At 67.0% G+C, this 57,243-nt stretch carries 54 protein-coding genes and 1 tRNA gene (2 of these 55 cut by a window edge); 13 read left to right on the top strand and 42 right to left on the bottom strand.

Features of this window, described 5'->3' with window-relative positions:
- The 4 genes from tldD to ACOZHM_RS13775 form a co-directional block, all read right to left on the bottom strand.
- Positions 1–49, bottom strand: partial view of a metalloprotease TldD gene (gene tldD, locus ACOZHM_RS13790; protein WP_421569887.1) — the start only. The gene continues 1,397 nt to the left of window position 1, outside the view; 49 of the gene's 1,446 nt are visible here — the first part of the coding sequence; it begins with the start codon at positions 47–49; the stop codon falls past the left edge of the window.
- A gap of 67 nt (positions 50–116) precedes the next feature.
- A complete protein-coding gene (locus ACOZHM_RS13785) occupies positions 117–3,986 on the bottom strand; it encodes a YhdP family protein (RefSeq protein ID WP_421569886.1) in 3,870 nt (1,289 codons plus the stop codon).
- A 45-nt stretch (positions 3,987–4,031) separates the two neighbouring features.
- Positions 4,032–5,519, bottom strand: coding sequence for a ribonuclease G (gene rng, locus ACOZHM_RS13780; RefSeq protein ID WP_421569885.1), 1,488 nt, complete (start codon positions 5,517–5,519; stop codon positions 4,032–4,034).
- Complete coding sequence (locus tag ACOZHM_RS13775; RefSeq protein ID WP_421569884.1) at positions 5,512–6,093, bottom strand: Maf-like protein; 582 nt, start codon at positions 6,091–6,093, stop codon at positions 5,512–5,514. Before ACOZHM_RS13775 ends, rng begins: the two co-directional genes overlap by 8 nt.
- 130 nt (positions 6,094–6,223) lie before the next feature.
- Between ACOZHM_RS13775 and ACOZHM_RS13770 the strand changes: the two genes are divergently transcribed.
- From ACOZHM_RS13770 to ACOZHM_RS13760, 3 genes are all read left to right on the top strand, one after another.
- Complete coding sequence (locus ACOZHM_RS13770; protein WP_421569883.1) at positions 6,224–6,958, top strand: SIMPL domain-containing protein; 735 nt, start codon at positions 6,224–6,226, stop codon at positions 6,956–6,958.
- A 222-nt stretch (positions 6,959–7,180) separates the two neighbouring features.
- Positions 7,181–7,840 (top strand): energy transducer TonB, encoded by a 660-nt coding sequence (locus tag ACOZHM_RS13765; protein ID WP_421569882.1) that lies wholly within the window; start codon positions 7,181–7,183, stop codon positions 7,838–7,840.
- A 181-nt stretch (positions 7,841–8,021) separates the two neighbouring features.
- Positions 8,022–10,850, top strand: coding sequence for a TonB-dependent receptor (locus ACOZHM_RS13760; RefSeq protein WP_421569881.1), 2,829 nt, complete (start codon positions 8,022–8,024; stop codon positions 10,848–10,850).
- Positions 10,851–10,945: 95 nt separating this feature from the next.
- Here the strand turns inward: ACOZHM_RS13760 and ACOZHM_RS13755 are convergent, their stop codons facing one another.
- The 10 genes from ACOZHM_RS13755 to ACOZHM_RS13710 form a co-directional block, all read right to left on the bottom strand.
- Positions 10,946–11,434 (bottom strand): GNAT family N-acetyltransferase, encoded by a 489-nt coding sequence (locus tag ACOZHM_RS13755; protein WP_421569880.1) that lies wholly within the window; start codon positions 11,432–11,434, stop codon positions 10,946–10,948.
- A gap of 3 nt (positions 11,435–11,437) precedes the next feature.
- Entirely contained in the window at positions 11,438–11,761 is a 324-nt protein-coding gene (locus ACOZHM_RS13750) for a DUF1778 domain-containing protein (RefSeq protein WP_421569879.1), read from the bottom strand.
- Positions 11,762–12,352: 591 nt separating this feature from the next.
- Positions 12,353–12,429, bottom strand: a tRNA-Asn gene (locus ACOZHM_RS13745).
- Between the two features lie 57 nt (positions 12,430–12,486).
- On the bottom strand, positions 12,487–12,957 hold the full coding sequence (gene rlmH, locus ACOZHM_RS13740) for a 23S rRNA (pseudouridine(1915)-N(3))-methyltransferase RlmH (RefSeq protein ID WP_421569878.1): 471 nt from the start codon (positions 12,955–12,957) through the stop codon (positions 12,487–12,489).
- Positions 12,958–13,022: 65 nt separating this feature from the next.
- The gene (gene rsfS, locus ACOZHM_RS13735) at positions 13,023–13,457 is read right to left on the bottom strand and encodes a ribosome silencing factor (RefSeq protein ID WP_421569877.1); all 435 of its coding nucleotides are present in this window, start codon (positions 13,455–13,457) and stop codon (positions 13,023–13,025) included.
- A gap of 58 nt (positions 13,458–13,515) precedes the next feature.
- Entirely contained in the window at positions 13,516–14,181 is a 666-nt protein-coding gene (gene nadD, locus ACOZHM_RS13730; protein ID WP_421569876.1) for a nicotinate-nucleotide adenylyltransferase, read from the bottom strand.
- A gap of 5 nt (positions 14,182–14,186) precedes the next feature.
- On the bottom strand, positions 14,187–15,224 hold the full coding sequence (gene holA, locus ACOZHM_RS13725) for a DNA polymerase III subunit delta (protein ID WP_421569875.1): 1,038 nt from the start codon (positions 15,222–15,224) through the stop codon (positions 14,187–14,189).
- Positions 15,225–15,251: 27 nt separating this feature from the next.
- A complete protein-coding gene (lptE, locus tag ACOZHM_RS13720; RefSeq protein ID WP_421569874.1) occupies positions 15,252–15,857 on the bottom strand; it encodes an LPS assembly lipoprotein LptE in 606 nt (201 codons plus the stop codon).
- Between the two features lie 352 nt (positions 15,858–16,209).
- Complete coding sequence (gene leuS, locus ACOZHM_RS13715) at positions 16,210–18,849, bottom strand: leucine--tRNA ligase (protein WP_421569873.1); 2,640 nt, start codon at positions 18,847–18,849, stop codon at positions 16,210–16,212.
- Between the two features lie 190 nt (positions 18,850–19,039).
- Positions 19,040–19,651, bottom strand: a complete 612-nt coding sequence (locus ACOZHM_RS13710) for a DUF998 domain-containing protein (RefSeq protein WP_421569872.1) — start codon at positions 19,649–19,651, stop codon at positions 19,040–19,042.
- 118 nt (positions 19,652–19,769) lie between these two features.
- Between ACOZHM_RS13710 and trxA the strand changes: the two genes are divergently transcribed.
- From trxA to ACOZHM_RS13675, 7 genes are all read left to right on the top strand, one after another.
- Positions 19,770–20,624: a thioredoxin gene (trxA, locus tag ACOZHM_RS13705; protein ID WP_421569871.1), complete on the top strand. Its 855-nt coding sequence runs from the start codon at positions 19,770–19,772 to the stop codon at positions 20,622–20,624.
- A 220-nt stretch (positions 20,625–20,844) separates the two neighbouring features.
- Positions 20,845–22,509, top strand: a complete 1,665-nt coding sequence (locus tag ACOZHM_RS13700; RefSeq protein ID WP_421569870.1) for a FecR domain-containing protein — start codon at positions 20,845–20,847, stop codon at positions 22,507–22,509.
- Positions 22,506–24,176, top strand: a complete 1,671-nt coding sequence (locus ACOZHM_RS13695) for a CHASE2 domain-containing protein (protein WP_421569869.1) — start codon at positions 22,506–22,508, stop codon at positions 24,174–24,176. The genes ACOZHM_RS13700 and ACOZHM_RS13695 overlap by 4 nt, the downstream gene beginning before the upstream one ends.
- 189 nt (positions 24,177–24,365) lie before the next feature.
- Positions 24,366–25,223 carry a hypothetical protein gene (locus tag ACOZHM_RS13690; protein ID WP_421569868.1) on the top strand — a complete coding sequence of 286 codons (858 nt, stop codon included), beginning with the start codon at positions 24,366–24,368 and terminating at the stop codon, positions 25,221–25,223.
- 161 nt (positions 25,224–25,384) lie between these two features.
- Complete coding sequence (locus ACOZHM_RS13685; protein WP_421569867.1) at positions 25,385–25,690, top strand: hypothetical protein; 306 nt, start codon at positions 25,385–25,387, stop codon at positions 25,688–25,690.
- 8 nt (positions 25,691–25,698) lie between these two features.
- Positions 25,699–26,433 (top strand): hypothetical protein, encoded by a 735-nt coding sequence (locus ACOZHM_RS13680; RefSeq protein WP_421569866.1) that lies wholly within the window; start codon positions 25,699–25,701, stop codon positions 26,431–26,433.
- Between the two features lie 103 nt (positions 26,434–26,536).
- Complete coding sequence (locus ACOZHM_RS13675) at positions 26,537–26,992, top strand: DUF4442 domain-containing protein (RefSeq protein WP_421569865.1); 456 nt, start codon at positions 26,537–26,539, stop codon at positions 26,990–26,992.
- Positions 26,993–27,040: 48 nt separating this feature from the next.
- On the opposite strand, the gene ACOZHM_RS13670 is transcribed toward ACOZHM_RS13675, so the two are convergent.
- A complete protein-coding gene (locus ACOZHM_RS13670) occupies positions 27,041–28,324 on the bottom strand; it encodes a hypothetical protein (RefSeq protein WP_421569864.1) in 1,284 nt (427 codons plus the stop codon).
- 78 nt (positions 28,325–28,402) lie between these two features.
- On the opposite strand from ACOZHM_RS13670, the gene ACOZHM_RS13665 reads away from it, so the two are divergent.
- On the top strand, positions 28,403–29,080 hold the full coding sequence (locus ACOZHM_RS13665; RefSeq protein ID WP_421569863.1) for a DUF502 domain-containing protein: 678 nt from the start codon (positions 28,403–28,405) through the stop codon (positions 29,078–29,080).
- 144 nt (positions 29,081–29,224) lie between these two features.
- Positions 29,225–31,138 (top strand): DUF885 domain-containing protein, encoded by a 1,914-nt coding sequence (locus ACOZHM_RS13660; protein WP_421569862.1) that lies wholly within the window; start codon positions 29,225–29,227, stop codon positions 31,136–31,138.
- A gap of 42 nt (positions 31,139–31,180) precedes the next feature.
- Here ACOZHM_RS13660 and ACOZHM_RS13655 read toward each other — a convergent pair whose 3' ends face one another.
- The 27 genes from ACOZHM_RS13655 to ACOZHM_RS13525 form a co-directional block, all read right to left on the bottom strand.
- The gene (locus ACOZHM_RS13655; protein WP_421569861.1) at positions 31,181–31,477 is read right to left on the bottom strand and encodes a hypothetical protein; all 297 of its coding nucleotides are present in this window, start codon (positions 31,475–31,477) and stop codon (positions 31,181–31,183) included.
- Complete coding sequence (locus ACOZHM_RS13650; RefSeq protein WP_421569860.1) at positions 31,474–32,157, bottom strand: hypothetical protein; 684 nt, start codon at positions 32,155–32,157, stop codon at positions 31,474–31,476. The genes ACOZHM_RS13655 and ACOZHM_RS13650 overlap by 4 nt, the downstream gene beginning before the upstream one ends.
- Complete coding sequence (locus ACOZHM_RS13645; RefSeq protein WP_421569859.1) at positions 32,141–32,692, bottom strand: hypothetical protein; 552 nt, start codon at positions 32,690–32,692, stop codon at positions 32,141–32,143. The genes ACOZHM_RS13650 and ACOZHM_RS13645 overlap by 17 nt, the downstream gene beginning before the upstream one ends.
- Complete coding sequence (gene sctJ, locus ACOZHM_RS13640) at positions 32,682–33,512, bottom strand: type III secretion system inner membrane ring lipoprotein SctJ (RefSeq protein WP_421569858.1); 831 nt, start codon at positions 33,510–33,512, stop codon at positions 32,682–32,684. The genes ACOZHM_RS13645 and sctJ overlap by 11 nt, the downstream gene beginning before the upstream one ends.
- Positions 33,509–33,796, bottom strand: a complete 288-nt coding sequence (gene sctI / locus ACOZHM_RS13635) for a type III secretion system inner rod subunit SctI (RefSeq protein WP_421569857.1) — start codon at positions 33,794–33,796, stop codon at positions 33,509–33,511. The genes sctJ and sctI overlap by 4 nt, the downstream gene beginning before the upstream one ends.
- A gap of 184 nt (positions 33,797–33,980) precedes the next feature.
- Positions 33,981–34,274: an EscF/YscF/HrpA family type III secretion system needle major subunit gene (locus ACOZHM_RS13630; RefSeq protein ID WP_421569856.1), complete on the bottom strand. Its 294-nt coding sequence runs from the start codon at positions 34,272–34,274 to the stop codon at positions 33,981–33,983.
- A gap of 27 nt (positions 34,275–34,301) precedes the next feature.
- Positions 34,302–35,474: a PrgH/EprH family type III secretion apparatus protein gene (locus ACOZHM_RS13625; protein ID WP_421569855.1), complete on the bottom strand. Its 1,173-nt coding sequence runs from the start codon at positions 35,472–35,474 to the stop codon at positions 34,302–34,304.
- 143 nt (positions 35,475–35,617) lie between these two features.
- Positions 35,618–36,232, bottom strand: a complete 615-nt coding sequence (locus ACOZHM_RS13620; protein WP_421569854.1) for a lytic transglycosylase domain-containing protein — start codon at positions 36,230–36,232, stop codon at positions 35,618–35,620.
- Positions 36,229–36,477: an acyl carrier protein gene (locus ACOZHM_RS13615; protein ID WP_421569853.1), complete on the bottom strand. Its 249-nt coding sequence runs from the start codon at positions 36,475–36,477 to the stop codon at positions 36,229–36,231. Before ACOZHM_RS13615 ends, ACOZHM_RS13620 begins: the two co-directional genes overlap by 4 nt.
- Entirely contained in the window at positions 36,477–39,047 is a 2,571-nt protein-coding gene (locus ACOZHM_RS13610; RefSeq protein ID WP_421569852.1) for a hypothetical protein, read from the bottom strand. The genes ACOZHM_RS13615 and ACOZHM_RS13610 overlap by 1 nt, the downstream gene beginning before the upstream one ends.
- 379 nt (positions 39,048–39,426) lie before the next feature.
- Positions 39,427–40,512 carry an IpaD/SipD/SspD family type III secretion system needle tip protein gene (locus tag ACOZHM_RS13605; RefSeq protein WP_421569851.1) on the bottom strand — a complete coding sequence of 362 codons (1,086 nt, stop codon included), beginning with the start codon at positions 40,510–40,512 and terminating at the stop codon, positions 39,427–39,429.
- Positions 40,513–40,525: 13 nt separating this feature from the next.
- On the bottom strand, positions 40,526–41,812 hold the full coding sequence (locus ACOZHM_RS13600; RefSeq protein WP_421569850.1) for a hypothetical protein: 1,287 nt from the start codon (positions 41,810–41,812) through the stop codon (positions 40,526–40,528).
- 41 nt (positions 41,813–41,853) lie between these two features.
- The gene (gene sctE, locus ACOZHM_RS13595; protein WP_421569849.1) at positions 41,854–43,620 is read right to left on the bottom strand and encodes a type III secretion system translocon subunit SctE; all 1,767 of its coding nucleotides are present in this window, start codon (positions 43,618–43,620) and stop codon (positions 41,854–41,856) included.
- Positions 43,621–43,625: 5 nt separating this feature from the next.
- Entirely contained in the window at positions 43,626–44,150 is a 525-nt protein-coding gene (locus ACOZHM_RS13590) for a SycD/LcrH family type III secretion system chaperone (protein ID WP_421569848.1), read from the bottom strand.
- Positions 44,151–44,234: 84 nt separating this feature from the next.
- Positions 44,235–45,281: an EscU/YscU/HrcU family type III secretion system export apparatus switch protein gene (locus tag ACOZHM_RS13585; RefSeq protein ID WP_421569847.1), complete on the bottom strand. Its 1,047-nt coding sequence runs from the start codon at positions 45,279–45,281 to the stop codon at positions 44,235–44,237.
- The gene (gene sctT, locus ACOZHM_RS13580) at positions 45,278–46,075 is read right to left on the bottom strand and encodes a type III secretion system export apparatus subunit SctT (protein WP_421569846.1); all 798 of its coding nucleotides are present in this window, start codon (positions 46,073–46,075) and stop codon (positions 45,278–45,280) included. Before sctT ends, ACOZHM_RS13585 begins: the two co-directional genes overlap by 4 nt.
- A 4-nt stretch (positions 46,076–46,079) precedes the next feature.
- Positions 46,080–46,337: a type III secretion system export apparatus subunit SctS gene (sctS, locus tag ACOZHM_RS13575; RefSeq protein WP_421569845.1), complete on the bottom strand. Its 258-nt coding sequence runs from the start codon at positions 46,335–46,337 to the stop codon at positions 46,080–46,082.
- 2 nt (positions 46,338–46,339) lie between these two features.
- The gene (locus ACOZHM_RS13570) at positions 46,340–47,005 is read right to left on the bottom strand and encodes an EscR/YscR/HrcR family type III secretion system export apparatus protein (RefSeq protein WP_421569844.1); all 666 of its coding nucleotides are present in this window, start codon (positions 47,003–47,005) and stop codon (positions 46,340–46,342) included.
- The gene (locus ACOZHM_RS13565) at positions 47,002–47,961 is read right to left on the bottom strand and encodes a FliM/FliN family flagellar motor switch protein (RefSeq protein ID WP_421569843.1); all 960 of its coding nucleotides are present in this window, start codon (positions 47,959–47,961) and stop codon (positions 47,002–47,004) included. Before ACOZHM_RS13565 ends, ACOZHM_RS13570 begins: the two co-directional genes overlap by 4 nt.
- Positions 47,958–49,157, bottom strand: a complete 1,200-nt coding sequence (locus ACOZHM_RS13560) for a hypothetical protein (protein ID WP_421569842.1) — start codon at positions 49,155–49,157, stop codon at positions 47,958–47,960. Before ACOZHM_RS13560 ends, ACOZHM_RS13565 begins: the two co-directional genes overlap by 4 nt.
- Positions 49,148–49,594: a hypothetical protein gene (locus ACOZHM_RS13555; protein ID WP_421569841.1), complete on the bottom strand. Its 447-nt coding sequence runs from the start codon at positions 49,592–49,594 to the stop codon at positions 49,148–49,150. Before ACOZHM_RS13555 ends, ACOZHM_RS13560 begins: the two co-directional genes overlap by 10 nt.
- Positions 49,578–50,870 (bottom strand): FliI/YscN family ATPase, encoded by a 1,293-nt coding sequence (locus ACOZHM_RS13550; protein ID WP_421569840.1) that lies wholly within the window; start codon positions 50,868–50,870, stop codon positions 49,578–49,580. The genes ACOZHM_RS13555 and ACOZHM_RS13550 overlap by 17 nt, the downstream gene beginning before the upstream one ends.
- Before the next feature lie 8 nt (positions 50,871–50,878).
- Complete coding sequence (locus ACOZHM_RS13545) at positions 50,879–51,274, bottom strand: hypothetical protein (RefSeq protein WP_421569839.1); 396 nt, start codon at positions 51,272–51,274, stop codon at positions 50,879–50,881.
- Positions 51,271–53,343: an EscV/YscV/HrcV family type III secretion system export apparatus protein gene (locus ACOZHM_RS13540; RefSeq protein WP_421569838.1), complete on the bottom strand. Its 2,073-nt coding sequence runs from the start codon at positions 53,341–53,343 to the stop codon at positions 51,271–51,273. The genes ACOZHM_RS13545 and ACOZHM_RS13540 overlap by 4 nt, the downstream gene beginning before the upstream one ends.
- Positions 53,340–54,323: a type III secretion system gatekeeper subunit SctW gene (gene sctW / locus ACOZHM_RS13535; protein WP_421569837.1), complete on the bottom strand. Its 984-nt coding sequence runs from the start codon at positions 54,321–54,323 to the stop codon at positions 53,340–53,342. Before sctW ends, ACOZHM_RS13540 begins: the two co-directional genes overlap by 4 nt.
- 118 nt (positions 54,324–54,441) lie before the next feature.
- On the bottom strand, positions 54,442–56,130 hold the full coding sequence (gene sctC, locus ACOZHM_RS13530) for a type III secretion system outer membrane ring subunit SctC (protein WP_421569836.1): 1,689 nt from the start codon (positions 56,128–56,130) through the stop codon (positions 54,442–54,444).
- A gap of 3 nt (positions 56,131–56,133) precedes the next feature.
- Positions 56,134–56,877: a helix-turn-helix domain-containing protein gene (locus tag ACOZHM_RS13525; protein WP_421569835.1), complete on the bottom strand. Its 744-nt coding sequence runs from the start codon at positions 56,875–56,877 to the stop codon at positions 56,134–56,136.
- Positions 56,878–56,991: 114 nt separating this feature from the next.
- Here ACOZHM_RS13525 and ACOZHM_RS13520 point away from each other — a divergent pair, with 114 nt between their 5' ends.
- On the top strand, positions 56,992–57,243 hold the 5' portion of the coding sequence (locus ACOZHM_RS13520) for a VOC family protein (RefSeq protein WP_421569834.1). Its footprint extends 144 nt past the window's final position; only the first 252 of its 396 coding nucleotides appear in the window; it begins with the start codon at positions 56,992–56,994; its stop codon lies off the right edge, out of view.

Here is a 57,243-nt window from a genome sequence, read left to right as displayed (position 1 = left end):
CGGGCAGCAACAGGCGGTCGTGGGCAAGGGTGAGTGCGTTGTCGGTCATGGTCTTGATCTGTGGGCGCAGGCCGGTATCGCAAGCCTGGCGCGGTAAAGGGGGGGCATGGCGGGAGTCAGCGCGCGGCCGGCGGCGGCGTGGCAGCCGGTGGCGGTGGCGCGTTGTCGCGGTCGATCACCTCGACCTTGGGTTCGGCCCACGGGCCGGTGACGCGGTAGGTCTTGGCGCCGATCTCGCCCAGCGGCTTGGACAGCACCGCATTGGCCGCCGCCCCCACCGCCGCGCCGATCGGGCCGCCCGCCACGGCGCCCACCACGGTGAGCAGGTTGCCGGCGCGCGGGTTGACGTCGATGGTCTGGTCGAACTGCTGGCGGCGCAGATCGGTCTGGCCGCGGATATTGATGTTGGCCGCCGGGCCCTCGATCAGCACCTTGTCGGTGGTGGCCATGCCGTTGGCGAAGGCCAGCGTGCCTTCGATCTGGTTGAAGGCAAAGCCCTTCGAGAAGAAGTCGCGGAAGTCGAACATCAACCGGCGCGGCAGCTGGGTCACGCTGAGCAGGCCCAGCACGCGGCCTGCGCCCGGCTCCAGCTCCAGCAGCTGGCCGTTGCGCGCGTGCACCTGCATCTGCCCCTGCAGCGCCCCCAGCTGGAAGTCGGAGGGGCCGCCCTGCCAGCCTGCCTCCAGGCTGATCTGGCCCTGGCCGCCGCGCAGCTGGCCGCCGTAGTCCAGGTTCTGCATCAACCCGCCCAGGTCCTCGCTGTCGACCTTGACCTGGACCTGGGTGCGGGCGGCGTCGCCCATGCCCAGCCAGCGGCCCTGGATGTCGATTTCCTGCTTGGGGGCCCGGAACTGCAACTGGTCCACGCTGAGCCCGTTGCCGAACGGACGCGTGCGCAGCACCGCCTGGCCCAGCCGGGCCTTGCCGAACTGCAGGTCGGCGATATCCAGCGACAGCGGCGGAATCTTCGCCGGATTGGTGTCGTTGGCGCTGGCCTGTACCCGCGCCGGCAACGTGCTGCCAGTGGGCAGGAGAATCGGCGCGCCGTCGCCCGGCGGCTTCACCGGCGTCGGCGGGGACTGCCAGTGCACGCGGTCGAGCTTGCCGACGATGGCCGCGCCGTCGGCGCTGGGCACGTTGAGGCTGCCGGCCAGCGCGGGGCCGTCGAGGCGCACGTCCACCCCGTTGGCGGACGGCCGCAGCTGCAACCGGGTGTCCGTGAACACGCCGCCGGCCAGCAGCAGCTGCCCGACCTGCACGTCCACCTGGCGCAGCGGCATCGGGTCGGCATCCGGCGTGCCGCCCGGCGAGCGGGCCAGCGCGATCCAGTCCAGTGCGTCCAGCGAGCCGCTGCGACCGTTGACCACCAATCCGTTGGCGGGTGGCTCGCGGTCGACCTTGTCGCTGCCCAGCGTGACCTGCACGCCGGTCTGGTTGTTGTGGGTGCGCGCGGCCAGGGCCAGGCGCTGGCCGAAGGCCACGTCCACGCGCCCGGCGCCCATCGGCAGCTGCGCGTTGACGGCGGTGGCCAGCGGCGTCTCGGCCGGCTTGTCCAGCGGTGCCGGCAGGTCCAACCGGGTGCCGACCAGGTCCGAGTGCAGCCGCAGCAGCGTGGGCGCCTCGACCTTGCTGCCCGGGGCTACCCGGGGCAGGGACACGCCGATGGTCCAGCGCGAGGTGCCCTGGATGTACGGCTTGAGCCAGGCCAGCTCGGGCGCGCGGTCGAGCAGCAGGCCGGCGTCCAGCGAGGCGGTCAGTTCCGATTCGAAGGCCTGAAGCGGGTCACGCACATAGCCACCGGCGCGCAGGCTGAGCTGGCCGTCGTGGCCCAGGTGACGCACCGCCAGCGCCTCGGCGCCGAAGCCGTCGTGGCTGTAGTTGGCCTTGCCGCGCATCGCATCGAAAGTCAGCGCGAAGCGCTTGTCCGTCAGCGTCGCGCCGTCCAGCTCGACCGTGCCCTGCAGGTGCCCACCGCCCTCGTCATGGTGCAGCGGCTGCAGCAGGTCGAAGGTCACCGCCGCCGGCCCCTTCGCGGTGAGGTTGTCCAGCGAATCGGCATAGGTCTTGTGCAGCGGGCTCTGCTTGAGCATGGCCAGCAACGCGCCGGCATCGCTGCGGCTGGTTGCCTTCACGTACAGCTGGGAGGCGCCGAAATCGGCGATGCCGGCATCGAAGTGGTCCACCGCCACCCCGGCCAGATCGCCGCGGCCGTGCAGTTCGAACCCGGGCCCGATGAAGGCGATGTCACCATCGACCTTGTTCATGGTCGGCCAGTCGTGCTGGAAGCGGATGTTGCCGTTGTCGATGTGGCCGGTGGCCTCGAACCGGCCGTTGTGGTTGTTGAACGGCCAGTCTTCCAGGTCGCCGGTCACCAGGCCGACGCCGCCGCGCACGTAACCGCCCACCAGCGCCGCGTCCAGCCAGTCGGTGGCCGCCTTGCTCATCTTGGAGTGGATCCAGAAACGCTTGGCCGCGGTCATCGGCACGTCGTCGATCTTGGCCGCCAGTTGCAGCCACGGGCGGGTGCCATTGCCCTGGAACCACACCGTGCCGCGCACATCGGCCGCATAGTCGGTGCCCTGCACGCGCAGCGCCGGCGTGCCGATACGCCAGCCACCGCCTTCATCGCGCCAGCCCACCATGCTGCCGGCGAGGCGCACGTCGTGGCGCACGCCGAAGCCGGTGGGCCAGTCAAAATGCATCGTCCGGGTCGGCTGCAGTTCGAGGCGGAAGCCGTTGGCGTCGCCGTCGAAATGTCCGCCCACCCCACTCAGGCCCGGAGCGTGCCCCACCGCGGCGAAGGCGATCTCCTCCAGCTCGCCTTCCACACTCAGCGCGCCATCGCGCTCGCCGGCCACGCGCACGCGCGTCATGCGCACCTGCGGCGCGGCCTCATGCAACCAGCTGCGCAGGCCCGGGTCGATCCGGTCGCTCAGTGCCAGCCCGCGCAGCAGCGCGGTGGCGTCGATGTTGTCGCCGGCCAGCGCCATGTGCTGGCCGCCAGCGATCAACAACCCGTCCAGCTGCTCGGTGCGCCCCTCCATGCCGATCCGCAGGCGCGGTGCGTCGGCCCGCCAGCCGCCCTGTACCCAGCGCCAGCGCGCGCGCAGCTGCAGCGTGTCCAGCTGCAGCGCCGGGCGCTTGCCGTCGGCCAGCGGCGCGCCGCGCAGTTGCACGTCCTGCAGGTCGGCGTCGGTGCTGATCATCACCGGGCGGTGGTCGCGCAGGTCGACCCACGCGTTCAACTCGCCGGTGCCTTCCTGCAGGCTCACGCCGCCGAACTGCAGCAAGCGCGACCAGGCGCGGAAGTCGGCCGGGTCGGCGCCCAGCCAGACCTGGCCGTCGCCGCGCGAGCGCTCGAAATCCACCACCGCCGTCAGCGGCATGGCCTGCGGGTCGGCCCAGGCACGTGCGCCGACGCGCAGGCGCTTGCCGTCCACGCGCAGGCGCAGGTCGATGCGCGGCAGCTCGGCCTGCAGCCCCAGCGACGGCGCGTCCACGCGCAGCTTTCCGCCGATCACCTGCAGCTCGCCCAGCCGGCGCAGCGCGTCCAGCGGGTCGCCACCGGTGTTGGACTGCGGCAGGCCCTGTACCGACCAGCGGCCGTCCGGCGCACGTTGCAGCACCAGCGCCAGCCCACGCAGGCGCAGTTCGGTCAGGGAATGGCCGGGCAACAGGCCGGCATACATCGACACCAGCACTTCGGCTTCGCCAATGCGCAGCCCCTGGCCTTCACCGATACGCAGGCCCTTCAGCGCCAGCAACGGCCCGCGTCGGGTCCAGCGGGTCTGCATCTGGTCGAAGCGCACCGGCTGGCCGGCGCGCGCGCTCAGCCACGCGGCGACCTTGTCCGGGTGGCGCTCGGCCACGGGCAGCAGCTGGCTGACGCTGCCCACCAGCAGCGCCACGCAGACCAGTACGATCGCCATGGCATAAGCGGCATGGCGGCGAATCCTTCGCAGTCGTAGGCGCAGCGGCGCGCTCATCGGCACCGCTGCGCGCCGGCGCACGGCGGCGCAGGCGTGCCCAGGTCAGAGCAGAACAACATCGAACTGCTCCTGCAGGTACTGCTCGTCCGCCTGGAAGCGGATCGACTTGCCCAGGAACTCCTCCAGCTCGGCCACCGCCGTGGATTCCTCGTCGGTGATCCGCGCCACCACCTTGGAGGAGGCGATCACCAGCAGGCGCGCCGCATCGAACTGGCGCACGGCGCGGGTGATCTCGCGGAAGATCTCGTAGGTCACCGTTTCTGCGGTCTTGATCGACCCACGCCCGCTGCACTCCGGGCACGGCTCGGAGAGCTGCCGCTCCAGGCTTTCCACGGTGCGCTTGCGGGTCATTTCAACCAGCCCCAGCGGCGAGAAGTCGTACACGGTGGTCTTGGCGTGGTCGCGCGCCAGTGCCTTCTCCAGCGTACGCAGCACCTGGCGGCGATGCTCGGCGTCATCCATGTCGATGAAGTCGATGATGATGATGCCGCCCAGGTTGCGCAGCCGCAGCTGGCGCGCCACCGACTGGGCGGCCTCCAGATTCGTGCGGAACACCGTCTCTTCCAGATTGCGCTGGCCGAGGAACGAACCGGTGTTGACGTCGATGGTGGTCATCGCCTCGGTCTGGTCGATCACCAGGTAGCCGCCGGACTTGAGCGGCACCTGCTTGTCGAGCGCGCGGCCGATCTCGTCCTCGACCCCGAACATGTCGAAGATCGGGCGGTCGCCGCTGTACAGCTCCAGCTTCTCGGCCAGCACCGGCATGTACTTGGCCACGAACGCCTGCAGCTGCCCGAAGGTTTCCTTGGAGTCCACCTTGACCTTGTCCACATCCTTGCGGATCAGGTCGCGCACCGAACGCAGCGGCAGGCTCAGGTCTTCGTAGATCACGCTGCACGGCGCGGCCTCGCGGCCACGGCGTTCGACCACGTTCCACACCCGCGACAGGTAGGCCACGTCCTCGGCGATGGCTTCGGCCGGCTGGCCCTCGGCATTGGTGCGCACGATGTAGCCGTAGCCGCCGTGCTGGGCCGACAACTCGGTCACCAGCGTCTTGAGCCGGGCGCGCTCGCCCTCGTCCTCGATCCGCGCCGACACGCCCACCACCTTGGACTGCGGCAGCAGCACCATGTAGCGCGAGGGAATGCTGATCTGGGTGGTCAGCCGTGCGCCCTTGGTTCCGATCGGGTCCTTGACCACCTGCACCACGATGTCCTGGCCGTCGCGCAGCAGTTCCACGATCGGCACCGACGACGGCGGCGGCAGCGTGGTGCCTTCGGTGTCCGGGCTGGCCACCGGCGCCGGGCGCACCACGTCGTTGGCGTGCAGGAACGCGGCACGCTCCAGCCCGACCTCGACGAAGGCGGCCTGCATGCCCGGCATCACCCGCTGCACCTTGCCCTTGTAGATGTTGCCCACCACGCCGCGGCGCCAGCCACGCTCGATATGCAGTTCCTGCAACATGCCATTTTCGATGACGGCCACGCGGGTCTCGCGTGGGGTCACGTTGACCAGAATTTCTTCAGACACGGGCGACTCCCTTCGATTCGAACGCCAGCAGCAACTGCTCGGTCTGTTGCAGGGGCAAACCCATTACACCCGAATAGCTTCCCGCCAGGTGGCGGATATATCGTTCGGCCCCGCCCTGGATGGCGTAGGCCCCGGCCTTGCCCATCGGCTCGCCGGTGGCGACGTAGGCGGCGATGGCCGCCTCGTCCAGATCAATGAAACTCACCTCCGACACCACCAGCACGCCCTGCTCGCGCCCGGCGGCCACCAGCGCCACGGCGGTGGCCACCTGGTGGGTGCGCCCGGACAGCCGGCGCAGCATGGCGGCGGCATCGGCGGCGTCCAGCGGCTTGCCGAACACCTCACCATCGAGCAGCACTTCGGTGTCCGAACCCAGCACTACGGCGTGCGGGTCGTCGGCGACCCGCGCCAGCCCGGCGCGGGCCTTGTCGGCGGCCACGCGCTGGACGTAGTCCAGGGCGGCTTCCCCGGCGGCCCGCACTTCGGGCACGTCCAGGTCCAGCGCCTGGAACGGTCGGTCCAGGCGCGCCAGCAATTCGGTTCGACGGGGGGAACGGGAGGCAAGATAAAGCATCGCGGAAGCATAACCTGCGGCCACTGTCTGAATCGCGAGCAACAGCACCCAATCGTCACCAACCCCGTCCAGGATCACCAGACGTTCATCGCCCCGACACCAACCTCAACGCCTTCACAAGGAGATGTACATGCGCCGACCGTCCCTGTCCCCGTTGCTGCTCGCCCTTTCCCTTGCCCTGGGAACCTCGATGACCGCCCACGCCCAGTCCCAGCCTGCCATCGCCGTCCCCGCCGACAGCACCCTGCTCAATATCTCCGCCAATGCCGAGGCCCGGCGCGTGCCGGACGTGGCCACCCTGTCGGCCGGCGTGGTCACCCAGGCCGTGGACGGCAACACCGCCATGCGCCAGAACGCCGAACAGATGGTGAAGGTGCTGGCGGCGATCAAGGCGGCCGGCATCGCCGAGCGCGACGTGCAGACCAGCGGGGTCAACCTCAGCCCGCAGTACCGTTACGCCGACAACGAGGCGCCGAAGATCACCGGCTACCAGGCCAGCAATACCGTGAGCCTGAAGGTGCGCGACATCGCCAAGCTGGGCAAGGTGCTGGACGCGCTGGCCGCACAGGGGGCCAACCAGATCAACGGCCCGCAGTTCGAGATCGACCAGCCCGAACCGGTCTACGACGAAGCCCGCCTGGCCGCGCTGAAAAAGGCCCAGGCCCGCGCCGAGACCTACGCCAAATCGCTTGGCCTGCGCGTGCGCCGCATCGTCAGCATTTCCGAAAGCGCCGGCGGCAACTTCCGCCCGGTGATGATGCGCGCCGCCGCCGCACCGATGGCCGCCGATATTTCCACCCCGGTGTCGCCGGGCGAGTCGACCGTGTCGGTCAACCTGGACGTGGTGTTCGACCTGGGGCGGTAACCCGGACTGACACACCGACGCACTGACACACCGACGCAACAACGCAACAACGCAACGACGGGGTAGAGCGGACTGCTAGTCCGCTCTACCTGACCGCCAGCCAAACACCCACACCGACCCTGACTTCCAGCCCGCGCCGCGCCGCGGTATTGCTGTCATTGCGGGGCTCCGGCCCCTGCACGTTGAAGTTCCCGCCCGTACATCTGGCAAGGAGAGTGGCGCATGGTCCGTACGCATCCCCCGGTGGTACCGCTGCAAATCGACGTCTCGCGCGTGCTCGGCTGGAGCACCGCCCTGGCCCTGCATCTGCTCGCGCTGATGCTGCTGCTCATCCCCGCCGCCTACGTGGCCGCACCGCTGCCGCGCGACCGCACCGTGGTGCGCATGATCACCCCGGACATCCCCACCCCCAAGCCGCCGGAACTGATCAAGCCCGAAGAGCCGGTCCCGGTGGTCCACGCGCCCCCCGCCACCCCGCGCGTGGCGCCGCTGCCGCCGGCCACCGCGACCATCGATGACGTGCTGGCCGTGCCGCCACTGCCGGCCGGCGAGGTCCAGGCTCCCACCCTGGCCCCGGCCGACCCCGTCCCGCCGGCCGGTGGTGAAGGCGTGCAGCTGCAGTACCGCAGCGCGCCGCCGCCGAGCTACCCGATCGCCGCGATCCGCGACGGCCAGCAGGGCACGGTGCTGCTCCGCGTCCAGGTAGACCCGGACGGCAAGGCGGCCAGCGTGGTCATTGAACGCAGCAGCGGCTCGCGGGTGTTGGACAACGCGGCCCGCCAGCAGGTGCTGCGTCATTGGCGCTTCGTCCCGGCCCAGGTGGACGGCAAGGCCGTATCGGCCGTGGGCCTGGTTCCGGTCAGTTTTTCGCTGCCGGACTGACGTAAACGGCGTGGGGTTCCGGCCACGGACCCCACGCTTTTTGACGGCGATCACGGATCGCGCCAATTAAGCAATTTTTCACTCGCACGTCACCCGCCGGAAACATAGATTGTCGCCGACGCCAGTAGTTCCCCCGGCGCCGACAACGACATCGCTGGTTTTCCCAGTCAGGAGAGACGCTGTGAAACACCCGATCCAACGGCTCGACAGCAGCCGCCGCACCACGCTTTCCCGTTCAATTTCCTCGGCCCTCACCGGCGGCGCGCTGCTGCTGGCCGGCGCCTTCGCCTCCTTCTCCGCGATGGCACAGGACCAGGGGGCGACCAACCTGGACCGGATCACGGTCACCGGCTCCAACATTCCCCGCACCAACACCGAAACCCCGTCCCCCGTGCAGGTGGTGACGCGCCAGGAAATCGACCGCAGTGGCAAGACCACCGTGGCCGAGTACCTGCAGACGCTTACCTCCGATGGCGCCGGCTCGATCCCCAAGACCTTCGGCAACGGCTTTGCCGGCGGCGGCGCGGGCATTTCGCTGCGCGGCCTGGGCGCCGGCTCGACGCTGGTGTTGTTGAATGGCCGTCGCATGGCCACCTATGGCCTGGCCGATGACGGCCAGAAGGTCTTCACCGACCTGAGCACCATTCCGCTGGATGCGGTCGAGCGCGTGGAAGTGCTCAAGGACGGCGCCTCGGCCATCTACGGTTCGGACGCCATCGCCGGCGTGGTGAACATCATCCTGCGCAGCGATTTCAAAGGCGCGATCCTGCGCGGTTCGTACGGCATCTCCGGCGACGGCGACGGCGATGCGAAGAAGGCTACCCTCACCGCCGGCGCAGGCGACATTGCCGAAGACGGCTGGAACGCGTTCTTCAGCCTGGACGTGGGCAGGACCGACGCCATCAAGGTCAGCGACCGCAAGAACCGCGACTGGATCGGTACCGGCGACCTGCGTCGCTGGGGCATTGCGGCCTCCGACGCGCAGTTCCTCAACGGCGCCTTCCTCAATGGCGGCACCAGCGGCGGCTCCGGCCCCAACGGCTCGGTGTTCGACGACCGCAACGTGAGCGCCACCGCCCCGGCCTTCCTGGTGCCGCTGCCGGGCTGCCAGGGCCTGACCAACGTTCCCGGCCAGACCGATGCCTCCATCGCCGAGGATGGCTGCCTCTACGATGCGGTCCAGCAGTTCCGCGACCTGAGCCCGAAGGAGGACTACGTCAACGTGTTCGGTCGCGCCAGCTTCGCCTATGGCGAAGGCGGCGAGATCTACACCGAAATCGGGTACTCCAAGAAGGAAACGGTGTTCAGCAACACGCCTTCCGGCGTGTCCGGCAGCTGGGGTTTCCCGGGCGGCCCGCGCAACGCCAGCAGCGGCCCGGGCGCCGTAGTGTTGTCGCCGACCCATCCGGACAACCCGATTCCGGGCCAGGCTTCGCGCCTGCGCTACACGGCCTGGGACGTGGGCCCGCGCGTGGTCACCAACACCAATGAGTTCACCCGCTTCCTGGTGGGCACCAAGGGCAACTGGGGCGATTGGAGCTACGACACCGCCTTCCTGCATTCCGGCACCGAGCTGACCAACAAGCGCACCGGCTTCCTGCGCTACAGCGCCGTGCAGTGCGCCCTGGGCGACCCGGCCTGCGCCGGTGGCACCTGGCGTATCGGCGACAACGCCGGCCTCAATTCGCAGGCGCTGTACGACTACATCTCACCGGACATCAAGGCCCGCGCCTCGTCCAGCCTGGACATGTTCGACTTCACCGTGTCGCGCAGCCTGATGGACCTCAAGGGCGGCCCGCTCGGCCTGGCCATCGGCACCGAATGGCGCAAGACCAGCAACAGCCTGACCCCGCAGACCTACACCGACCAGGGCGACATCATCGGCCTGGGCTACTCGGCCTATGACGGCACCCAGAACGTGTACGCCGGCTATGTCGAACTGTCGGCCCCGGTGCTGGAGCAACTGGAACTGTCCGGCGCGGTGCGCTATGACAAGTACGAAAGCGGCGACGGCAAGGCCACGCCGAAGCTGGGCATCAAATGGACGCCGGCGGACTGGATCGCATTGCGTGCCACCTACGCCGAAGGCTTCCGTGCACCCAACCCGGCCGAGAATGGCGATGGCGGCCTGGCCGCATTCTCCACTGCCCGCGACCCGGTGCGCTGCGCGGCCAGCCCGCCGGCGGATGTGACCACCAACTGCGGCGCCCGCCCGGTGGCCATCATTACCAGCCCCAACCCGGACCTGGTGCCTGAGGAGTCGAAGAGCTACTCGGTCGGCATCGTGCTGCAGCCGACACGCACCACCTCGCTGACCGTGGACGCCTGGCAGATCAAACGCACCGACGAAATCGCCCAGGGCAGCACTGCCGATGCGATCGCGGCGGGCAACGTGCTGCGCGATACGGATCTGATCAACGGCGTTCCGGGCACCGGCACGATCCTGGCAGTCAACACCGCCTACGTGAATGCCAACTCGTCGCGTGTGCGCGGTATCGATACCGATATCCGCCAGACCTTCGACATCGGCCCGGGCCAGCTGGAGATGGACCTGCAGTGGAGCCACGTGCTCAAGTTCGAGCGCACCGAAGGCGGCAGCACCGTGGATTACGTGGGCACCCACGGCAACTGCGACGTGACCAACTGCATCGGCACCCCGCAGGACCGCATCAACTTCGGCACCACCTGGAAGCAGGACGCCTGGAGCGTGAGCGGCGTGGTCAACTACATCAGCAGCCTGGAGAACAAGGACCGTCGCGGTGGCGATTACCTGGCCTTCTATTGGGACGGCACGCCGGTGGAGAAGATCGCTTCGTTCACCACCTTCGACCTGTCCGGCCGCTGGAACATCACCGATGCATTCGAGCTCAATGCCTCGGTGCAGAACGTGTTCGACCGCACCGCCCCGCTCGACCCGACCACCTACGGTGGCGTGAACTACAACCCGCTGCACTTCAGCGGTGCGATCGGGCGTTACTTCACGGTGGGTGCGAAGTACACCTTCAACTGATCCAGGCAATAGTGTGAAACCAGACGCCCGGGCAATGCCCGGGCGTCTTCTATCGGGTCATCTGTATCTGATACGCGGCGTCGGATGGGTAAGAGTCACCCATTCCCCAGAGGCAGATATAGGGAATACGAAGTCGTCGTGGCTTCGCGGAAGCCGTAGGCGCGATAGAAGCGAGCCGCACCTTCATGCAACGCATCCACCAGCAGCACGCGCACGCCGAGCTGTTCGCGCAACCCCATGCACCGCGCCACGGCATGCGCCAGGAGGTAATCACCGTGTCCCTTGCCTTGCTCACCACTAGAGACGGCCAACCTCCCCATGCGGATGGCCGGCACCGGATAGCTGGGCAGACGCTTGCGATCCACATCCTGCAACTCCGTCAGCAGCAGTTGGGCTGCTGACAAGCTGTAGTAGCCCAGAATGCGGCCAGGTTCGCTGTCATCCACCAGAACATGTGTGGTGCTGATACCCGCTCTGTGATGCTGGGTGGCCTGGTGCCGCAGGTAGCTATCCAGCGTGGGTTCGCCACATGCAAACCCGTCGCGATGATGCCGTTTGGACTTGAGCTGCTCGACAACGAGCATGCATCAATCCTGCTCGACCCGGGCAAGAGCCCTTCTCAGCTTGGCGTTTGGCTGGAACGGAGCATCGAGAGCCTTGAGGAAGCGTTGAGACTCCTCCGCCGACAGGGTGACGGTCAGCTCCGCAGTCATGACGCTTTCGGCTTCGCGCAGCACTGCATCGCGTACGAAAGCAGACAGCGGAACGCCTCGCAGGTCGGCGGCACGGGCAATACGCGCCTTGTCGGCGGGATTCAGGCGCAGGTCCAGACGGGCGGCAGCAGGGGTCCCGGCAATCTTCATGTACGGAATAGTACCGTACAACGACCACATGTCAATTACACGCAGCATCAGAGCGCCACGCCTTGGACGACTATGGGGTAATCGACGCCGCGCGCAGCGACGCACGGTGTCGCTCTATGAATTGTTGAGGAGATCATTGTCATGCAGGCGGGCAAGGATGATCTTGCGCGTATCCGCGTGCATCTTGCCTTGCGCCATTAACCCGCACCCCTCTGCCAGCTCCGCAGTCTGTCCTGACATCGCATGCCCTTCGCCAAGGCGGGGGGCCAAGATCCTAGCGCCCCAATTTGCGTGGCACTTTCAGTTTTCCGTCAACTCCGGACCTGGTCTGCCCTCAAGGAAGTATCGCCCGCGCGTCGCACATCATTGCCTGCTCCCTTCGTTCCAGGGCCATGAACGCCTGACGCGCGGCTTCGGATCGTCTAAACGTCGGATGGGCCAACGCGTCCGACGGTGCATCTGCTTCGTACGCTTGTGCCGCGCTTCGCGCGGTTGCCACGCATGGCGTGGCACTACGCGTCCGTACGCGAGAACATCCCGTAGAGCCACGCCGTGCGTGGCTGCTTTCCGTTCCGGGATCATGAACGTCTGATGCGCAGGCAAAAAAAAGCCTCGCATCGCTGCGAGGCTTCTAAAACTTGGCGCCCGAAGTTGGACTCGAACCAACGACCCCCTGATTAACAGTCAAGTGCTCTAACCGGCTGAGCTATTCGGGCGGGGTGCGCATTGTAACCAGTTTTTCGCGGGTTGTAACCCGTTTCGGCCGAATTTATTCACGCACGGTGATACGGGTGGTTGGCCAACATCGCGGCCGCCCGATACAGCTGTTCGGCGACCACCAGCCGCACCAGCATGTGCGGCAATGTCAGCGGACCGATCGACCACTTCTCGTCGGCCAGCGCCGATACCTCGGCCGAATGCCCTTCCGGGCCGCCAATCAGGAACGCCAGGTCCCTGCCCTGCCCGCGCCAGTGTTCGAGCCGCTGCGCCAGCTGTTCGGAACTGAGCTGCCGACCCGGTACGTCCAGCGCCACCACGTAGGCATTCTTCGGCAGCGCCGCGATCACCCGCTTGCCCTCGTCGTCGGTGGCGCGGCGCGCATCGCGGCCCTTGCCGCGCAGGCCCGGCTCGATCTCCACCAGGTCGAACGGCAGCCAGTGCGACAGCCGCTTCTGGTACTCGGCAAAGCCCTGCGCCACCCAGCTGGGCGCGCGTTCACCGGTGGCAATCAGCCTGGCCTTCATTGTTGAGCTCCTTCAAATGACAACGGCGCCACCCGGCGCCGTCATCGTTACCCCGCATGCCGATCTCAGCGCGCGGTGTAGTCGTCTTCTTCGTCTGCGGCGTCGAGCAGGCTCGGCGGCTGGTCGCCGACGGTCCACAGGCGCTCCAGCGCGTAGAACTCGCGCACGCGCGGCAGCATCACGTGCACGATCACGTCGCCCAGGTCGACCAGCACCCACTCGGCTTCGCGCTCGCCTTCCACGCCCAGCGGCATCACACCCAGGTTCTTGGCGAACTTCACCACTTCGTCGGCAATGGACTTCACGTGGCGGCTGGAGGTGCCCGAGGCGATCACCATGTAATCGGCGACGCTGGACTTGCCGATCACATCGATCTCGACGAGATCCTTGGCCTTCAGTTCTTCAGTGGCCTTGCGCACGCACTCGAGCAACTGCTCGTTGGACGGCGCCGGGTTGGGCAGTTGGACCTTGATGGTCTGGGGCTGGGCTTGGTTGCTCAAAGCGGGGAGACTCGATAAATGTGGGACGGATTATACGGTCCCAGCGACATGAACGTATTCATGGTGCTGGGGCCCCGTACAGGCGGTGCTCGGCGATGTAGTCGGCCACCGGCGCAGGCAGCAGCGCACGCCAGTCGCCACCGCTGGCGATCCGCGCACGTACCGCGCTGGCGGATTCGCCGCGCAGCGGGGCCTGCAGGCGCAGGACCCGCCCCGCAGGGTTCGAGAACAGCTCGCGCTCATGCGCCGCCCAGCGCCCCTCCAGCGCCTGCGCCAGTGGCGCCGGCAGGCTGCGCTCCAGCGAACTGCCCGGGCGGTCGGCCACGATGAAGTGCGCCAGATCGAACAGGGCCTCCCAGTCGTGCCATGACGGCAGGCCGAGCAGGCTGTCGGCGCCCACCAGCCAGGCCAGCGGCTGGCGCGGCCCCAGCTCGGCGCGCAGTTCGCGCAGCGTGTCTACGGTATAGGACGGCAGGCCCGGCTGGCGCTGCGCGCGCTCCAGCTCCCGCCGGTCCAGCAGCAGCCCGGGCTCATCGCCGATGGCAAGTTCCAGCATCCGCGTGCGCTGCTCGGCATCGGCCCCCGGCGCAGGCCGGTGCGGCGGGTCTGCCGCCGGCAGCAGACGCACGGCCACCTGCAGCTGCTCGCGCGCCGCGCGCGCGATGGCCAGGTGCCCCAGGTGCACCGGGTCGAAGGTTCCGCCGTAATGGATGCGCAGGCCCATTGGGCTCAGGCACGGGCCAGCAGGCGTACCGCGCGTGCTTCGGCCACGGCGATCAGCAGCCGCTCCAGCCCCAGCCAGGGGTCGCCGTCGGCGCGCCCCTTGGCCATGCGGTCGACCAATCCGGCCTCGGCCACGAAGCGCTCCCAGCGCTTGGCCTCGGGATGGCGCTGCAGCGCGCGCTTGAACGGTGCCTGGCGCGATTCCCAGATGCCGCGGCTCTTCATTTCCGCCGCCAGGTTGCCGCCGCGTGCCTGCACCCGCGCCAGCGCGGCGGTGGAGAGCATTTCGCGGATCACCATCGGCATCAGCGCGGCCACCGCCTCGCCTTCGCCACGCAGGCCGGCCAGCATGCGCAGCACGGCCGCGGGCTGGCCGGAGAAGGTGGCTTCCAGCAGGCGGAACACGTCGTAGCGGGCGGCGTCGGCCACCAGCGATTCCATCGTCTCCACGTCCAGCGTCTGGCCGCTGGCCAGCAGCGCCAGCTTGTCGATTTCCTGCGCGGCGGCCAGCAGGTTGCCTTCCACCCGCTCGGCCAGCCGCTGCACGGCGGCCGGATCGGCGCGCAGGCCCTGCTGGCGCAGGCGGCGTTCGATCCATTCGGGCAGTTCGTGCGGCTTGATCGCCCACGCCACCGACAGCACACCGACGCGGCCCACAGCCTCGGTCCACTTGGTCTGGTGGGCCTTGCTCCATTCGTTGCAGGTAATGAGCAGGATCACGTCCGGCGCCGGATTGGCGCAGAACTGGGTGATGACCTCGCTGCCCTCTTTGCCGGGCTTGCCACTGGGCAGGCGCAGCTCCACCAGCCGGCGGGCACTGAACAGACTGGGCGCGTTGAAGGTGGCGTCGAGCTGGTTCCAGTCGAAGTCGCGCCCGTCGGCGTCGAACACTTCGCGCTCGTTCACCCCATCGGCCCGCGCGCGGGCGCGGATCGCATCGGCCGCTTCCAGCACGCGCAGCGTTTCCGGCCCGGCAATCAGATACACCGGGGCCAGCGCCTGGCTGGCCGGTTGGCTGGCAAGTTGTTCGGGGCGCAGTTCCATGGGGCGTCCGGTCCGCGGGCGGACCGGTCAGAGGCCCTGCGGCGGCGTGGCCGGGCTGGCCGGCACGGTGGCCGGCGGCGTCGCCGGCTTGGCGGGCACGGTCGCCGGCTTGGGCGGCTGCAGCGTGCCGCGCTCCAGTTCGGCGCGCACCACGCTGTCGATGCGGCGCATGATCGAGGCCGACATTTCGCGGCGCAGCTCGTCGGCGAGGATCTCGCGTTCGGTGGTGGTACCGGTGGCGTCGGTCGGCGGCGACACGTAGTCGCGCGACAGTTCGATTACCTGCTGCGGCACCAGGTCGCTGCCGTCTTCGCGGCGGAACACGAAGATCACCGCGTAGCGCAGGCTGTATTCCTGGGCACGGCCCTGGGCATCGATCGCGATCGGCAGGTCGCCCCAGCGCTCGGAGAGCACCTGCAGCTGCGCCGCCGGTTCCTTGCTGTCGGCATCGGCAATCTGCGCGCCCGAGGCCAGCAGGCCACGACGCAGCAGCTTGGCCAGTTCGCTGTAGGGGGCGGTGGACACCACCTTCACCGCGGCGGTATCGGCCGGCAGCATCAGCTTGTTGCGCAGATGGAAGCCGCACCCGGCAAGGGCAGAGGCAAGAACGAAGGCGAGCAGGATTCGGATCATGGCCACAGTCTGGAGGAGCCGGACGAAGCCGGCAACAGGGAATTCGACGCCCAAGATGCCCGAACCGACGTGAACGCCGCTTGAGACCATTCCAGCGCCATCGTCCTGCGCACGTAACAATTCGGTAGTGCCACGCCATGCGTGGCAACCGCGCAAAGCGCGGCACAAGCATCCGAAGGCGGAACACCCCAACGTCGTCGTTACGACCCGACGTTTGGACCTGGCCGAAGCCACGCGTCAAACGTTCATGACCCCGGATCGGAGAGCAGCCACGCATGGCGTGGCTCTACCCCCGGTTGCCGCGCATCGCCGGACGGCGCCACGCAATGCGTGGCACATGCCCACCGGCCGCCTACGCGGCCACGATATTCACGATCTTGCCCGGCACGATGATGATCTTGCGCACGGTCAAGCCCTCCAGGAACTTGGCCGCGTTCGGCTCGGCCAGGCCCAGCGCTTCCACCTGGTCGCGCGCGGCATCGGCCGCCACTTCGATGGTACCGCGCAGCTTGCCGTTGACCTGCACCGCCAGGGTCACCGCGTCGCGCACCAGCGCGGCGCTGTCGGCCTGCGGGAAGCGCTGGTCTTCCAGCAGCGTCTCGCCGTGGCCCAGCACCTGCCACAACGCGTGGCTGGCATGCGGGGTGATCGGGTTGAGCAGCAGCACCGTGGCCTGCAGCGCCTCCTGGCGTACCGCACGACCCTGCTCCGAGCCGTCATCGAACTTGGCCAGCGCGTTCATCAGTTCCATCACCGCCGCAATGGCCGTGTTGAAGCTGTGGCGGCGGCCGTAGTCGTCGCCGACCTTGCCGATGGTCTCGTGGGTCTTGCGGCGCAGCGCCTTCTGTTCAGTGGTGAGCGCAGCCACGTCCAGTGCCGGGGCGACGCCCTCGGCCGCATGCTTCTGCACCTGCGCCCACAAGCGACGCAGGAACCGCGCCATGCCATCCACGCCGGCTTCGTTCCACTCCAGCGACTGCTCCGGCGGCGCGGCGAACATCGAGAACAGGCGCACGGTGTCGGCGCCGTACTTGCCCACCATCGCCTGCGGGTCCACGCCGTTGTTCTTCGACTTGGACATCTTCTCGGTACCGCCGATCACCACCGGCTGCCCGTCGGCGATCAGGGTGGCACCGGTGATGCGGCCGCGCTCGTCGCGCTGCACGTCCACGTCGGCCGGGTTGATCCAGTCCTTGGAGCCGTCCGGGTTCGGGCGGAAATAGGTTTCGGCAATCACCATGCCCTGGCACAGCAGGTTCTGCGCCGGCTCGTTGCTGTCCACCATGCGCGCATCGCGCAGCAGCTTGTGGAAGAAACGGAAGTACATCAAGTGCAGGATGGCGTGCTCGATGCCACCGATGTACTGGTCCACCGGCAGCCAGTAGTTGCCGCGCTTGTCCACCGCATCGCGGGCACCGGGCGAGGTGTAGCGCGCGTAGTACCAGCTCGATTCCATGAAGGTATCGAAGGTGTCGGTCTCGCGCTCGGCCGCGCCGCCGCAGTCCGGGCAGGTGGTCTTGCGCCATTCCGGATCGGACTTGATCGGCGAACCGGTGCCGACGAAGTTGACGTTCTCGGGCAATACCACCGGCAGCTGTTCTTCCGGCACCGGCAGCGCACCGCACTTCGGGCAGTAGATCACCGGAATCGGGCAGCCCCAGTAGCGCTGGCGGCTCACGCCCCAGTCGCGCAGGCGATAATTGACGCGGCGCTGGCCCTGGGCCTTGCGCTCGAAACGCTCGGCCAGTGCCTCGAACGCCCCCTGGTAATCCAGGCCGTCGAATTCTTCGGAATTGACCAGCTCGGTGTCGCGGGTCTTGTCGCCGTACCAGTCCTGCCAACGCGTTGCGTCGTAGGCGGTCTCTTCCTTGCGCAGCGCCTTCAGCGCGATGACCTGGCGGATCGGCAGGCCGTACTTGTTGGCGAACTCGTTGTCGCGCTGGTCGTGACCCGGCACGGCCATCACCGCGCCAGTGCCGTAGCCCATCAGCACGAAGTTGGCCACCCACACCGGCACCTGGGCGCCGGTGACCGGATGTACGGCGCGCAGGCCGGTATCCATGCCGCGCTTTTCCTGGGTTTCCAGTTCGGCTTCCGACACGCCGCCCTGCTTCATCTCGGCCAGCAGCGCAGCCAGCGCCGGGTTCGACTTCGCCGCATGCTGGGCCAGCGGATGCTCGCCGGCGATCGACACGAAGGTCACGCCCATCACGGTATCCGGGCGGGTGGTGAACACGCGCAGCGGGTCCAGCGCGCTGCCGTCGGCGTCGCGCACGTCGAACTGGATCTCCAGCCCTTCCGAGCGGCCGATCCAGTTGCGCTGCATGGTCTTGACCGAATCCGGCCAGCCCGGCAGCTCATCCAGGCCGTCCAGCAGTTCCTGGGCGTAATCGGTGATGCGCAGGAACCACTGCGGGATCTCGCGCTTTTCCACCAGCGCGCCGGAACGCCAGCCGCGGCCATCGATGACCTGCTCGTTGGCCAGCACGGTCTGGTCGATCGGGTCCCAGTTCACCACCGCATTGCGGCGGTAGGCCAGGCCCTTGCGCATCAGCCGGGTGAACATGCGCTGCTCGTGTACGTAGTACTCGGGCGTGCAGGTGGCGAACTCGCGCGACCAGTCGATCGCATAGCCCATGGACTTGAACTGCCCACGCATGTGCTCGATGTTGGCGTAGGTCCATTTGGCCGGCGCGGTCTTGTTCTTGATCGCCGCGTTTTCCGCCGGCAGGCCGAACGCATCCCAGCCCATCGGCTGCAGCACGTTGTGGCCGGTCATGCGCTTGTAGCGGCTGATCACATCGCCGATCGTGTAATTGCGCACGTGGCCCATGTGCAGCGCGCCCGACGGGTACGGCAGCATCGAGAGGCAGTAGTACTTCGGCTTGTCCGATGTCTCGCTCACCTCGAAGGCGCGCGTGGCGTCCCAGAACTTCTGGGCGGCGGATTCAACCTGCTGCGGATCGTATACGTTGGGTTCGACGCTGGTCATGGAAAACACAGTTGCGGCGGCAAAGCGGCACAGGGTACCGCAGTGCGGCAGAGGGCTCCAATCGTGCCGTCGCATCCGTACGGCCGCGCGCCTCATCCCGTTGAAATATCAGGGAATTACAATTCCACGCAGAAACCTGCAGCGTGCCCACGCGCGCATTCGGCCCTCCGAACGGGCTGGGAAGCCGCCGTCAGACGCGGCGAACGGCGGCTGCGACCGGAAGCGCGGCGGCCAGCCACACCGCCCAGGCAACGAACGCCACGCGCTGGGCCACCGGCGCCGGCATTACTGTCTGCAGCACGAAGGCGCCCACCAGGGTGGCCAGGCCTGCCGCCAGGTGCAGTGCGGCCAGCCGGCCCCAGCCCGGCAGCCGCCGTGCGCCCAGCCCGGACATCAGTGCGCCGGGCACGAAGGCCAGCACCCACACCATCCATGCGCTGGCGTGGAACTGGCTGGCCGGGCTTTGGATGTCACTGGCGTCCAGCGGCAGCACGCCCATCGCCGCGAACGCCAGGCCGGACAGCACCAGCATCTGGCCGCCCACCCGCAGTGACCACGGCGCGGTGACCGGGACACGGGCCAACAGGCGCAGCGCCACCAGCGTCGCCAGCAGCCCTGGCAACACGAACCCCAGCACGTCGAAGGCGCCGGCATGCGGCACCCCCATCGCCCCCAGCAACGCTACCGGGTGGCCCAGCGGCAGGTAGCCCGGCAAGGCCGCGCCGAAGCCCACCACCGACGCCAGGAACAGGACGGCGCCCAGTGCGCCCAGCAGGGGGTCGAATCGTTGCAGAGTCTTCATGCGGCCATTGTCCGCCAGCACGCCGTCCGCGCCTATAGGGTCTGCCTTCCATTGGGGTTGCTTCTGAATATGCGCGACCTCATACACTGGGTACATCTATATCGTTGACCTGCCGACCATGAGCGAACTGCCCCACGTCTTTGATGCCACTACCGAAACCTTCGAAACCGAGGTGCTGCAGAAGTCGTTGCAGACCCCGGTGCTGGTCGACTTCTGGGCCACCTGGTGCGAGCCCTGCAAGACCCTGGGGCCGATGCTGGAGAAGCTGGCCGGCGAGTACAACGGCGCCTTCGAACTGGCCAAGGTCGACGTGGACAAGGAGCAGCAGATCGCGGCGGCGTTCCAGATCCGTTCGGTGCCCACCGTGTTCCTGGTCAAGGGTGGCCAGCTGGTGGATGGCTTCCCCGGCGCCCTGCCGGAAGGCCAGTTGCGTGACTTCCTGACCCAGCACGGCATCAGCCCGGCCGAGGCGCCGGTTGAGGCTGCCGAGCCGCCGCCGCTGGACCCGCAGGCCCAGGTCGATGTGCTGCGCGCGGCCGTGGCCGCCGAGCCGGACAAGGCCGAGCTGAAGCTCGACCTCGCCCTGGCGCTGCTGCAGATCGGCGCGACCGCCGAGGCCACCGCCCTGATCGAGGCGCTGCCGGCCAATCTGTCGACCGACGACCGCGCCGTGCGCGCCCGGGCACGCCTGGACTTCGCCAGCGCCCTGCAGGACGCCCCGCCCGCCGAGACCCTGGAGGCCCGCATCGCCGCCAATGGCGCCGATCTGCAGGCACGCCACCTGCGCGGCGTGCAATTGCTGTTGGGCGGCCAGGACGAAGCCGCGCTGGAACAGTTCCTGGCCATGCTGAAGCAGGACCGGGGCTACGAGGCGGGGTTGCCACGCAAGCTGATGATCGACGCATTCAAGGTGATCGACGATGCCGTCTTGGTGGGACGCTATCGCCGCTCCATGGCGGCGCTGCTGTTCTGAGCGGCGCAGTCCGCAGAAAGAATCGAAAGCGACAGGCAGTGTCGCTTTCGGCACTACTCGATTCGGGCATCGCCCGGTGTGATGTGCATCACGTTCAGAAACCCTGCACGACTCCCGGGCGATAATGTCAGAGTGGTCTGAATACGACCGCGATTCATTCGGGGGGATGAGGTCTGGGCCATGGGGGCCACAGGGCTGAGCCCCGGCGCGCAGGGCCCTGATGACCGTGAGTTCCACCCGTTTCCCGCACCCTGCCTGGCTGTGCGCCCGCCTCTTCCTGCTGGCGGCACTGCTGTTGCCCGCATTTGCCGCATCCGCCCAGGACTGGACCTACCGGGTCCGCCCCGGCGACACCCTCTGGGACCTCGGCGACCGCTATCTGAAACCCTCGGTGCCGTGGCAGCGGCTGCAATCGCACAACCGCGTGGCCGATCCCTATCTGCTGCCCCCGGGCAGCCAGCTGAAGTTCCCCATCGCCTGGCTGCAGGTGCAACCCGCCCCCGCGCGGGTGCTGGCCGTGCGCGGCCGGGTCCAGGCCCGCCTGGGCGACAGCGGACCGCTGCGCGAGGTGTTGGAGGGTGAACAGCTCGGCATCGGCCAGCATCTGCTGACCGGGGGCAATGCCAGCGTCACCCTGGCCTTCGCCGACGACTCGCGGATGCAGCTGCGTGAAAACTCGCACCTGCGCCTGGACCAGCTCAGCCGCTACGGCAGCACCGGCATGGTCGATACCCGCATGCGGCTGGAACAGGGGCGCAGCAGCAACCGGGTCACCCCGGCCAAGGGCCCGGCGTCGCGCTACATCATCGATGCCCCCGCGGCCACCAGCAGCGTGCGCGGCACGGTGTTCCGGGTCAGCGCTGGCGGTGCGGGTCACAGCGCCGCCACCGAGGTCATTGAAGGCCGCGTGCAGGTCGGCAACCGGCGTGGCCAGCAGCTGGTCACGCGCGGCCACGCCAGCCGCGCCAGCACTGCCGACACCCGTCCGCAGCCGCCCGAAGACCTGTTGCCGGCGCCCGTGCTGGACCCGGCCCGGCCGCGCCTGGACGCCCTGCCTGCCGTGATCGCCTGGGCACCGGTGGCACAGGCCGCGCAGTACCGCGTGGACGTGGTGCGCGCCGACCAGCCAGAGGTGCTGCTGTTTGCGCAGGACACCACCGAGCCGCACACGGTCCTTCCCGATCTGGAACCCGGCGCGCTGCGCCTGCTCGTACGCGCCGTCAGCGCCGAGGGCGTGGAAGGCCTGGATGCCGAGCTGGACTTCCAGGTGAACGACCAGCCGGCGCCCCCGCTCACCCTGCGCCCGGTCAACACCGAGACCCTCAACAGCGCGCGCCCGCGCTTCGAATGGAGCCAGGTGAACGGCGCGGCAGGCAGCGTGCTGCAGATCGCCCGCGACCCGCAGTTCCTGCAGCCGGTGCTGGAGCAGGACGCGCGCGGCACCCACCTGCGCGCCGCACAGGACCTCGCCCCCGGCGCCTATTTCTGGCGCGTGGCCTCGCGCGCTGCCGATGGCCGCCGCGGCCGCTTCGGCCAGCCGGTGGCATTGACCCTCACCGACGCCCCGGTGGACCCGGCCCTGCAACCGCCGCAGGCGGCCAAGGGCCAGCTCACGCTGCGCTGGCAGGCCGGCGCGCCGGGCCAGCACTACCGCGTGCAGCTGGACCGCAAGGGCGACTTCACTCACCCGCTGCTGGATGAGCAGGTGGACCAGCCGCAGGTGTCGCTCAAGCGCCCGTGGCACGGCACGCTGCATGTGCGCGTGCAGTACATCGACGACGATGGCTATGCCGGTCCGTTCTCGCCGGCGCAGCAGGTCCCGCTGCCGTGCCGCACCTGCTACGGTGCCGCCGGCGCCACCGTGCTCCTGTTGCTGCTGCTGTGAAGCCGCTCACGCTCTCCTGGCCAAAGCGCATCGCGCTGTCGCTGCTGGTCGGCGCACTGGCCGCGCTCGCCAGCCAGGGGCAGTGGTTCTGGAAGCAGGACGAAGCGGTGTATGACGCCTACGTGGGCGCGTGGGACTACACCCCCGACCCGCGGCTGCTGATCGTGGCGATCGATGACGACAGCCTGCAGCAGATCGGGCAATGGCCGTGGCCGCGTTCCACCCATGCCCGCCTGCTCGACCGCCTCACCCATGCCGGCACCCGGCGCGTGGTGCTGGACCTGATGCTGTCCGAGCCGGACCGCCAAGACAGCGCGCAGGACGCGGAGCTGGCGGCCGCCATCCGTCGCAATGGCCATGTGGTGCTGCCGGTCCTGGCCGCGCCGGCCAACGGCCCCGGCATGGCGGAGGAACTGCTGCCGATCCCGATGATCGCAGCCAACGCCGCCACGCTGGGCCACAGCGACATCGAAGTGGATGGCGACGGCGTTGCGCGCGGGCTGTACCTCACGGCCGGAATCGGGTCACCGCATTGGCCGGCGCTCGGCCTGGCGCTGGCCGACCAGCGTGGCCCGCTGCCCGGCCTGATCGACGCCGACACGCATCCCGCCTCGCCCTACCAGTGGCGGCGCAATCATTTTGTGCGCGTGCGCTATGCCGGTCCGCCGGACAGCATTCCGCAAGTGTCGTATGTGGACGTGCTCAACGGAGAAGTGGATCCGGCCCTGCTGCAGGACCGGCTGGTGCTGGTGGGCATGACCGCCAGCGGGATCGGCCCGCGTCTGCTCACGCCCACCGCGCGCGAGCGCTGGATGACGGGCACCGAATACCAAGCCAACGTGGCCTCGATGCTGCTCGCCGGCAAGGCCATCACCCCGCTTGCGCTGCCCTGGCAGGCCGCATTGAGTGGCCTGCTGGTGGCGCTGTGCGCCCTGGGCCTGACCCTGCCGCGCGCGGTGGCCAGCGCGCTGCTGGCGTTGCCGATGGCACTGCTGACCAGCTTCGTGCTGCTGCGCGCGGGCAACCTGTGGTTCGCGCCGGCGGCGGCATTGGTCTTCACCCTGGTCGTGATCTTCGCGTGGGTACTCTGGCGGATCAGCGCCTGGCGCCGCCAGGCCAACAGCGACGCGCTCACCGGCCTGGGCAACCGCCTGCGTTTTGAACAGGTGCTGCAGCAGGAGCACGACGCCGGGCGCCGCAGTGCACGCCCGCTCACGCTGGTGCTCATCGACGTGGACCACTTCAAGCAGCACAACGACCTGTACGGCCACCACGCCGGTGACGCCGTGCTGCGCCGCATCGCCAGCACCCTGCGCGCGCATGCGCGACGCCCGCGCGACATGGCCGCGCGTTTCGGCGGCGACGAATTCGCCCTGATCCTGCCCGACACCAATGCGGAGGGTGCCGTACAGGTGGTCGAAGACCTGATCGCCGACGTGCGCGCACTGAAGGTGCCGACCGATCCCGGCCATACCCTGCAGGTCACCCTCACCGTGGGCATCTACACCCGCGTGCCCACCGCCACCAGCGAACCGCGCCACTACTTCGCAGGCGCCGACGCGGCCCTGTACCGCGCCAAGGATGCCGGCCGCGACGGCTACGCGGCGGACGCGGAAGATGCCGGAGACGATGCAGGCCACATCGACGGCGCCCGCACCGAATCGTAGAGCCACGCCATGCGTGGCTGAATCGGCACGCGAGAAACACCCAAACACCGCGCACCATCACCTTCCAATCGGAACCCTGTCGCCAAAGCGATTTCACGACACCTGCGTTCGTGGTTTTCCTATACCCCACGCCCAACCGAACTGCTCCACTTCGCATGCCCCGCGTGTGCGGGAAGCAAGGAGCAGGACATGAAGAAGCTGCTGTGGATGTTGCTGGCTGCACTACCAATGCAGGCGATCGCAAGTGATGACGACCCGATTGCGTACAAGTGCTACTACTGCACGCCGGACGAGATGGAAACTGTAGCGCTAGCGCAAGGAGTTGGCACGCACTATGTGTATGACGCCTACAAACTAACCATCTCCGGCTATACCGTACACAATCAAGATGGCGCACTTAAGGCCGAGCCCTTTGAAAAAGAGAATTGGCTTGAAGCGCAGTTCCTTGGAATGATTGCCCTTTACAATCCGTACAACGGAGCAATGGATAAGTACATTAATAACGTCACTCTTCTTGCGCCAAACACGGAACATGGACGAAACATAACCGACCGATACATGTGGGGGCAGCATTTAACTGCGCTGAATCCGCATCACGCCGAGGCCAGGCGGACCGTCCTGCGCTATCTAACCGAATTCAACGAACTCTCTTTCCTGGATACGACGTCAAGCGGAGGAAAGCTACTAAAGTTCGAATACATGCTTGATGGCAACCACCCAATCGGCGCGGCAATTAGTTTTTCAACCCGTAGCGACAGCATCGCAAGTTTCTTTTTTGATCATGACAGCCGCCAGTGGCAATACAGCCACAGCTCTCTTCCACAAAACCATTCTCAGACACCCCTGCAGGAAAGTCGCGAGGATTTTGCTCCAGAGGAAGGCGATACCGTTTATGACTACAGGCCAGCCGACGACCCTTGGGTCAAGGCATTTGTTGAGAGAGCGAAGTGGGCGAACATCCCGGTTCACGGCCAACGCCCCTTCTACAATCACGTCCGCATTACATGCAAGCGCGCTGGCGAGGATATTCAGTGTTACATCCAATAGCTGACGAATAGCGCGACGAGCAGCGGCCACATCTCCGATGACACTATGCATTTCCGAATTACCCACCTTGGGACAATTTCATCGCATGAGGCAACTCGTAGGTTCTCATTACGTATCTCTCCTGCCCGGCCTCTTGAAGATGCTTACCGCCACGCAGAACCTTGGTCCGCGACTACCACGTGTGGGACCTGGGGGGCTCGATCGAGTTGATCAAGCCCGGCCACGGCACGGTGGTTACCGAGTTCCGGCCGGATGACGCGTTGCTCGACCCGTTGCGTGCGGCGACGGCAAATGGCGAGAAATGCCTGCGCTTCTTCGGCCTGTCGGCGCTTCTGAGCACCGCGGGTGAAAAAGCCTGGCGTGTAAGTGCGGCAAGCCTCTTTGAAACCGCATGGTCGCGATGGAAACGTGGAAGCGCACCAGAGATGTGGCCGCGTAGCATTCGCGGCCCTCTCTCAGTCGTGTGATCACTCGCATGCAGCTCATCGACAACGCTACGCAGCCGTCGAACCGAACCTTGCCCGCCTCCGCCGCCCACGACCGACCTGGCGAAATCTCTCGCGAGGAGCTGCTTGCACTGACCTCCATGGCGAACGCGGAATTTGAACGATATGCACTGCTTCCGAGCCCTGGCTCCGCCCCGCCCCACGCGAGGCTGAGAACCGATGACGGCAACGCAGTGTCGATGCCGGCCAATGTACAGCACGTGGCGCAGGATGCGGCCCACGCGGCGACCTCATCCGCAGCACCAACGACCTCATGGTTGAACGCCGATGGCTCCTTGAACGAGGCGCTGCCCGCCGAGGTGCTATTCCAGCGTGTTGTCGAGAACGCATCGGACTCTGCAATCGTCAGGGCATTTGCCGAGTGGGTCTGCGAGGCGGAGTTCGAGGAAGGAGATGCCGGCTTCATTAGCGACGGTGACGCCTATGACATGTCCATGAGCGTCCGCAATGAGGGCAATTTCCTGGATCCGAACCTGCAGGATTTGGCCGGCGAGGCCATGCAGGACTTCGCTGATACCCGACATCGGTGGAACGACCGCGTTGTCGCAAAGGTCGTCGAGCAATTCGAGGGGCTCAGCTCAACCGCACCAGGTGACCTGCCGGGTGCACTCCAGGTATTCAAGCACGCCGCTTACGGCGCCATGCGGGAGGAGGCCATGGACATTCTCGAACGCTGCACCCGGGCGTTGGTGCACTCGGACTAAGGTCCAGCGGACTGCCTGGCAGAGGCGGCGGGCGATGCCGGCCGCCCACCATACGCTTGCGAATGGTAGACTCCCTGCACCTCCCCTGCCCGTGCCCCTCCCGATGAAGGCCAGCCTGTTTCGACTCGGACTGAATCTTTGGCCGCCGTTCCTGTTTACCGGCATCCATGTCACCGAGGTCAGTCCCGACTACCGGCATGTGCGGGTCGAGCTGCGCATGCGGCCGTGGAACCGCAACTACGTGGGCACCCACTTCGGTGGCAGCCTGTTCGCAATGACCGATCCGTTCTGGATGCTCACCGTCATGCAGAACCTGGGCCGCGACTATTACGTGTGGGACCGGGCAGGTGCGATCGAGTTCATCAAGCCCGGCCGGGGCACGGTGGTCGCCGAGTTCCGGCTGGACGATGCATTGCTCGACCAGTTGCGTGCGGCAACCGCCAATGGCGAAAAATGCCTGCACTGGTTCAGCAATGACATCATCGACGCGCAGGGCGAAGTCGTGGCGCGCGTACGCAAGCAGGTGTACGTCCGCCTGAAACCAGAAGCTCGCAAGTAAGCCCGTAGTGCCACGCCATGCGTGGCAGTATCGAACAACGGTCGATACCTACCACCCCATCGGCAATGCAGCGCTGACGGTAGGTTCCCACCCCTCTCGCGGCGGGCCGAGACGTGGCACTTGAACGCGTTTTCCATCGTCGCTAATGCGCAAGGGGCGCTCCGCGCTACCGAGCTCGCTGGGCAACCCCGCCAGCACTTCCGCCGCCCCGCCTTCGCTGTGCGGCTGGCCACGCAGCCACAGCATCGCACCGGCCATGCGCAACTGCGCACCCACATCCTGCATGCGCCGTGGGTATTGGTCATAGGCGGGCCCGGCAATATCCACCAAGGTGCAGCCCACCGCATTCGCCACACACGACAGATCCCACACCGACGGCGGCGGTGCCAGCTTCACCCGTTGGTCCTGACGGATCTGCGCCTGCACATCATCGGCACAGCTGCGCGACAAAAGCCATGCATTGCGCGCCAGCGTCTTGCGCTTGTCCAGCAGCAGCTGTTCCGAGCCGGAAAGCTGGACCATGGCAGTCTGCTGGAAGGCGAACTCGCCCCGCATCGGCTGGCACAGGTCCAGCTCGGCCAGCTGCGGCGGCAGGAACGCGCGCGTGCACACCGGCGGTACCGCCACATCGGCGGGCAGTTCGGCCAGGATGTCGGTGAACAACGCCGCGCTGCGTTCGGCCCAGGCGCCACCGACCATCGCCACCAGCAGCATGTCGCTGTCGGACATCAGCATGCGCGCGCTCGACACGTCTTCGCATACGCCCTGCAGCGCCAACGCGCTGTCACCCCGCACGTGGGCCAACGCAAGTGCCGGCGTGCGCTCAAGCACCATCGCCATCTGCGGAAACGGCACGCCGGGGTCCAGATCGAATGCATTGCGGTAATAGCGGTAGCCGGACAGCGCTGCGATGCGCTCGTGCAGCGCCTCGTGACCTTGATGTGCGGCAGCCACTTCGTCGGCATGGGTTTTCACCTGCGCCAGGCACGACGCCCCCTGGCGGCACCACGTCGTATCGCGCGTCACCGCTGCGAAGCGCTCGTCCGCCACACTGATACCCGGGCGATGCGCACTGGCCGGCTCCCGGAAGCGCCCCGCATCTTCGGCCACCAGTGCTTCCCATTGCGCGGAAGGGATGCCGTCGTACGGCAGCAGCCATACCGCAGCAAATGCATTGGCCTGCGGCGGACGGGCTGCAGGGGGTGCCTCCATCATCTCCAGCGCCGCACGCTCGGCGGCCGGGATCGGCATTGCCCATGAGATTCCCAGTACCAGCAGCGCCAACGCCACCAACCCGGCCAGCACTAGGCCCGTCCATTTCAATACGGTCAACACAGTTTTCCCCCAACGGGTCGCATCCCTGGACGCCCCGGAGCGTAAACCGGCCAACGGCCCCGCTACAATGCGCGGATGTCACCCGAAGCCCCCCACCTCGTTCCGCGCCCCTCCCTGCAGCGCCTGTTCCTGACCGGCCTGCTTACCCTGCTGCCGATCTGGCTGACCTGGGTGGTGGTCAAATTCGTGTTCGTGCTGCTGTCAGGCATCAGCAGCCCGGTGGTGGTGCCGCTGTCGAGCCAGATCGCGGCCTCGTTCCCGCACTACCTGGGCTGGGTCAAGGTCGAGTGGATGCAGAACATCATCGGCCTGGCCGCCACGCTGCTGGTGATCCTCAGCGTGGGCGTGCTCAGCCGGCGGGTGATCGGCCAGCGCCTGCTGCGCTGGTTCGGTGCCGTGATCAAGCGCATTCCGCTGGCCAGCATCATCTATGAAAGCGCCAAGAAACTGCTGGACATGCTGCAGACCGAGCCGGGCACCACACAGCGCGTGGTGCTGATCGACTTCCCGCACCGCGACATGAAGGCGGTGGGGCTGGTGACGCGGGTGATCCGCGAACAGGGCACCGGCCGCGAGCTGGCGGCCGTGTACGTGCCCACCACCCCCAACCCGACCTCCGGCTATCTGGAGATCGTGCCGGTGGAACTGCTCACCCCGACCGACTGGACGGTGGACCAGGCCATGAGTTTCATCATTTCCGGAGGTGCCGTGGCACCGGAGACCGTGCCGTTTACCCGGGCCGGGGAGCGCTGAATAGGGGTTTACGCCCCTTCAGGCCTTACGTGGGACACGCATGGCGTGTCGCTACCTGTCTGAACCTCACCGGGGCCGGCGCTGGCCGTGCCCGGTCGATTCAGGCAAGCTTCCTCGTCTGTATAGGATTTACGGAAGCACTCGATGCCCCTTCCCGCCCGTGCCCTGGCGCTTGCCATCGCCTCGCTGCTGATCTTCGGTGCAGCCGCGCCCGCGGAGGCCGCCAAGAAGAAGGCCAACCGGCCAGCCGCCGCGCAGACGCGCCAGGCCGCCAAGCCCAAGCCCAAACCCCGCTCACGGCCGGCCGCGCCCGCCCGCCAGCCGCTGGTCCGCCAGCAGACCAAGGCTGCACAGCTCGACCGCATCTACGACGAGTACTGGGACGCCTCGATGCGGCTCAACCCGCTGCAGGCCACCTTCCAGGGCGACGGCCGCCACAACGACCAGTTGCCGAACATTCTGTCCCCCGCCTACCGCCAGCAGTCGCACGACTTCACCGAACAGTGGCTGGGCAAGGTGGAGAAGATCGGCTCCGACGGCCTCACCGGACAGGACCTGCTGAGCTACCAGATCTTCGTGCGCGATGCGCGCATGTCGCTGGCGGCAGAAAAGTACCCCGGCTGGATGCTGCCGGTGAGCCAGTACTACAACCTGGGCAGCATCATGGCCATCCTGGGGTCCGGGTCCGGCGCGCAGCCGTTCAACACCGTGCAGGACTACGACACCTGGTCGAAACGATCGCTGGGCATTCCACCGTTGTTCGACCAGGCCATTGCCAACATGCGCCAGGGCATGAGCGCCGGCGTGGTGCAGCCGCGCGACCTGATGGAGAAGGTGCTGCCGCAGCTGGACGCGGTGATCAAGCCCACCGCCGAGGAAAGCATCTTCTGGGCGCCGGTGCGCAACATGCCCGACGACTTCCCCGAGGCAGACAAGGCGCGCATCACCGCCGAATACAAGCGCATGATCGAGTTCCGGTTGATGCCTGCCTACCGCGCACTGCGTGGTTTCATCGCCACCGAATACCTGCCCGCCACCCGCAGCAGCGACGGGCTGTCGGCGTTGCCGAACGGCCAAGCCTGGTACGCGCAGAATATCGTGCAGAGCACGGCCAGCACGCTCACGGCGGCGCAGATCCATGCGATGGGCCAGCAGCGCGTGGCCAGCCTGCAGGAACAGATCGCCGGCGTGATGAAGGACAACCGCATCCGCGGCTCGCAGCAGAAGCTGCTGCGCAGCATGCGCACCGACAAGAACTTCCAGTACCCCAACGCCGAGGCACTGCTCTTCCGTTACAAGCAGTTGCAGCAGCAGGTGGGCGCACGACTTCCCTCGGTGCTGGACACCCTGCCCAAGGCACCGCTGGAGGTGCGTGCGGTAGAGGCCGATCGTGCCGCCAGTGCGGCGGCGGCCAGCTACCAGCAGCCGCTGCCGGACGGGATGCGACCGGGCGTGCTGTATGTCAACACCAGCGCGCTGCCCAGCCGCCGCCGTTGGTCCGCACCGATGCAGTACCTGCACGAAGGCATTCCCGGCCACCATGTGCAGCTCGGGTTGCAGCAGGAGCTGGACAAGCTGCCGCGCTTCCGTCGCCTGGGCGGCGATGTCGCTTTCGTCGAGGGATGGGGGCTGTACGCCGAATCGCTGGGTGACGAACTGGGCGTCTACCAGGACCCGTATGAGCGCATTGCCTACCTGCACAGCGCGCTGACCCGCAGCGCACGCATGGTGGCCGACACCGGCGTGCACACCCAGGGCTGGAGCAAGCGCCAGGCGGTGGACTACCTGGTGAAAACCGCCGACATGCCGGTGGAAGACGCCACCGCCGAGGTGGAACGCTTCATGGCCCTGCCCGGCCAGACCCTGGCCAACGGCCTGGGCGAACTGAAGATGATGGAACTACGCGACAAGGCCAAGGCTGCCAAGGGGGCGAGCTTCGACGAACGTCGCTTCCATGCTGAAGTACTGCGCGACGGCTCCATGCCGCTGGATATCCTGGAGGCGAAGATCGACCGCTGGATTTCCGCACCGGCCGCTGGGACCGCCCCGGCGCGGTGAGCAGACGTAGAGCGGGCCGCATTTCGCGGCCCGCTGGGTTCATCAGTACTCTTCCGGCTTCGTGCCCAGCTGGTCTTCGTCGCCGAAGAGCATGGTCTGCATGAACTCGGTGCACCACCATTGCCGAGCCATTTCCCGGGCCAATTCGGCCATGTCCGGCTCCGGTGGAATCGGCTTGACGTCGAAGTCCGGTGGCAGCGGCTTGGTCTCAAACCCCGGCGGCTTTGTCGAGGGATCGTCCAGAAAGGCCTGCATGCGCTGCATCAGCGCCTGTTGCTGGCCTTCCACCGTGGTTGTATCCAGGGGCGCCATGGCGCCCAGTCTTTCCAGCGTCGTCATCGCTCTACTCCAGTTGAGGCATCGGGAAACGGCAGGCGTTTCAGTTGGGTGTTCATGCCACGCAGATAGGCCTCGGCGCGCTGGCGCGCGGCCGCTTCCAGTGCGGCGGCATCCACGCTGGCTTCCACGGCGGCACTGATCGCGCCGGCGGGATCCAGTTCAAACAACAGCGGCCCGGCCTTGAGCATGGGCAGCGGCGACCGCGCCGACACGACCTGCAGCGGGGGCGATTGGCAGGTCAGCTGGGCCAGCACCGCCTCACCCAAGGTGGGGGTCGTCTCGGGTACGTACAGCACCAGTGCGCCATCGGTGTTGCCCAGTGCCTGCTCGCAGCGGCGTACCACCAGTGCCGCATCCACGCCTTCCGCGGCCAGGCTGGCGGTCACCACCTCGCGCACCTGGCCCAGCACCGCCTCTCGCAGGGCCTGCACGTCGGCCAGGGCGGCGGCCAGCAACGGCACCGCCACGCCCACGGCCTCGGCATAGCCCTGCTGGAAGCCGTCCAGCCGCGCCTGGCCGATGGCCGCATCCACCTGCGGCGGCACGCTGGCCATCACCTCGGCGGCGCGTTGGCGCGCGTGGGATTCGAGTTGCCCGGCACGCGCGGCCAATCCCAGCGCACTTGGGGCGATCACCCCGCCGTGTGCATGGGCCAGGGCCTGCTCAGGAAAACTTTTCAACATAGGTCACCGCACTCCAGAAGAGGTCCATGTCAGGGTGTTCAACCGGCGGCGGACGCTCACCGGACAACCCTGAAAACGGCAGGCACAGCCGCGCGGACATCCACGCCGGCAACATCGGAGCGATCGGCCGCAGCTCGGCCGCGCCCCACTGCAACAGCAGGTCGGGGGCCTGCTCGAAGGTGCACGCGGGCAGCGCCGGCTGATCAGCGCGGGCGTGCCCTGCACGCATGAAGGCCTGCACCATCGGCGGCAACGCCAGGCTGCCGCGTTGCGCGGGCAGCCAGTCACGCAGTCGCGCCGCCGCCATCAAGGTCGCCACCTGTGGCAGGCGATCCCATAGTTCCAGCATCCGCCGCGCCAGCACGTCCGGCGGGGTCGCCAGCGACGCCGGCAGGGGCAGCCGCCGCTGCCGGAACAGCGCCGTGTTCAACCAGCGCCGCTGGTCGGCGGAGGCCGCCGCGTACACCGCCTGCCAAGGCCGGTAGTACGCGGCCGGGGCGTAGGCGATGCGCAGCGCGGGGTCATGCGCCACGCCAGCGATTCCACGAAGGCGAGCGACGGGCGGACACCCGCCGCCACAGCGTGCCGATCCGGGCACCCACCGCCGGCACCATGCGTATCACCACCCAGCCGCCCAACAGCAGGAGCAGCACTACGCCGCCACACAGCAGCATCAGTGCCACGGGCAGGTTGCGTTCACTGCCCGCCGTGACGGCCAGCGTGCGCGGCCCTTCCACTTCGGTCAGGATCACCGAGACGTTGTCGTACTCGATGCCGTCGAAGGTGTTGCGCAGGAAGCGCTTCACCGACTGCAGCAGCACCTCCTCGTCGACGCCCGGCGCATGCGCGACCACCGCCGCCACATGCATGCGCCTGCGTTCGGCGCGGCGTCCTTCGGTGCCCAGGTTGGCGTCGTAGTTGAGATGCACGCGCGTGGACTGCACGCCTTCAAACAGCTGCAGCGATTCCTCCAGCCGCTGCTCCACCGCCGAAATCAGCCGCGCCCGCTCACCTAACGGGGTACTGACCAGCGAGTCGGCCGGGAACGCCGAGGAGACCTGACTGCGCGGTGCGGACGGCAGGTCGTAGCGCTGCATCAGCTCGATCGCCTCGGGCAGGTCGCGCGGCCCCACCTGCACCTGGTAACCGCCCTTGCCTGCATTGACCTTGGCGGCGTCGATATTGTGGCGCAGCAGCACCGCGATGACTTCATTGGCCTGGCGTTCGTCCAGGCTCTCCAGCAGGGGTTCGCGCGCGCAGCCGGTCAACAGCAGCAGCGCAAGCAGGGGCAGCAGCACGCACAGCCGCATCACGCCACGGCGCGCTGATCCCGCAGTAAGCGGCATGTTCATGACTTGAGCAGCGTCTCGAAGGTCTTGGTGACGTGGTTGGCCAGGCCTGCGGCTACGGTCATGCGCTTCAGGTAATCCGCCAATGAAGTCTGCAGCGCAAACATGTCGACCGGGCTGGTCGCGGTATACGGGTCATTGCTGGCTGCTTCGATCAGTTTCAGTTCCTGGCCTGAGCTGACATAGCTGTTGGCCAAGGCGTGGCTCATGCGATCGGACAGCGGGACGGCGGCACCGTCGGCGCCGCCCACGGCATCGATCGCCGTGGCGATCTGGGTTACTTGCACGGGTGCATCTCCTGGCGGGTTTACCCGCGTGGGGTACCGGGGGGGGGGGGGGGGGGGGGGGGGGGGGCCGGCGGGGGGGGGGCGGGGGGGGGGGGGGGGGGGGGGGTGGGGGGGGGGGGGGGGGGGGGGGGGGGGGGGGGGGGCCCCCCCGGGGGGGGCCCCCCCCCCCCCCACGGAGGTTCGATCAACCCAGGTTTCGGGCGTTCTGCTTCTGCATGTCGGCCAGGCTCTTGGCCGAGTTCGACTGCAGCGAGCGGTAGGTCGTGTAGGCAGACAGGTGGGTCTGATACTCGGCCAGGAAGGCCGGGTTGGTCGGGTCACCCGGGTTGTCGTCCGTACCGTCGCCGGCGAGCTTTTCGAAGGCCTTCTGAAGTTCTTCTTTCAGCTTCGTCACACCCTTGTCAAACTCTCGCGAGTGATCGATCAACCAGCCACCCGAACCCGGCGGCTTGGGGCCGTTATCCCATGTACGTTCCATTTCAATACTCCAATAAGAAAGAAAAAATCAGCGGCTGCCTGCGGTGGAAAAGTCCCAACGACCCTCACCAACGGAGAGCAGCTGATCGTGGGAATACTGGTAGGAACGCCCTTTCAACAGGTCGTCCCACAAACGAATGCTGATGCGCACGCGGCGCTCGCCCCACTGCCGCACGAAGTCATCGCGGTAGCGGGCCATGGCGTGCAGCGCGGCGTCATCCAGGAACACATCGTTGGCGATGCTCGCCCGCCCCGCCTGGGTGCCGGCACGGGTGCTGATGCCGCGTGCGCGCAGCTCGGCGCGGGCGATGGACACCAGCTGCGCGTCGCCCACGGAGCGCACGTCGATGCTGGCCGCGTACGGCATCTGCGGCACCAGCAGCGCCAGCACCCTGCGCCGGTGCTCCGCATCGTCGGCACCCAGCGCGGTGATCACCACTTCGGGGCGTTGAGGCGTGCGCAGGCGGATCACCGCGTACGCCACGCCTGCACTGTCGAGCACGGCGCCGATGCGTGCGGCTTCCGCGTCTCGGTTGCGGTACTGGTCCAGCAGGCGGCCGGCGCGCTGGCTGGCACGTTGCCCCCAGGCCAGCGCCTCGGCGCTGTCGCTGAACGCGTAGATATGCCCATCCTCGTCGTGCACCACGCTGTAGGCGTACGGCGACTGCGCCAGTGCAGCCTCCAGCGTGCGCACCTGGGTGGCCGGGCGCTGGGCGTCATACGCCCACCAGCCGCCCGCGCCGACAACCAGCGCGAGTACCGCAGCCGTCGCCCAGCGTGTCACTCCTGCCCGGCTGGCCGGCGTTGGGCGAGTGACTGCTTCAGCCGCCACCGGCACCGGTAGGCGGTGGTCTAGGACCTGCGCCGACCATGCCTCACCGTCGGCACGCACGGCCAGTGCAAGGCCGGCCACATGCACAACGGCATTGAGCTCCAGCGGCTGCGTGCGCCAGACATCGCCGCCGTTCTCTCGGACCTCCAGCGTGACCGCGCCGTCCGACAGCTGCACGCGGAACGAGGCGGGGGCTAGATCGCCGGGAATGTAGAAGACGTTGTCGGCGTTGGCCAGGGTGGCGCTCAGCTGGCCCTGGTGAAGCGTGCGAGCCGGGCCGACGTGGAAGATGGTGTCGCCGGGTAACAGGGTGAATTCCACGCCATCGAGCGGGCCGGAAAGCAGTTTCAACTTGTGGGCGGGGAGCATGGGGGTCCGTGGTGCGGGATCAGGAATTCAACAAAACGTGCGATGTCTCTGCGACGACGCGCAGACTGACAGCCCCCCAGCACCCCAACCATGAAGAAAGTTTCAAAGACCGATCACTGCAACAGCTTGCACTGCGCCATGCGTCATGGTGTTGGCAATGCGCCGTAGTAGAGCGCGCTCACCTTGGCCACGTAACGGCGCGTTTCGGAGAACGGCGGCACGCGGTTTCCATGCCGCTGCACGGCGCCCTCGCCGGCGTTGTAGGCAGCCAGCATCAGCTCCAGGTCGCCGCCGAAGCGGCGCTGCAGCCAGACCAGGTACGCGGTGCCCGCGCGCAGGTTCTGCAGGGGATCGAACAGGTCCACGGCACCGAAGCGCTTGCCGGTGGCGGGAATCACCTGCATCAGCCCCAATGCGCCGGCATGCGAGCGCGCCTGCGCGTTGTAGGCCGATTCAACGCTGACGATGGCATGCAGCAGGCGTGCGTCCACAGCGAACTCGGCGGCCACCTGGTCGATCAGCGGCGCCCAGCGGGGCGCCGCGCGTGCGCCGGTGGAATGCACACGCGAACGCGGCGGGGCCGCAGGCGACCCCGCCACGAAGGGACGGTGTGGATGGAACGCCCTCGCCCCGCCTCCCGGCGTGGTGGACACCTGCAGTTGACCGTTGCGGTCGACGGTGGCGAAGACCTGGGCGGCGGCAGGAGCCGCCACCCAAGTCATCCCCAGCAGTAGCCAGCGCGCAAAGCGCGCGGTCACGATGCCTCGCCCTGCGCCTCGATCGCCGCGTGCAGGTCGGCGAGGGTCTGCACGTCGCGCAGGGCCTCCGCCGACGGAAGCGTGCCGCCGGCCTCTTCGATCACGATCAGCAACGCGTGCATCTCCAGCGAATCGACCCCAAGGTCCTCCACCAACCGATGCTGCGACCCCACTTCGGCCAGCGGCTGCCCGAGATGGGCAGCCGCCAGGCGGCGGAGATCCTGCAAGCTCAGAGAGCTGCTCATCAGCCGCCCACCAAGCTCTTCAGCATCGGAGCGATACGCTGCTGGAGGATCTGCGACGGACGATCTTCGAAAAGCTTCTTGGACGCCAGATCCGGCTGTGCTAGTGGGCCAAACGTCCAGTTCCCGCCGGACGACGCGCTGATTGAAGGTGCCGTTTCGACCTCGACACTCGCCTTCGGCACCGGGACAGGGCTGGAACCCAAGCCTCTAGAAACCCACCTTTCCACACCCTGCATTGTCGGGCCACGATCCGACCTCTGACGGGAAATCCCATGAAGGAGAGGTGTATTCTTCCGCGAGCGGTTCTGTGCCATCTGGTCGTACACTTTCTCCAGCTCGTGCTCCCTGATCAGAAACGTTTCCTTTCCAGCCGGCACCGGAACGACAGGTGGCGAGAACCTAAGCCCCCCGACGCTTTCCCAGTGCCTGCGGAACTCATCCTGGTTTTTGACGGCGCTCAAGCTGTTGCCACGCGCCTCCCGGAAGTCAACCAACGTCCTGAATTCGGTAATGAGGTCCTTTCGAAGCTTGGCTTCGCCGGCCGCTTGAACGCTCTGGAACATCTGGCTTACAGATGAATTCTTCTGTACTTGCGCGCGAGGAGATCCACTCTGAACGGAGTGCGCAGGAGCGGCGGCCACCTCTGCGTAATCATCGCTGACATTGACCGCAGTCGACTTCAAGCCAGAGAGATGAATCGGCATCTCGTCCTCCTGCCCGACATGGCTCTGCGCCGCTTCATTCTCCGCATTTTGCGCATCAACTTCGTTACGCGCATGGTTCAACTTGCCACGCGGCAATGGAGTGAATTCAGGACGGGTTGTCGAAGTGGTGACCTGTCCAACTCCTGCCACGGAAGACGACCGCGTCGCGTCCGCAACTGTCGCAGCTTCGCGACCTGGACGCAGGGTACCAGCCACGTCGAAAGCGGGTGGCGTGTGGAATTGCGTCGTTGCTTCAACCATCCCCTCGAACATTTTTATCAACCTGCGCACCGAACCGCTTGCCGGCGTGTCAACGGATTCCCGCTGCACAGCATCCGAATGCTCCGGGCGATCATGCGAAGCTCTAACGTTCTGCTGCGCCATTATCTCCACAGTCCCGACCTCCGTCCCGGAGTGCATCGCGCTGATGGCGCCACGAGAGCCAACTGAGTCCGACACCCTCTGATCACCAGCATCCGTGACGTCAACGCCCGACTGGCTCTCACCAGAATCGCCGAAGCTACCTCCGCCACGCTTCGAATGCCCCCCAACCAGGAGTGAAGACGATGATTCCGGTTCTTGGGCGACATTCAGCGAATGCACTTGCCCGGGGTTGTCTAGCTCCGAAAGGGCGTCGTACCTACCTTTAAGTTCATCGAAATCAACCTCATCTGCGCTGTTATCTTGGGGATCCTTTTGGGTCCATGCGGCCCGGTCGCCATACATATTGGCGCCGCTCAATGGCTCAAAGTCATCGCCGTTGTCACACCCGGAATCATCATCAGATTGATGTGTCTCGTTGCTTGTAGCCGACTGCTCGACGTAGTTATCTTCACTCCGTCCGCCCGTCTCAATACGTACAGACGACGAATCGGCCAATCGAAACAGCTTCTCCGGGCCTACCATCCACCTCGCATAGCCATCATTCTGCACTGCCAGCCGCGAGTGCATATCCGCACCGCTGCGGGGCTGCTGGCGAAGCTGGTCCTGCAGATGACGGATATGCTCTTCCATCTGACCAATATCCACGCCGTGCTGGAACGCCACATCGCGATGCCGATCCTCACGTTCGAGGATATTCTCGACAAGCGTGAGCGGAACGCTCTGCCCCGCTTGCTGCGAAAGGATGTCCTTCAGAAAGCTGAGATCATTCTTCACTTCCATTGGCGAATTGTTGTAGAGAATGGGTCCGCGATTGTCCCGCGACATGTCTCGCAGCTGTTGAAGTGCAGGATCGATGTCATGGGGGCCGGCGCCGTTGCTCGGTGGCGCCGGGGGCGCACTGCCAGGCTCGTTGCTCACCACATACTGAGGGAGCTTCAGCAGGTCGAAGATGGCGGATGCAATGTTCTCACCGTCGCCCATGCTCAACTTGTGGCGTATCGCCTCCTCTGTCTTGTCTCTCAAACCAGCATGAATCACCTGGTCGATATCCAGCTCAAGCTCGCCAGCGTCTATCTTCGCCGCAAGTGACGGCAGGCGTTCCCGCACGGCGTCCATCATCGGCCCAGGCAAGACGGCGCTGGCAATCGACGCCATGAGCTTGGCTGCATCCTCACCTTTTCCAATGCACGCCGCCACAGTGTTCTCGGCCTTCCCCAGCAGCTTGTCCAATGCCTGGCTCTGCTTGTCCGAACCCCGACAGCCATCGGCAACACCCTTGACCCGACCAGCCGCAACGCCGATCTCGACGATCGCAGCATCGACGCGCTCAAGGCGACTGTTGAGGTCTGGGCCGCCGCCAGTGGTCGCGATGCGGTCGGCAATGCCCATGCGCAGGGCACCCAGGGCGACAAACTGGTTGATGACGATGTTACCGAATCGATCCGGACCACCCCCTGCCAGAATGCCAAGCGTCTTGCTCATGGCGGCCTGCTGGCTGGTTTTACAGGGGTGATTGTTCAGAACGTCACAAGCGGCGCTCATGGCAAGATCACAAGCCTTCCGCTCGTGCCGCCCTGGAGTGTTGGAGACCCGACTTGCAACCATCGGCTGTCCGTTCTTCACGTTCAATAGGCTTTGCGAAAGGCGCCCCAAACACTTCTTTACCTCGAAGCCTGGAATCGGGGCGCTGCGCGCAAGGTGCGACGAGCTGGTTACGTGGTGCATGGTGATCGATCTCGCAGATGTGGATGAAGCCGCAGCCAGCAGCTGAGTTGCTCAAGGTGCAGGTGGCTATGCAGTGGCGACAGAGGTCTCGGCCGCGGGCGCGGACTGTATGCGGTGCATGTGACGACCTCTCCCGTCAAAGGCCGCGCACGAAGCCCATGTCGGCTTCGTTGATCTTGTCGATGGTGGAGCTGAGGATCTTGACGATGTTGTCGTATTTCTGCGTCATCTCGCTCAACTTCTCGCCCAGCACCTTGCTGACGTGCTTGATCTGTTCCATGTTGCTGTCCTTGCTGGACACCCAGGCGTTGTACCTGGCGCTGTCCCACTTGACCTCACCGCCCGTTGGCATGCTCTTGATGAGGTCATCGACTGCGCTTACGTCCATTTTCACGTGCCAAGTACCTTCGGCATCGGGACCCGTCACCTTCAAACCAGGAAGACCCAAAGAGTTCTTGAAGCTCTCGGCAGCTTTTTCGTTGGGGAACGACGCCAGTGCATTTGCGTCCAGGCCAAAATTGGCCATGAGCTCCACAAGCAGCCCCCTCACCGTGCTGAAGTCGATCTTGATATCGCCCTTGTCTCCATCAGCGACAGGCTTGAGCTGCTCCATGATGTCGGAGAACTTCTGGTAGAACTCCAGGAACTTGCCCAGCGCATCCTGGTATTTGCTCAGCCATTCCGACTTGAGCAAACCGAGCATCGCGCTGATCTGTCCGTAGAAGTCGATATGCGAATCCCAGATCAGTCCACTGGTGTCCAGTGATGACGGGTCCTTCATGGGGGACTCGAACCCCGGTAGCGAAATGCCGTCTTCCTCCTCAGCAGGGCGGAGCTGCGGCATGAGAAAGACCAGCGAGCGCAACAGGTCTCCCTGCGCGCGCTCCGACCGGGACCCTGCCTGCTGCAGCCCAGCCACCAGGTTGGCTTCACGCTGCTGTTTGCGCCGGAAGTCTTCCAGCAGCTCCGGATTCTGTAGCACCTCGGTGCTCGGCGGATCTACGGTGCCCAAGCCTTCAGCCGCAAGCGGGTTGCAGCGGGCGATCTGGGCGAGCGCTGCGCTGCGGGCCGCCTGGGCGAGCTGACCTGCCTGCAGGAGGCGGGCACGCACTTCCTTGGAAAGCAGCGGCGCTTCGGGGGCAATCTGTTGCGCTTCCGCCTGCTTGATGCTCGCCGGGCGCGCCGCGCTGGCGGCGACATAGTTGGTAATACTGTCGGTCACGTTGCCGGTCTCCTTAGAACTTGCTGATCTGATGGCTGCTGGTGCTGGCCATCAGGTTCATCAGGCTATCCACCAGCTGGGCGGTGGCGTCGCGCATGTCGCGTGTCTTGGTGGCCTGATCCTGCTGCTCGTCGGCGACACGCTTGAAGGTCTCTGCCACGTTGAGCATCAGCTGGCGCTCGGACTCGGTCATTTCGGCTTCGATGTTCATCGTTGCCGAGGCGATGCCGCCGATGGACGGAGCTACCATGTTCCCGAGCACGGCTTTGGCAGCAATGTTCTGGGCGTTGGCCATTTCCTCGCTATGCTTGCGCTGGCGATCGTTCTCGGTCGACTTACCCTTCTGTCCCGCGGCGGATGGGTTCATCGAACGGACGTCCACGTCAGCGTCGGCCTGAAGGTCGGCGCTGGCACGGCCACCATCGACTCTGGCTGACGCGGGCTCACCGGCGACATTCCGGGCCGGGCGCATGTTTTCAGCCGTCGTGCCGTGCGCCTTCACTTGGCCGCGCGCGTCGTGGACCTGGATATCCGTTTTGTTGGCTTTCCTGAGGTTGCTGTCCATCGACCCCGTCTGCATGGAAGTCGATTCGAACGATTTCTTAAGCGCAAATCCGCCGACGGCGCCCGTGAGTATTGTTGCAGCCACGGCGCCACCGAAGCTCTCACGAGCCTTCTCCACGCCGAGATCGCCGGCCACGATGGTGATCTGGCGCTGCAGGGTCACCATCTGGGTGCTGTTGTCGCGGTCCAGCTTTTCGAACTTGAGCAACAGCTGGCGCAGCAGCGCCAGCAGGTTGCCGAACGGGCTGTCCTTGATCCAGGCGCCGGCGTTGGCCGAGCGTGCGCCGATGTCGGCATCGGCGCCGGTGGCAGCCGACGCGCTGGCGACGGTGGCGGGGCTGTCATGCACGGCGCGGGGCTGAATCTGGGCGGCGGCACCTTCAGTGGCACGGGTATGGCTGCCCTCGTCGGTCTTGATCGGGTCGTTGCCACCGACAAGCGCCGTCAGCAGGATCGGCAGTTTGCTGATGATGCTGGTCAGGCTCGCCTGCGCATCTTCCAGCGTGATGGTTGCCGCACGCAGCTCGACCGGCATGGCCGAGGTACCCGTGCGTCCGCTGTCGTTGGCCGGCGTGAGCAGGCGCTGCGCAACGGCGTCGGTCAGGCTGCTCAGGGTTGCCGCATCCATGGGAACAGGCGTGGCAGTGGGGTTGTTGGTTGCGTTGCCCTTGCCGGCGGTATCGAACGGCTGGGGCTGGAAGGCCGCGATGCGCGGCTGGATCGACAGATCGGTCATGTGTGGGTTCCTTGGAAATGTGGAGGACAGGCGCGGACGGATCAGGCCGCCGCGGAGCTACCGACGCGGTGGGTCACGAACTTGGCGCTCTCGTCCTGGCTGGCCTGCACGTCGGTCATCTGGCGGAACAGGTCGGCCACCAGGTTGTTGGTCTGCATGAAGTACTGGAGGATCTTCTGGATGAGGTCGCGGAAGATCTGCGAGTCGGCCAGGCCGAGCTCGATCTTGGCCATCAATTCGGCGGCATTGATGTACATGTCGGCGATGATGATCGCGCCCACGCCCTGGCTGCCTTGATTGGCGAACTGCATGACGTGCATGGCCTTGGTGGCCTGGCCGGCGCGCACGGCGAGGTCGTCGGCACTGTTGCCGGACACCTTGGCGGCCACCTTGGTCAGCGCCTTGGCGACGTCGTCCACGCTCTGGCCCACGGTGCGGGCGACGGTCTTGATGATCTGCGGCAACGCCTTGCTGATCGCCTCGGAAACCGCCCGGGTGACCGCCTTGGCAACCTGCTGCACGGCCATGGTGCCGGCCACTTTCTTGCTGAGCACGACGGCGGCGATGATCATGGCGGCCACGGCGATGACCCCCAGCACGTCCTTGATCTTGTCGGCAAAGGCGGACGAGACGCCGAGCGAGGTAAGCACGTCGCCGATGACGTTGCCGATCTGCTTCACCAGTTCCATGATGACCTTCATGATGGGCTCCATGATCTTGCCCATCACGTCCAGGCCCAGCTCTTCGCCGATGGCCAAGGCCAGGCCGATGCCGGCCAGGGCCATGCTGGCGCCACCGGTAAACGGTGCCGCAACCACCGCCACGACGGTGATGACCCAGCCGACGATCTTGCCGATGCAGCCCATCTTCTTCTGGGCCTGCTCGGCCTTGGCCACTTCGTCCTGGTATTCCTGCGAGCGGCGCATGTTTTCGGCCTCACGCAGCTTCAGTACTTCCTGGATGAGCTTGGTGTCGTCGGCGAGCTTCTTGTCGTTGGCCTTGCCGATGATCTGCTGCAGCAGAGCCAGCAGTTCGCTCAGTTTCGCCTCGTTGGTCAGCGCGCGCTCGTCACCCTTGGCGCTGAGGCTGCCGGCAGGGTCCAGCTTGTCGGCCTCGGTCTTGAAGGCTTCCAGGTCGCCGAGCGCCGCATCCAGGGTGGACACTGCCTCGGCCAGGGTGGCAACGGCAGCATCCACCAACGCCTGCTTTTCGCCCACCACGCCCTTGGCAGCCTCGAGCTGGGCCCGAAGCGCCTCCTGCTCTTCCGGCGGTGCGTCGGCCAGCGCCTGCTCCAGGCGGGCCACTTCGTCCTTGGCCTTCTTCAATGCCTCGGCGGCGGCGGCCAGCTCGCCTTCGGCGGTGCCCACCTCCTCCATGGACGCATCAACCAGCGCCTGTGCCAGGCGGATGGCCTCGGACAGCTCGGCAGCGGTTGCGGCGCGTTGCGCCAGGCGTTGCTTGACCAACTGCAGCTGCGAGGAGAGGTTGCGGGTGTTTTCCTCCTTGAGCAGCTCGCTAAGCTGCCCTGCCAACATGGACAGCATCGCTTCGGGCGTCAGCGTGGCGTGCGCCGGCACGTCCGCCTGACGCAGGATCGGGCTGTCCTTCACCGTCGCCGTCGGTGCCTGTCCGCTGCGCTCGCTTGCCGCCTTGGCCAGCAGCTCCATGACCTTGCGGTCGATGGCCTCGATCTGCTTGAACGAGACCGCGCCGAAGCCTGCCGCCGCGGCGGACGCGGCCTCGGCACGTGCGGAAGACGCCTGGACAAACGGCAGCGGGGTGGCACCGGAGGGGGCGATGGCGGTCATGGGCGTTACATTTCCTTGTTGGATTCAGGGGCGTCGTCGTCAGTGGGCGACAGTGCCTGCAGATAGACCCTGGCGCGGGCGGCCAGGTCGGGATTGGTGGAGCGCAGCAGCACGGTTTCAAAGCAACCGCGCGCCATGGCGAGCTTGCCCAGCGCGAGGTGGCACTGACCGACATGCAACATGGGGCGTTCGTCGCGCTTGAGCAGGGCGTAGGCCAGGGCATACATGTCGATGGCCTTGGCGTACTGCTTTTTCATCTGCAGTACGGCGGCCAGCCCGAGGGCGTAGTCGCCGTTGTAGAAGTCGTACAGGTAGAGAAAGCGGAAGAAGGTTTCGGCTTCGTCCAGGCGACCGTCGGTATAGAAGCGGTGCGCGTAGGCGTAGACGCCTTCCAACATGTCGTCACTGACACCCTTGAGGTCCTTGATGGCGGCACCACTCTGGGCACCTTCCAGCAGCAGCTGGGCCATTTCGTCCAGCATGGCCTGGTCGGCATCGGAGCCCGTCGGGGTGTGGGGAGCGTCGGTCATTCGGGGTTACCTGGTATTAGCCTCTTGCGCTGCAGGACAGGCACAGTTTGGCGAGCGGTGGGAAGGGGGGCTTTCGTATTTCACTCATTCCGGATCGCTGGCCGGGTCCGGCGCGTGGTTGCGCTCGATATCGCGCAGCCACTGCAGGATTCCAGCGATAGGCGAGGTCAATTCAACTGGCACGAACTGATAGCGACGCACTTGGGCGTAGACGGCGCGGGCCACCGCGATGTCGCGCACCACCGGGATGCCGGACTTCTCGGCCAGGGCGATGACCTTGCGCGCCCGCCTGCCGCGCTCGCGCACGGAGACGAACTGCAGCCCCGGGTAGTCCGGATGCACGTAGATGCCCACGGCAATGTGGGTGGGGTTGGCCAGCACCAGCGAGGAGCCGGCCACGTCCGACTGCACCTGCGCCGACAGCTCGTCGTTGATGTCCCGACGGCGCTGCTTGATTTCCGGGTTGCCGTTGTGGTCCTTGTGCTCCTGCTTGACCTCGGACTTGTCCATGCGCATCTCGCGGATGTACAGCCGGTAGTCGATGAACGCCGCGGCCAGCGCGATGGGCACCACCACGGCCAGCAGCAGCGCGGTGCTGCGCCAGCCCACGCTGTGCCAGACCGCCGCGGCGGCCTTATCGGGCATCTGCACCTGGGCAAACAGGGTGGGCGCGAACAGCGCCCAGGCCAGGATCACGAACACGAGGCCGGCCAGCAGATAGAGGATGGCGGTGACCGCGCCCTTGACGACCTTGAGCGAGAACAGGTTCTTGAAACCGGAGACGGGATTGACCCGGGCCAGGTCGATGCGGACGGCCTCGGCCGCAATGACGCCGCGGCTCTGCACCAGCGAGATGAGCACGGCGGCGACGATGGCGGCCGCGCCCACCGGCACCGCCATCCACAGGAAGGCCACGGTCGCCTGCCAGGCCGCGTCGGCCGGGGTGAGGCTGAACCCGCGTTCGGCCATGCCACGGAAGAAGCCGACCACGGCGCGGCTGGAGGTGCCGACGGCCAGCGCCACCACGCCAGCCACCAGGACGGCGGCGGCGGCCAGGTCGCGGCTGACGAAGCTCTTGCCCTTCTTCGACTCCTTGAGCAGGCGATGCGGGGTGGGCTTTTCGGTCTTCATGGCGGCGCGGCGGCCGGCAGCAGCAGTTGCAGCGCATCGGTGCTGTCGCGGATCAACGGCACCTGATGCACGATGGTGGGCATGAGGTACAGCAGCAGCGCGATGAAGGCGATGAACGATTTGATCGCCAGCGAGAGCGAGAACGGGTTCATCTGCTGCGAGAAGCGTGACAGCACGCCCAGCAGTACTTCCACCAGGAACAACAGCAGCAGCACCGGGAGCGCCATGCGCACCGCACCGGCAAGCAGCGTGCCGGCGAAGTCCTGCACGCGGGCAAGGTCCAGCACGATGCCGGTACCCATCGGCACCAGGGCGTAACTGGACTGGATGATCTCGAGCAGGACCAGCATGCCGTCCGTGGCCAGGAAGATCACCACGCTCATCAGCTGCAGCAGGTTGGCCGTTTCAGTGGCCTCGATGCCGCTGGTGGGATCGAGCATGGCGCCGATGCCGGCACCACGCTGGTTGTCGACGATGGCGCCCATGCCGTGGAAGATGTGGAACGGCAGCGCGACCACCAGCCCGATGGCGGTGCCGATCAGTGCCTCGCGCAGCAGTACGCCGGCCATGGACACCATGTCCTGCGGCACGGCGGCACCGGCGGTGGCCGGCCACAGTCCGATCAGGACCATGGCCGCCACCACCGAACGGGTCATCTTGGCGGGCATGACGCCGGGCGACAGGTAAGGAATCCAGACCAGGCAGGCGCCAATGCGCGCGATGCCGAGCACGATCGGCACGGCATGGTCGCGCGCCAACGCCACCAGTTCGGCGTCGAAGGGAGAGAGCTGCACCGCCCTACCCCGCCAACGCGCTCTGCAGGGCGAGCCGCGCGAAGTCGAGCATGCGCGCGCCCATCCACGACATGAGCACCAGCAGGCACGCGATGACGGCCAGCAGCTTGGCGCCGTACGGGAGGGTCTGCTCCTGCAGCTGGGTGACAGTCTGGAACAGGCCGATGGCGAGGCCGACGAGGGTGGCGACGGCCACGGGGGCGGCCGACAACAGCAGGATCAGCAGCAGGCTTTTGTTGCCCATGAACATGATGGCGTCCATGGCTACATCGGCACGTCGAGATACTGGCGCACCAGACCCTGCGAGAGCAGGCTCCAGCCGTCCATCGCCACGAACAGGATGAGCTTGATGGGCGCCGAGATGGTCACCGGGCTCATCATCATCATGCCCAGCGACAGCAGCACGCTGGACACCACCAGGTCTACCACCACGAACGGCAGGTACAGGTAGAAGCCGATGCGGAAGGCATCCTTGAGTTCGCTCAACGCATAGGTGGGCATGAGCGCGAACAGCGAGCGCTCATGCGGCTCCAGCGCGGGCAGCGGCACGCCGGGCTCGGCATGGCGGGCACGCTCGAAGAACTCCAGCAGTTCAGGGTCGGAGTACGTGGCCAGGTAGACCTTGTAACCGTCCAGGCTGCTGTCGAGAAAGCTCACCACGGCCGCCACCGAGTTGAGTGGCGCGTCCAGCGCCAGGTAGGCGTCGTACATGTTCTGCACGATGGGCTGCATGACGTAGAACGCCAGCATCAGCGCCAGCGCGTTGAGCACCATGTTGGATGGCACCTGCTGCAGCCCCAGCCCGTTGCGCAGCAGGACGAAGACCACCGAGAACTTCAGGTAGCACGTGCCGGCGGCGATCAGGAAGGGCAACATCGCCGCCATCGCCATGACCGCGATCAGCGAGATGTCGTTGTTGACGAAGCTCATGGCAGCAGCGGCGCCTGGTGCAGCTGGATGCCCAGCTGCTCGCCCACCTGGACCAGTTCGCCACGCGCCACGAGCTGGCCGTTGACGCGCAGCTGCAGTTGCTTCCATGCGTCCGGCGGCAGGTCGAACACGGTGCCGGGCTGCAACGCGGCCAGATCGGCGACGGACTGCTGCAGCTGGCACAGCACCACGTCCACCGTGATCGGCAGGCGCGCTACATCGATGCCGGCAGCGGTAACAGCAGCGCCTGCCGGCGGGAGGGCGGAGGGGGCGACGCCGAGGTCGGCATCGTCTTCTTCATCGAGGAAGTCGAAGGAAGTGGTCACGGAGATGGTCTCAAGAGTGAAATCGAAGGTATAGAGGCGATGGCGGCCACTGCGGGCCACCGGCAGCAGTTGGTCCACCAGCACCACCGCACCCGGGGCAAGCGTGCGCAGCCGCTGCAGCGGCAGGGTGAAGCGCGCAACGGCAAGGTCCACCGGCATGCGCAGGCGCAAGGTATGCCCTTGCAGCGGCAGGTTGGCGCAGGGGCTGGCGTGCAGGATCCATGCGGGGCCCTGCGCGGTCTGCAGCGTGGGCCGGGGGATGCTGTCGTAGTTGAGCGCTGCGACCGGCACGACGTCGCAGAGCGATATGCGCGCGTCAGCGAAGCCGCCGGCCGGCATGTCCAGCAAGGGACGCTCCGGCAACCAGCAGGCCAAGGTGGCGCGGTCGATCAGCTCGCTCCACGCCAGCTCCGCCAGCTCGGGCAGCATGGTCGGGCACCAGTCATCGGCGGCGACCGCCAGACGCAGCTCGCCGACCGCGGCGCTCACGTCGAAGCGCAGCATGGCGCCGCGTGCAGGCAGGGCCTGGTGTTGCGGCGTCAGGCCCATGCGCGCGCAGGAGGCGGACACGGCGGCATTGGTGGCCGTGGCCGGCGACACGGTACTGAATGGCCAGCGTTGCGCGCTCATGGCGACGGCTGCTGGCCGCGACGGCGGCGGCGCTCGTCGGTGGCGGTGCTGTTCTGGTCCACCGCGGGCTGCAGGTCCACGCCCACCGGCAACTCTGCCGCAGCCAGCGCCTGACCTACCCGTGCGGTGCCGGGCTGCACGATGGCCTGCCCGTCCTGCAGCCGCACCCGCACCGAATGGGCGCTGCCTGACGCATCAACCCCCCAACTCCGGAACGCGACATTGACCTGCGATGCGGGCTGGATGCGCGCGGCCATGGACGCCTGCAGCGCCGTGGCCTGCTGCGCGGCGTGGACGATCTTGCGGGTGGTCACGTTGGCTTCGGCCCGCGCTGCGGTGAGCAAGGACTCCCCTCCTGCAGCCGGTTGTGCGGATGCATCGACGCCGGCAGGCGCGACGGCGACCGCAGGCGCAGTTGGCGGCGGGGTGCCCGCATCGACCAGGGCGGTCTGGGTCGGCTCGGTCGTGGGTGTTGCGGGCGACGGCGACGGCGACGGCGACGGCACAGCAGCAGCAGGATCCGTCACGCCACGCAGGGAAAGCGCTGCCTGCGCTGCCGTGCCGGGCACGGCCTTCGGAGTGGGTACCGTCGCCGTGGTGGCGCGCGTGAGCATCGTCGATGCGGCGGACGGCGCGGGCTGACCTTCCGCAGCCGGTGGGGTGGCGACGGCCGGGAGACGGGTGCTGACCAATGGCAGCGGTGCAACCGCTGGCGAAGCCGCGTCGCTGCCGGAGCGCATAGGCGTTTTGGTGTCCAACGCGCTCACCGGCACGGGCGCTGCGCCTGTGCTCGGGCGTCCCAATGCCGCCGTTGCGCCGGATGCGACAGGCTCGCCATCAACTGCGCCAGCAACGATAGCCGGGGTTGCAGGCGGCTCGCCAGGTGCGTGCGCGCCGGCGACACCGGAGGGCGGCAGCAGGACGAGCGGTGCCGCGTTGCCTGGCGGAGCAACAATGAACGCCACCTCCGCCGTGGCCTGCTCGCGCAGCGCGGCGCGACGGTCGGCCCAGGGGGTCTCGCATGCGTCGCCACCGTCGTCCGGCAGGCGCTCGGCGAGTGGCGCAGCCGTCTCGTGGCGGGCCTGGTCATTGCTGCCTTGCCCATGCCGCGCCTCGACGCGCTGGCTCAGTGCGACCGGTGCCACCGGGCCCGGCGCCGAGAGGGCCTCGCTGTGTTGTGCAACCTTTACCGACATGTGTATTCCTCTTGAATGGTTCGCTCGTGGCGGCGCCGTTGCGCCTGCCTGCGTTTCTGTTCAACGCGTTCGCCCACGGCCTGGAGGCGCCGGGCACGCGACTGCTGCTGGATGGCGGCCTGCCGCAGTTCGCGCTCGCGCTCGCGCGCCTGTTCGGCCTGCTGCTGCAGGTCGCTGGCGCGCAGGTCGCACTCCAGGACGTGCGCGCGCGCGATGGCAACCGTGCGCAGACGGTCGAACAGGCGCTGGCGGTCCAGGCCGTGTTCCTCGCCCAGCTGCGCCTGGCGCAGTTGAAGGTCGGCCTGGGTGCGCAGGCCCTCGGCCTGTTGATCATGATCGGCCGCCTGGAGGGAGTGACCCGCGGCTTCACGGCGCAGGCGCTGTGCGCGCTGCACCACGAGGGTGGCCAGGCGTGCAGGGTCAGCGGGCGATGGCATCGAGCGCCTCCACGGCCGCGTCCAGGCCGACCTGTTCGTGCAGCGGCTGGCGCAGGAACGCCAGCAGGCGCGGTTCGCGGGCCACCGCATCGTCCTGGTCGGGCTGGACGCCCGGCCGGTACTCGCCGATGTCGCGCAGCAGCTGAAGATCCTCCAGGCGCCCCATGACGGTGCGGAGCCGGGTGGCGGCTGTGCGCTGCCGCTCCCCGGCCAGCTGCGGATACAGGCGGCTGGCACTGCGCAGCACGTCGATGGCCGGGAAGTGACCGCGCTGGGCCAGCCGGGGGCTGAGGTAGATATGGCCGTCGAGCAACGACTTGACCTCTTCCCCGACCGGGTCCGGGTCGGCATCGTCTTCCAGCAGCACGGTGTAGAACGCGGTGATGCTGCCGCGCAGTGCATTGCCGGGACGTTCAACCAGCCTCGGCAAGGCCTCGAAAACGGACGCCGGAAACCCCCGCCGCGCAGGCGGCTCGCCGGCCGACAGCGCGACGTCGCGCAGCGCGCGGGCGTAGCGCGTGGCCGAGTCCATGACCAGCAGCACGCTGCTGCCCTGCTCGCGGAAGTACTCGGCGATGCGGGTGGCCACCATCGCCGCGTTGACGCGGGTGGCCGGCGAGCAGTCGGACGTGGCCTGGACCACGATGGTGCGGGCGGCCGTGGGGCCGTGCCGGATAGATTCGACGAACCCGGCCACTTCGCGCCCGCGCTCGCCCACCAGCGCGACCACGCGGACATCGCAGTCGGCATTGGCCAGCAGCATCTCGACCAGGGTGGTCTTGCCGCAGCCTGCGGCGGCGAAGATGCCCATTCGCTGGCCCTCGCCTACGGTCAGCAGCGCGTCGATGGCACGTATGCCGGTGGCGAACGGCGTACCGATGGGGCGACGCTGGCGGTAGTCGAGCGGCGCCGCCTGTACCGGCTCGGGGCGTGCGGTGGCGTGCTCGCACGTGCCGCCGCCACCCTGCAGACGCTCCACGACCTCGCCGAAGCCGTCCAGCACGCAGCCGAGCAGGTGCGCGCCGAGCGCGACCTGCAGCGGGCGGCCGGTGGGGACCACGACGACGTCCGACGCCAGCCGTACCGGCGCGCCGATCAGGGCCAGGGTGGCGACACCGTGGTCTACCCGGGTCACCACGCCATGCGTCAGTATCCGCGCATCGGTGGCGGCGCGGCGCACGTGGCAGTGCTCGCCGACCGCCACGTCGGGCAGCGGCACGCGCAGCTCGCCAGCGCGCATCGCCACCGGCGAGGCGCAGGGTCGCCAGCAGGGCACGGCCACTGTCACCGCAGCAGCGCCTGCAGTTCCAGCACGCGCGCATGGAAGACTTCAATGGCACCGGCCATCAGGCTGGATTCGTTGCGGCAGTCAGGTTGCAGCGCGCCGCCGACCAGGCAGCCCTCGTCGATCTGGCGCAGGGCCAGGCAGCCGTTGGCGAAATGCGGTGCCGGTGCGGACAACGCGGCGAGCAGATCGTCGGCACGGTTGCTGAAGCGGTCGGCAGGCGACGTGTCCAGCCGGCCCCACAGGAACACGGCATCGTCGACCGGATCGAGCAACAGCTCGCCGATGTCGGCAAACCCCATCACCACGGAGGAATGGGTGTCGAACTGGAAACGCGAGGGGTCGCAACCCAACTCGTGCAGCGCCGCGTTGAGGGTATCCAACAGGGTGGTCATAGGCTTCTCATCACATCAAGGGTGACCGCATCGGAGATCTCGGCGAACGAGAGCACCGGGGTGGAGGGGAGTCGGGTTTCGATGAACCGCTTGACGAAGCGGCGGATGTCCGGGGCCACCATCAGCACCACGTCGGGGCGATGGGCAGCGACTTCGCCCACATGCAGGGCGAAGCGGTCCATCAGCTCATTGGCTTCGGCCGGCTCGAGGTTGAGGTACGACGCGCCCTGGCTCTGGCGGATGCCGGCGCGGATCTGGTCTTCCACCGGGGTGGACACCAGAATCGCTGGGATGCGGCCGTTACGGGCGAAGTGGTCGGAGATGTAGCGCGCCAGTGCGCCGCGCACGTGTTCCACCAGCAGGATCACGTCCTTTTCGCGCTGGCCCCATTGGGCCAGCGTTTCCAGCACCACCTTCATGTTGCGGATGGAGACGCCTTCGCGCAGCAACCGTTGCAACACTTCCGCCACGCGCTGGATGGGCATGTGCCGGTAGGTTTCCTTGACCAGCTCGGGGAAGCGCTTTTCCAGCGCATCCAGCACATGCTTGGCCTCCTGGATGCCGAACAGTTCGCCCACGTTGCGCAGCACCGCCCCGTGCAGCAGCCGGCGCAGTTCGTCGTAGTCGCTGGAGGTCTCGCAGCCGAGTGCCAGCACGTCGGCGTGCGCGCTTGCAGGCACCCAGCGCGCGGTGTGGCCGTCGTGCGGCAGCACCAGCCCCAGGTTCAGCGCCTCCAGCTCGTCCTGGCGGCCGAACACGCGTACATGGCTGTTGACCACGTGCGCACCGCCGGCAGGAATCTCATTGATGAGCACCTTGACCTCATGCTCCTGCGCCGGCTCATGGCCGCGCATGACCAGCGGCGCCAGCTGCATGCCGGTGTTGATGAAGGCATCGTGGCGCAACTGCTCCTCCCACTTGTTGGCCAGTGCGGATGCGTGCAGCGGAAGCGGCATGAGCAGGATCAGCGGCAGGGTTTCGCTGGTGAGACGCGCTGCGCCGGCATCGCCTGCGGCCGACGCGGCTCCCGAGGCACCCGGCGAACCGGCACCCGCTTCGGTCCCGCTGCCTCCGTCGAGCTTGGCCTTGCGCAGGCGCCAGACGAACATGGCGGCCAGACCCGCCGCCAGCCCGGCAAACACCGGCAGCGGGAACCCCGGAAGCAGGCCCAGCAGCAGGATCAGCACTGCACCAATGGCCAGGACGATGTTCTTGTTGAACAGCTCGCCGACGATGTTGGCGCCGAGGTTGTTGCTCTCACCGCTGACGCGGGTAACGATGAAGCCGGCGCTGATGCAGATCAGCAGGGCGGGAATCTGTGCCACCAGCCCGTCGCCGATGGTCAGCAGGGTGAAGGTGTTGAGCGCCTGCGAGAACGGCATGCCGTGCTGGAGCATGCCCACGGCGATGCCGCCGAACAGGTTGACGAACACGATGACGATGCCGGCGATGGCGTCGCCCTTCACGAACTTCATGGCGCCGTCGTAGGAGCCGTACAGCTGGCTCTCGCGTTCGACGTCGCGACGGCGGCGCTGCGCCTCCTCGGAGGTGATCGCCTCGGCGCGCAGGTCGGCGTCGATGCTCATCTGCTTGCCGGGCATGCCGTCCAGCGAGAACCGGGCGACCACTTCACCAATGCGCTCGGAGCCCTTGGTGATGACGATGAACTGGACCAGGGTGATGATGGCGAAGATGACCGCGCCGACGACCAGGTTGTCGCCCACTACGAAGTCGCCGAAGGCACTGATGATGTGGCCGGCGTCGGCGTCGAGCAGGATCAACCGGCTGGTGCTGACCGACAACGCAAGGCGCATTAACGTGGTGAACAACAGCACCGACGGAAATGTGGAGAAGCCGAGAATGCGTTCGACGTAGAACGAGCTCAGGAAGATGATGATGGCCACGGCCATGTTCAGGCCGATCAGCAGATCAACCAGAATGGTCGGCATGGGGATGATGAGCATGGCGATGACCACGGCCATCAGCACCACCAGCACCAGTTCGGGGCGCAGCATGCCGCGCATGCGCGCGGCCATGCCCGTTTGCGCGGCGGCGTTCACGACGCTCATGCCATCACCCCGCTGGCGCGGCCAGAGTGCCAGCGCTCACGGGCCATGCTTTCCACCACGATCGCCTCCAGGCCTTCCACCGCGACATCACGGGCGCTGGGATCGATCCAGATCGCGTCGGGCAACCCGGCCAGGGCGCGGCGCAGGGCCTGCACCAGGCGGGCACGCTCATGCATGGCCAGCGCCACACGCGCATTGGCGAGCGGGCCGCTGAACAGGCCGGACCAGTCCTGCAGGCCACGCACGACGTCGAGCAGGCCGAGGACCACGGCGTCGGCGGTGGTGGCCATACGCGCCAGCAGCCCGGTGCGGGTGGTTTCGCGGACCAGCAGTTCGTCGACGGAACGGAGCGCGGTAAGGTTGCGGACTTGGCTCAACAGGAGCCCAAATTCAACTCTGGATCCACTGGGATCCAGTGAGAACATGTCAGTCCCCATCGCCTGCTCCATGAAATTGAGCACTAGTGCGCGGTTGTGGAAGCCATACTGGTCGATCCACGCGGCGTACTCGCCGATTCCATCCTGCGGATTGCCGAGCAGATCACGGTAGCTGTGGCGCAACTGGCGCGCGGACAACCCGCCCTTCCTGGCAGCGAGGCGGGCCTTGATGGCAACATTCAACCCACCCTTCAGCGCGGCGGTGTTCCCCTGCGCAGCCTGCTCTTCCAGCAGCTGCTCCAGCGACATCTCCAGCAGCTCACGCAGCGCCTCAAGCTCATCGTCGGCGAGAAATGCACGCAGCACGGCCAGCACGTCGCTGGGATCGGGAAACAGCTGCTTCAGCAGCCCCAGCACCTGCACCGGACTCCGCATGCCGTCCAGTAGTTGGCGCACCTGGATGACCTTGTCGTGGACCTTGTCGTCCAGCACATGATCGATCCATGCCTGCGATTCTTTGGCACCGCCCGCGTTCTGGCCGCTTCGTTGCCTCCCCAGCGCCGCCGCGAGTACAGCCGCCTCGTCCTGCATGCTCAATGCCAAGTGCAGGCTTCCCGGACGTTGCGGTGACGCACGAAGCAAGACAGTAGACTTCTCCTCTTGCTCAGCCTGCGAATTGGCCTGGCGCGGCGACATGGGCAGCGGCGCGGTCAGCGGACGATTAATCGCGGGAAGTGCCATGGGCGGCCTCCGGGAACAGCAGATCACGGTTGAATGCGGGCAGCGTCTGCTGGAAGGGCTCGCCGATACCGCCGCCGTAGATGTCCGGCAGCTGGCCGGCGTCCAGCGCGTCGCGCTCGCCCAGCACGCGCGGCTGGATCAGGAACACGCGGACCAGGTTTTCAGCGGACTGGGTGTCCTGGCCAAACAGCTTGCCCACGCCCGGAATGCGGCGCAGGCCGGGAATGCCGGTGCGGCCGGTATCCACCGCGCTGCGGCTGTAGCCGCCCACCAGCAGGCTGAGCTGGTGCGGCACGCGCGCCACGGTGTCGATCATGGTGCGGTTGACCATGGACACCACGTCCACCGTCTGCTCGCCACGCGCGGTGCCGTCCTCGATCTTCAGCTGCATTTCCACTTCGTCGTGCAGGGAAAGGCGCGGACGAACGCTGACCAGCGTGCCGTAGGTCACCTGTTCCAGCGACACCGCACGCTCGCCCACCAGCTTGGTGTAGAACGTCTGGTTGCTGTCGAAGTAGGCGGGAATGTTTTCCTGGGTGAGCAGCACCGGGCGCGAGACGATGTGCGCGTTGCCCTTACTGGACAACGCCTGCACGGACGCCAGGAAGCGCGCACCGTCCAGGGTGCTGACCGGTGCGTCCTGGTTGAGGCCGATCGACAGGCGGTTGCCGATGTTGATGCCCCCGCTCCAGTTCACGCCCAGGCGGTCGAGCTCGGTCTTGTTGATGTCGATGATCCACAGCGAAAGCTCGATCTGCCGACGCGGCACATCCAGCTCGCCCACCAGCCGCTTGACCTGCTCGATCTGCGCCAACGTGCCGCGCACGATGAGACTGTTGGTTTCCGCATAGGGCAGCACCACCGCGTTGGTGGGGCTCACAGCAACGCGTTGCGGCGCAAGTTCGCGCGGCGCCTGCACCGGCGGCAACGGCGTCTCGACCACGCCCGACGGATCTGCGGCTGCCGGCGGCGGCGAGGGTTGCTTGACCACGGCGCCGAAGTCGCCCAGCTGCAGCACGCCTGCCAGTACGTCGGCCATGCCGGGCAGCATGCGTTCGTCGGAGCGCAGACCATAGCGGCGACCATTGACGAAGCTGTGCTCGAGCCGGATGACCTCGACGTGGTGCGGGCTGGCGTCGGCGCCCTCGTAGAGGTCGTCCAGGTAGCGGGCGGCATTGAGCACGATGTCGACGTAGACCGGCGGACCGGCGACGTAGAACGTGCCGTCGGCGCCGCCGCCGCGGACCGGGTAGCGCGCGTCGGCCAGCCGCGCCTTGCGCAGGAAGTCCGCCAGGGTGGCGACCGAGGTGGAGCGCAGCCGGCCCACGGCGTTCTTCTGCTCGCTTGAGTCGTAGACGTAGATGGACTGGCCATCGCTGTACCAGACCAGGCCGACCTCGCTGGCCACCTTGGTCAGCACATCGAACGGGCGCGCCAGGTCGAAATTGCCGCTGACTTTCTTGCGCTGCGCCTTGGGGCTGACCACCACGGCCTGGCGCATGCGCGCGCCGATGGCGTTGAGCAGGTGGTCGGCGCTGTCGGCGCGGGAAACGAACCCGGCCGCGTGCGGCACGTCGGCACGGTCCTGGATGGCGGTGCCCTCCAGCGGGGTTTGCGCCGACGCAATGGCGGCGGGCAGCAGTAACAGGATCAACGGCAGGAAACGCATGGCTTACTCGGTGGGCGTCGTGACGGCGCGGTAGACGGACAAGGGGGAACAGCCGATCAGCGATTTGATGTCGGTGCAGAAGTGCGACAGCGACGCGTAGCCGTGATCGGCGGCAAGGTAGGTGAACGAGCGCGTACGTCCCGGGTAGTCGAGAAGTGCGCGCGCGGCGCGCATGATGCGAAGCTCGCGCTTGAGCGGCCGCCCCAGCATCTGGCGGCAGCGCCGGTGGAACTGGGCCGATGACAGGCCGTAGCGTTCGGCCAGCTCGGCCACGCTCAGGTCGGCGCCCTGTTCGAGCAGGAACTGCATCAGCCCATAGCTTTCCGTGCGGGCAAGGTGGCCGAGCAGGCGCGACAGCTGACTGTCCCGCACCTGGCTGCGATCACGCGAGAGCTGGTTGATCAGCCAGCCCGCCGCGAGCTCGGGAACCTCCAGTTCCGCCTGCACCACCCAGTGCAGCGGCAACGGCTCCGGCAATACCGGCGGCGCGCCGCAGACGTGGTGAAAGTGCGCCAATGCACGCGCCATTCCGCTGCCTGGCAAGGGCACAATGGAGAGACCGGGCACCCGCGGCAGCGGAATACCCGCGTGCAACAGCCGCTCACCGGGCAGCAGGTGCATGGCGACGCCGTCAACGCGGATATCGGCGCGTTCCTGTCCTGCATTTACGATGACGTACACCGACCACTCCCGTTCAGCCTCGGCCGCGGTAGCGCTGGCGCGACCTCGGCGTTGAGGCGGCATCATGGGGAAGGGTCGGGGTGATAGCTCTACAAGAAATTCGAAAGCAGACACGATTTCGAGTATTTCTAACGGTCTCATTCATGTACGCGGCGCGTTGCACGCCGCCAGGAACCCGCAATGCACACTCCCCTGCTTGGCATCCATCACGTCGCGCTGATCTGTTCGGACTACGCGCGCTCGCGCGACTTCTATGTGCGCGTACTCGGGCTGGCGGTGAAGGCCGAACACCATCGTGTGGAGCGCGATTCGTGGAAACTGGACCTGGCCCTGCCCGACGGCGGCCAGCTGGAGCTGTTCTCGTTCCCCGCGCCGCCGCCCCGGCCCAGCCGCCCGGAGGCGCAGGGCCTGCGCCACCTGGCCTTCCGGGTC

Origin of the sequence: Stenotrophomonas sp. PD6, assembly GCF_049199305.1 — a bacterium.
In the GTDB taxonomy this organism is placed as follows: domain Bacteria; phylum Pseudomonadota; class Gammaproteobacteria; order Xanthomonadales; family Xanthomonadaceae; genus Stenotrophomonas.
Note: the sequence above shows the minus strand (reverse complement) of the source record. Positions and strands in the feature narration are given on the sequence as shown.

Coding starts and splice junctions, on each gene's coding strand:
- ACOZHM_RS13785 (WP_421569886.1), bottom strand. CDS start 3,986: ATGAGCGCGCCGCTGCGCCTACGACTGCGAAGGATTCGCCGCCATGCC.
- ACOZHM_RS13775 (WP_421569884.1), bottom strand. CDS start 6,093: ATGCTTTATCTTGCCTCCCGTTCCCCCCGTCGAACCGAATTGCTGGCG.
- ACOZHM_RS13770 (WP_421569883.1), top strand. CDS start 6,224: ATGCGCCGACCGTCCCTGTCCCCGTTGCTGCTCGCCCTTTCCCTTGCC.
- ACOZHM_RS13765 (WP_421569882.1), top strand. CDS start 7,181: ATGGTCCGTACGCATCCCCCGGTGGTACCGCTGCAAATCGACGTCTCG.
- ACOZHM_RS13755 (WP_421569880.1), bottom strand. CDS start 11,434: ATGCTCGTTGTCGAGCAGCTCAAGTCCAAACGGCATCATCGCGACGGG.
- ACOZHM_RS13750 (WP_421569879.1), bottom strand. CDS start 11,761: ATGCTGCGTGTAATTGACATGTGGTCGTTGTACGGTACTATTCCGTAC.
- rlmH (WP_421569878.1), bottom strand. CDS start 12,957: ATGAAGGCCAGGCTGATTGCCACCGGTGAACGCGCGCCCAGCTGGGTG.
- nadD (WP_421569876.1), bottom strand. CDS start 14,181: ATGGGCCTGCGCATCCATTACGGCGGAACCTTCGACCCGGTGCACCTG.
- holA (WP_421569875.1), bottom strand. CDS start 15,224: ATGGAACTGCGCCCCGAACAACTTGCCAGCCAACCGGCCAGCCAGGCG.
- lptE (WP_421569874.1), bottom strand. CDS start 15,857: ATGATCCGAATCCTGCTCGCCTTCGTTCTTGCCTCTGCCCTTGCCGGG.
- leuS (WP_421569873.1), bottom strand. CDS start 18,849: ATGACCAGCGTCGAACCCAACGTATACGATCCGCAGCAGGTTGAATCC.
- ACOZHM_RS13710 (WP_421569872.1), bottom strand. CDS start 19,651: ATGAAGACTCTGCAACGATTCGACCCCCTGCTGGGCGCACTGGGCGCC.
- trxA (WP_421569871.1), top strand. CDS start 19,770: ATGAGCGAACTGCCCCACGTCTTTGATGCCACTACCGAAACCTTCGAA.
- ACOZHM_RS13700 (WP_421569870.1), top strand. CDS start 20,845: ATGACCGTGAGTTCCACCCGTTTCCCGCACCCTGCCTGGCTGTGCGCC.
- ACOZHM_RS13690 (WP_421569868.1), top strand. CDS start 24,366: ATGAAGAAGCTGCTGTGGATGTTGCTGGCTGCACTACCAATGCAGGCG.
- ACOZHM_RS13680 (WP_421569866.1), top strand. CDS start 25,699: ATGCAGCTCATCGACAACGCTACGCAGCCGTCGAACCGAACCTTGCCC.
- ACOZHM_RS13675 (WP_421569865.1), top strand. CDS start 26,537: ATGAAGGCCAGCCTGTTTCGACTCGGACTGAATCTTTGGCCGCCGTTC.
- ACOZHM_RS13665 (WP_421569863.1), top strand. CDS start 28,403: ATGTCACCCGAAGCCCCCCACCTCGTTCCGCGCCCCTCCCTGCAGCGC.
- ACOZHM_RS13660 (WP_421569862.1), top strand. CDS start 29,225: ATGCCCCTTCCCGCCCGTGCCCTGGCGCTTGCCATCGCCTCGCTGCTG.
- ACOZHM_RS13655 (WP_421569861.1), bottom strand. CDS start 31,477: ATGACGACGCTGGAAAGACTGGGCGCCATGGCGCCCCTGGATACAACC.
- sctJ (WP_421569858.1), bottom strand. CDS start 33,512: ATGAACATGCCGCTTACTGCGGGATCAGCGCGCCGTGGCGTGATGCGG.
- ACOZHM_RS13630 (WP_421569856.1), bottom strand. CDS start 34,274: ATGGAACGTACATGGGATAACGGCCCCAAGCCGCCGGGTTCGGGTGGC.
- ACOZHM_RS13625 (WP_421569855.1), bottom strand. CDS start 35,474: ATGCTCCCCGCCCACAAGTTGAAACTGCTTTCCGGCCCGCTCGATGGC.
- ACOZHM_RS13615 (WP_421569853.1), bottom strand. CDS start 36,477: ATGAGCAGCTCTCTGAGCTTGCAGGATCTCCGCCGCCTGGCGGCTGCC.
- ACOZHM_RS13610 (WP_421569852.1), bottom strand. CDS start 39,047: ATGAGCAAGACGCTTGGCATTCTGGCAGGGGGTGGTCCGGATCGATTC.
- ACOZHM_RS13600 (WP_421569850.1), bottom strand. CDS start 41,812: ATGACCGATCTGTCGATCCAGCCGCGCATCGCGGCCTTCCAGCCCCAG.
- sctE (WP_421569849.1), bottom strand. CDS start 43,620: ATGACCGCCATCGCCCCCTCCGGTGCCACCCCGCTGCCGTTTGTCCAG.
- ACOZHM_RS13590 (WP_421569848.1), bottom strand. CDS start 44,150: ATGACCGACGCTCCCCACACCCCGACGGGCTCCGATGCCGACCAGGCC.
- ACOZHM_RS13585 (WP_421569847.1), bottom strand. CDS start 45,281: ATGAAGACCGAAAAGCCCACCCCGCATCGCCTGCTCAAGGAGTCGAAG.
- sctS (WP_421569845.1), bottom strand. CDS start 46,337: ATGGACGCCATCATGTTCATGGGCAACAAAAGCCTGCTGCTGATCCTG.
- ACOZHM_RS13570 (WP_421569844.1), bottom strand. CDS start 47,005: ATGAGCTTCGTCAACAACGACATCTCGCTGATCGCGGTCATGGCGATG.
- ACOZHM_RS13565 (WP_421569843.1), bottom strand. CDS start 47,961: ATGAGCGCGCAACGCTGGCCATTCAGTACCGTGTCGCCGGCCACGGCC.
- ACOZHM_RS13560 (WP_421569842.1), bottom strand. CDS start 49,157: ATGTCGGTAAAGGTTGCACAACACAGCGAGGCCCTCTCGGCGCCGGGC.
- ACOZHM_RS13555 (WP_421569841.1), bottom strand. CDS start 49,594: ATGCCATCGCCCGCTGACCCTGCACGCCTGGCCACCCTCGTGGTGCAG.
- ACOZHM_RS13545 (WP_421569839.1), bottom strand. CDS start 51,274: ATGACCACCCTGTTGGATACCCTCAACGCGGCGCTGCACGAGTTGGGT.
- ACOZHM_RS13540 (WP_421569838.1), bottom strand. CDS start 53,343: ATGAGCGTCGTGAACGCCGCCGCGCAAACGGGCATGGCCGCGCGCATG.
- sctC (WP_421569836.1), bottom strand. CDS start 56,130: ATGCGTTTCCTGCCGTTGATCCTGTTACTGCTGCCCGCCGCCATTGCG.
- ACOZHM_RS13525 (WP_421569835.1), bottom strand. CDS start 56,877: ATGATGCCGCCTCAACGCCGAGGTCGCGCCAGCGCTACCGCGGCCGAG.